This is a genomic window from Tenacibaculum litopenaei (genome assembly GCF_964514025.1).
Classification (GTDB): Bacteria; Bacteroidota; Bacteroidia; order Flavobacteriales; family Flavobacteriaceae; genus Polaribacter; species Polaribacter litopenaei.
This window is the reverse complement of sequence record NZ_CAZEQT010000006.1, coordinates 1-57,671: the sequence shown is the minus strand read 5'-3', so window position 1 is coordinate 57,671 and position 57,671 is coordinate 1. Positions and strand designations below refer to the sequence as shown.

45 protein-coding genes and 1 pseudogene (1 of these 46 running past the window's edge) are annotated in these 57,671 nt (G+C 37.7%); 27 read left to right on the top strand and 19 right to left on the bottom strand.

Translation table 11 applies throughout. The features are described from left to right. On the bottom strand, nucleotides 1–532 hold the 5' portion of the coding sequence (locus ACKTS5_RS08850; RefSeq protein WP_408043507.1) for a DUF4856 domain-containing protein. 662 nt of this gene lie to the left of the window's left edge; the window shows 532 of its 1,194 coding nt (coding positions 1–532); its start codon is at nucleotides 530–532; its stop codon lies beyond the left edge, outside the window. A gap of 248 nt (nucleotides 533–780) precedes the next feature. On the opposite strand from ACKTS5_RS08850, the gene ACKTS5_RS08845 reads away from it, so the two are divergent. The 4 genes from ACKTS5_RS08845 (at nucleotide 781) to ACKTS5_RS08830 (ending at nucleotide 3,077) form a co-directional block, all read left to right on the top strand. Next, nucleotides 781–1,215: a DUF1842 domain-containing protein gene (locus tag ACKTS5_RS08845; RefSeq protein ID WP_408043506.1), complete on the top strand. Its 435-nt coding sequence runs from the start codon at nucleotides 781–783 to the stop codon at nucleotides 1,213–1,215. 119 nt (nucleotides 1,216–1,334) lie between these two features. After that, entirely contained in the window at nucleotides 1,335–2,105 is a 771-nt protein-coding gene (locus ACKTS5_RS08840; protein WP_408043505.1) for a hypothetical protein, read from the top strand. Nucleotides 2,106–2,208: 103 nt separating this feature from the next. After that, on the top strand, nucleotides 2,209–2,802 hold the full coding sequence (locus tag ACKTS5_RS08835) for a hypothetical protein (protein WP_408043504.1): 594 nt from the start codon (nucleotides 2,209–2,211) through the stop codon (nucleotides 2,800–2,802). Between the two features lie 2 nt (nucleotides 2,803–2,804). Further along, entirely contained in the window at nucleotides 2,805–3,077 is a 273-nt protein-coding gene (locus ACKTS5_RS08830; RefSeq protein WP_408043503.1) for a hypothetical protein, read from the top strand. A 47-nt stretch (nucleotides 3,078–3,124) separates the two neighbouring features. On the opposite strand, the gene ACKTS5_RS08825 is transcribed toward ACKTS5_RS08830, so the two are convergent. Together ACKTS5_RS08825 and ACKTS5_RS08820 are read right to left on the bottom strand one after the other, a co-directional pair. Next, nucleotides 3,125–4,912: a DEAD/DEAH box helicase gene (locus ACKTS5_RS08825; protein ID WP_408043502.1), complete on the bottom strand. Its 1,788-nt coding sequence runs from the start codon at nucleotides 4,910–4,912 to the stop codon at nucleotides 3,125–3,127. 128 nt (nucleotides 4,913–5,040) lie between these two features. Continuing rightward, nucleotides 5,041–6,396 (bottom strand): hypothetical protein, encoded by a 1,356-nt coding sequence (locus ACKTS5_RS08820; protein ID WP_408043501.1) that lies wholly within the window; start codon nucleotides 6,394–6,396, stop codon nucleotides 5,041–5,043. Nucleotides 6,397–6,578: 182 nt separating this feature from the next. Here ACKTS5_RS08820 and ACKTS5_RS08815 point away from each other — a divergent pair, with 182 nt between their 5' ends. After that, on the top strand, nucleotides 6,579–8,201 hold the full coding sequence (locus ACKTS5_RS08815; protein ID WP_408043500.1) for an ABC-F family ATP-binding cassette domain-containing protein: 1,623 nt from the start codon (nucleotides 6,579–6,581) through the stop codon (nucleotides 8,199–8,201). Nucleotides 8,202–9,726: 1,525 nt separating this feature from the next. Here ACKTS5_RS08815 and ACKTS5_RS08810 read toward each other — a convergent pair. The 5 genes from ACKTS5_RS08810 to ACKTS5_RS08790 form a co-directional block, all read right to left on the bottom strand. Next, nucleotides 9,727–12,135: a hypothetical protein gene (locus ACKTS5_RS08810; protein ID WP_408043499.1), complete on the bottom strand. Its 2,409-nt coding sequence runs from the start codon at nucleotides 12,133–12,135 to the stop codon at nucleotides 9,727–9,729. Nucleotides 12,136–12,138: 3 nt separating this feature from the next. Next, on the bottom strand, nucleotides 12,139–13,572 hold the full coding sequence (locus ACKTS5_RS08805; RefSeq protein ID WP_408043498.1) for a T9SS type A sorting domain-containing protein: 1,434 nt from the start codon (nucleotides 13,570–13,572) through the stop codon (nucleotides 12,139–12,141). Between the two features lie 475 nt (nucleotides 13,573–14,047). After that, the gene (locus tag ACKTS5_RS08800; RefSeq protein ID WP_408043497.1) at nucleotides 14,048–14,491 is read right to left on the bottom strand and encodes an SEL1-like repeat protein; all 444 of its coding nucleotides are present in this window, start codon (nucleotides 14,489–14,491) and stop codon (nucleotides 14,048–14,050) included. A 141-nt stretch (nucleotides 14,492–14,632) separates the two neighbouring features. Beyond that, nucleotides 14,633–15,208, bottom strand: coding sequence for a hypothetical protein (locus tag ACKTS5_RS08795; RefSeq protein WP_408043496.1), 576 nt, complete (start codon nucleotides 15,206–15,208; stop codon nucleotides 14,633–14,635). A gap of 25 nt (nucleotides 15,209–15,233) precedes the next feature. Beyond that, complete coding sequence (locus ACKTS5_RS08790; protein ID WP_408043495.1) at nucleotides 15,234–16,046, bottom strand: hypothetical protein; 813 nt, start codon at nucleotides 16,044–16,046, stop codon at nucleotides 15,234–15,236. A gap of 288 nt (nucleotides 16,047–16,334) precedes the next feature. Between ACKTS5_RS08790 and ACKTS5_RS08785 the strand changes: the two genes are divergently transcribed. Further along, the gene (locus tag ACKTS5_RS08785; protein WP_408043494.1) at nucleotides 16,335–16,499 is read left to right on the top strand and encodes a hypothetical protein; all 165 of its coding nucleotides are present in this window, start codon (nucleotides 16,335–16,337) and stop codon (nucleotides 16,497–16,499) included. 103 nt (nucleotides 16,500–16,602) lie between these two features. Here the strand turns inward: ACKTS5_RS08785 and lon are convergent, their stop codons facing one another. Next, on the bottom strand, nucleotides 16,603–19,071 hold the full coding sequence (gene lon / locus ACKTS5_RS08780; protein ID WP_408043493.1) for an endopeptidase La: 2,469 nt from the start codon (nucleotides 19,069–19,071) through the stop codon (nucleotides 16,603–16,605). A gap of 225 nt (nucleotides 19,072–19,296) precedes the next feature. Here lon and ACKTS5_RS08775 point away from each other — a divergent pair, with 225 nt between their 5' ends. Next, on the top strand, nucleotides 19,297–19,974 hold the full coding sequence (locus ACKTS5_RS08775) for a tetratricopeptide repeat protein (protein WP_408043492.1): 678 nt from the start codon (nucleotides 19,297–19,299) through the stop codon (nucleotides 19,972–19,974). Nucleotides 19,975–20,000: 26 nt separating this feature from the next. Here ACKTS5_RS08775 and ACKTS5_RS08770 read toward each other — a convergent pair whose 3' ends face one another. From ACKTS5_RS08770 to pheT, 3 genes are all read right to left on the bottom strand, one after another. Continuing rightward, on the bottom strand, nucleotides 20,001–20,615 hold the full coding sequence (locus tag ACKTS5_RS08770) for a LysE family translocator (protein WP_408043491.1): 615 nt from the start codon (nucleotides 20,613–20,615) through the stop codon (nucleotides 20,001–20,003). 11 nt (nucleotides 20,616–20,626) lie between these two features. Continuing rightward, complete coding sequence (locus ACKTS5_RS08765; RefSeq protein WP_408043490.1) at nucleotides 20,627–21,661, bottom strand: quinone-dependent dihydroorotate dehydrogenase; 1,035 nt, start codon at nucleotides 21,659–21,661, stop codon at nucleotides 20,627–20,629. Between the two features lie 69 nt (nucleotides 21,662–21,730). Then, nucleotides 21,731–24,157, bottom strand: coding sequence for a phenylalanine--tRNA ligase subunit beta (gene pheT / locus ACKTS5_RS08760; protein WP_408043489.1), 2,427 nt, complete (start codon nucleotides 24,155–24,157; stop codon nucleotides 21,731–21,733). A 162-nt stretch (nucleotides 24,158–24,319) separates the two neighbouring features. On the opposite strand from pheT, the gene ACKTS5_RS08755 reads away from it, so the two are divergent. The 5 genes from ACKTS5_RS08755 (at nucleotide 24,320) to ACKTS5_RS08735 (ending at nucleotide 33,767) form a co-directional block, all read left to right on the top strand. Further along, entirely contained in the window at nucleotides 24,320–26,866 is a 2,547-nt protein-coding gene (locus tag ACKTS5_RS08755; RefSeq protein WP_408043488.1) for an endonuclease, read from the top strand. Between the two features lie 121 nt (nucleotides 26,867–26,987). After that, on the top strand, nucleotides 26,988–29,555 hold the full coding sequence (locus ACKTS5_RS08750) for an endonuclease (protein WP_408043487.1): 2,568 nt from the start codon (nucleotides 26,988–26,990) through the stop codon (nucleotides 29,553–29,555). A gap of 161 nt (nucleotides 29,556–29,716) precedes the next feature. Further along, nucleotides 29,717–31,936, top strand: coding sequence for a RelA/SpoT family protein (locus tag ACKTS5_RS08745; RefSeq protein WP_408043486.1), 2,220 nt, complete (start codon nucleotides 29,717–29,719; stop codon nucleotides 31,934–31,936). A 73-nt stretch (nucleotides 31,937–32,009) separates the two neighbouring features. Next, entirely contained in the window at nucleotides 32,010–32,459 is a 450-nt protein-coding gene (locus tag ACKTS5_RS08740; RefSeq protein WP_408043485.1) for a Fur family transcriptional regulator, read from the top strand. Between the two features lie 33 nt (nucleotides 32,460–32,492). Beyond that, on the top strand, nucleotides 32,493–33,767 hold the full coding sequence (locus ACKTS5_RS08735; RefSeq protein ID WP_408043484.1) for an adenylosuccinate synthase: 1,275 nt from the start codon (nucleotides 32,493–32,495) through the stop codon (nucleotides 33,765–33,767). Between the two features lie 38 nt (nucleotides 33,768–33,805). On the opposite strand, the pseudogene ACKTS5_RS08730 reads toward ACKTS5_RS08735, so the two are convergent. Beyond that, a pseudogene (locus ACKTS5_RS08730) lies at nucleotides 33,806–34,501 on the bottom strand (PepSY domain-containing protein). A 377-nt stretch (nucleotides 34,502–34,878) separates the two neighbouring features. On the opposite strand from ACKTS5_RS08730, the gene ACKTS5_RS08725 reads away from it, so the two are divergent. From ACKTS5_RS08725 to ACKTS5_RS08710, 4 genes are all read left to right on the top strand, one after another. Then, entirely contained in the window at nucleotides 34,879–35,352 is a 474-nt protein-coding gene (locus tag ACKTS5_RS08725) for a hypothetical protein (protein WP_408043483.1), read from the top strand. A gap of 273 nt (nucleotides 35,353–35,625) precedes the next feature. After that, a complete protein-coding gene (locus ACKTS5_RS08720) occupies nucleotides 35,626–36,240 on the top strand; it encodes a TetR/AcrR family transcriptional regulator (protein WP_408043482.1) in 615 nt (204 codons plus the stop codon). 71 nt (nucleotides 36,241–36,311) lie between these two features. Continuing rightward, nucleotides 36,312–36,719: an OsmC family protein gene (locus tag ACKTS5_RS08715; RefSeq protein WP_408043481.1), complete on the top strand. Its 408-nt coding sequence runs from the start codon at nucleotides 36,312–36,314 to the stop codon at nucleotides 36,717–36,719. Continuing rightward, nucleotides 36,709–37,068, top strand: a complete 360-nt coding sequence (locus ACKTS5_RS08710) for a cupin domain-containing protein (RefSeq protein ID WP_408043480.1) — start codon at nucleotides 36,709–36,711, stop codon at nucleotides 37,066–37,068. Before ACKTS5_RS08715 ends, ACKTS5_RS08710 begins: the two co-directional genes overlap by 11 nt. A 46-nt stretch (nucleotides 37,069–37,114) precedes the next feature. On the opposite strand, the gene ACKTS5_RS08705 is transcribed toward ACKTS5_RS08710, so the two are convergent. Beyond that, nucleotides 37,115–38,395, bottom strand: coding sequence for an acetyl-CoA hydrolase/transferase family protein (locus ACKTS5_RS08705; protein ID WP_408043479.1), 1,281 nt, complete (start codon nucleotides 38,393–38,395; stop codon nucleotides 37,115–37,117). A gap of 50 nt (nucleotides 38,396–38,445) precedes the next feature. On the opposite strand from ACKTS5_RS08705, the gene ACKTS5_RS08700 reads away from it, so the two are divergent. The 6 genes from ACKTS5_RS08700 (at nucleotide 38,446) to ACKTS5_RS08675 (ending at nucleotide 44,530) form a co-directional block, all read left to right on the top strand. Then, complete coding sequence (locus tag ACKTS5_RS08700; protein ID WP_408043478.1) at nucleotides 38,446–38,568, top strand: hypothetical protein; 123 nt, start codon at nucleotides 38,446–38,448, stop codon at nucleotides 38,566–38,568. A 120-nt stretch (nucleotides 38,569–38,688) separates the two neighbouring features. Then, nucleotides 38,689–41,295, top strand: a complete 2,607-nt coding sequence (locus ACKTS5_RS08695) for a DUF6923 family protein (RefSeq protein WP_408043477.1) — start codon at nucleotides 38,689–38,691, stop codon at nucleotides 41,293–41,295. A gap of 203 nt (nucleotides 41,296–41,498) precedes the next feature. Beyond that, nucleotides 41,499–41,651 (top strand): hypothetical protein, encoded by a 153-nt coding sequence (locus tag ACKTS5_RS08690; RefSeq protein ID WP_408043476.1) that lies wholly within the window; start codon nucleotides 41,499–41,501, stop codon nucleotides 41,649–41,651. Nucleotides 41,652–41,778: 127 nt separating this feature from the next. Next, complete coding sequence (locus ACKTS5_RS08685; protein ID WP_408043475.1) at nucleotides 41,779–42,180, top strand: response regulator; 402 nt, start codon at nucleotides 41,779–41,781, stop codon at nucleotides 42,178–42,180. A gap of 54 nt (nucleotides 42,181–42,234) precedes the next feature. Then, nucleotides 42,235–42,777: a heme NO-binding domain-containing protein gene (locus ACKTS5_RS08680; protein ID WP_408043474.1), complete on the top strand. Its 543-nt coding sequence runs from the start codon at nucleotides 42,235–42,237 to the stop codon at nucleotides 42,775–42,777. Further along, a complete protein-coding gene (locus ACKTS5_RS08675; protein WP_408043473.1) occupies nucleotides 42,770–44,530 on the top strand; it encodes an ATP-binding protein in 1,761 nt (586 codons plus the stop codon). The genes ACKTS5_RS08680 and ACKTS5_RS08675 overlap by 8 nt, the downstream gene beginning before the upstream one ends. A 596-nt stretch (nucleotides 44,531–45,126) precedes the next feature. Here the strand turns inward: ACKTS5_RS08675 and ACKTS5_RS08670 are convergent. Further along, nucleotides 45,127–45,627 (bottom strand): glycosyltransferase, encoded by a 501-nt coding sequence (locus ACKTS5_RS08670; RefSeq protein ID WP_408043472.1) that lies wholly within the window; start codon nucleotides 45,625–45,627, stop codon nucleotides 45,127–45,129. Nucleotides 45,628–45,779: 152 nt separating this feature from the next. Between ACKTS5_RS08670 and ACKTS5_RS08665 the strand changes: the two genes are divergently transcribed. The 4 genes from ACKTS5_RS08665 (at nucleotide 45,780) to ACKTS5_RS08650 (ending at nucleotide 52,780) form a co-directional block, all read left to right on the top strand. Beyond that, nucleotides 45,780–48,821, top strand: a complete 3,042-nt coding sequence (locus ACKTS5_RS08665) for a hypothetical protein (protein WP_408043471.1) — start codon at nucleotides 45,780–45,782, stop codon at nucleotides 48,819–48,821. 8 nt (nucleotides 48,822–48,829) lie between these two features. Next, nucleotides 48,830–49,819: a hypothetical protein gene (locus ACKTS5_RS08660; RefSeq protein WP_408043470.1), complete on the top strand. Its 990-nt coding sequence runs from the start codon at nucleotides 48,830–48,832 to the stop codon at nucleotides 49,817–49,819. Then, nucleotides 49,783–51,318, top strand: a complete 1,536-nt coding sequence (locus tag ACKTS5_RS08655; protein ID WP_408043469.1) for a glycosyl hydrolase — start codon at nucleotides 49,783–49,785, stop codon at nucleotides 51,316–51,318. The genes ACKTS5_RS08660 and ACKTS5_RS08655 overlap by 37 nt, the downstream gene beginning before the upstream one ends. 265 nt (nucleotides 51,319–51,583) lie before the next feature. Next, a complete protein-coding gene (locus ACKTS5_RS08650; RefSeq protein WP_408043468.1) occupies nucleotides 51,584–52,780 on the top strand; it encodes a glycosyltransferase in 1,197 nt (398 codons plus the stop codon). A gap of 92 nt (nucleotides 52,781–52,872) precedes the next feature. Here the strand turns inward: ACKTS5_RS08650 and ACKTS5_RS08645 are convergent, their stop codons facing one another. Both ACKTS5_RS08645 and ACKTS5_RS08640 read right to left on the bottom strand, forming a co-directional pair. Then, entirely contained in the window at nucleotides 52,873–54,117 is a 1,245-nt protein-coding gene (locus ACKTS5_RS08645; RefSeq protein ID WP_408043467.1) for an MATE family efflux transporter, read from the bottom strand. A gap of 34 nt (nucleotides 54,118–54,151) precedes the next feature. Beyond that, nucleotides 54,152–54,439 (bottom strand): STAS domain-containing protein, encoded by a 288-nt coding sequence (locus ACKTS5_RS08640; RefSeq protein ID WP_408043466.1) that lies wholly within the window; start codon nucleotides 54,437–54,439, stop codon nucleotides 54,152–54,154. A 217-nt stretch (nucleotides 54,440–54,656) separates the two neighbouring features. Between ACKTS5_RS08640 and ACKTS5_RS08635 the strand changes: the two genes are divergently transcribed. After that, nucleotides 54,657–56,063: a tetratricopeptide repeat protein gene (locus ACKTS5_RS08635; protein WP_408043465.1), complete on the top strand. Its 1,407-nt coding sequence runs from the start codon at nucleotides 54,657–54,659 to the stop codon at nucleotides 56,061–56,063. Nucleotides 56,064–56,182: 119 nt separating this feature from the next. Here the strand turns inward: ACKTS5_RS08635 and ACKTS5_RS08630 are convergent, their stop codons facing one another. Continuing rightward, nucleotides 56,183–56,896, bottom strand: a complete 714-nt coding sequence (locus tag ACKTS5_RS08630) for a LytR/AlgR family response regulator transcription factor (RefSeq protein ID WP_408044628.1) — start codon at nucleotides 56,894–56,896, stop codon at nucleotides 56,183–56,185. A gap of 3 nt (nucleotides 56,897–56,899) precedes the next feature. Next, entirely contained in the window at nucleotides 56,900–57,223 is a 324-nt protein-coding gene (locus ACKTS5_RS08625) for an Hpt domain-containing protein (protein WP_408043464.1), read from the bottom strand. Between the last annotated feature and the right edge of the window lie 448 nt (nucleotides 57,224–57,671).

The window sequence follows — 57,671 nt, the reverse complement described above, 5'->3', positions numbered from 1 at the left end:
ACGACTTTGCGAATGCTTGGTTGTACTCCAATCCTTTTGCATTTACGTAACGCGTAGATCCACCTCCATTTTCTTGGATTTTTCCAGCTTTTCCTTTCTCAGCATTAACTGCCCAGTTAGGATATACTTCTGATACTTGTTTTGCAATCCATCCGTCGAAATCTGCTTTGATTTTATTTGCCTCTGTAGTATTTGACGCAAAGTAATCTGCAGATGCTGCTGTTTTACTGCGAACATTTTTAGAAGATGCATTTAATTCTGTAGTAGAAAAATCATTTGCTCCTGCTGCATGAGCAAACATTTTATCCATTTTATCTTCCGTATTGGTAGATACTTTTAAGGCAGCTACTAATTCTTCTGCCATTTTAATACGAGTAGTTTGACCTGAAAAACTTACTGTAGTTTTCCCATTTCTCTCAAACTTGTAGGTTTTTGGAGCGACAACTCCTGGTGTTGGTTCTTCATTGTCATCTGAACATGACGCAAAAACTAAGGCAGATACTGCCAACATAGAAACAATTACCCTTTTCATTCTATTTAGATTTAGTTTTGATAAATATGACGCAAATGTAGTTAAGAATTGACTATTTGCAAATTTTATTTGGATTTATTTTAAACAACAACAACCCGCCAACATTCATACCTAATTATCAAACACTTATAACTAAAATCTTGCAATATTTATTTTTTTTGATATATCTTTAATAGTGAGTAACATATGAATGACTCTTCCCCCCATTCCAAAAATTGTGCTCATAATACGTCATCTAAAACACTATTATGAAAATGAGTAAAATCAACACCAATCCTAAAACTAACCAAGTTCTAAGCGATTCGTACATCGCAAAAGGTACTATCGGAAACACCAACCTACCCGGAGCAGCTATTGCCTATTTTTCGTTGGATATTTCGCAGCAAACAAAATCCGTATCTGGCGTTATTGAGGTATCACAACCCATTACCCAAAGCGTTATTAAAATCAACGTCGTTGGCGCTGTAAAACCCTCGATAACTAAACACGGTAATTCGCGTATAGAACTGATTGGCGAATTTGTCGTTTCTATCAATCCTCCGGCTTCAGGAACCTATTTAGAATACTTTACCGCCTATTTAGACATCGATGCAAACTGGCAAGGACTCGGGGGCTTTTCCTACGGAAAATACGAAGTCAACGATGTGCCTATTTCCCTACAACGCAAACTAAACACCGCCTAAACCACTACATATCAATCAACTCGATATAACAAACACTCATCTGTAAATTTTAGACACTCATGCCAATTTTTACAGATGAGTTTGGTTTAACAACTACCTTTAACCTAAACTAACTGAACATGACAAGCGCTACTACCCTAACGCCACCTGAAGCGGAAACTTCAAAGAGCACAAAGACGCAATACGGCATTTCGAAAAAAGTAATTACAGAATTACATCTCGAAATCAACAACATGCTGTCGTATGCCATATACAACGGAATTATCATCAACCCACAGGTAAATGCACTCATTCAAAACAGCAGTATTGACGACCTGTTAACCGCTCATAATTTGCTGGTTAAAAACGTGGCTCCTGCAACACCTAAATCTATTGAATTTACCAAAGCCTTGCGCAGTCAAGAAAAGGGTAAGTCCATTTTCAACAGGCTGCCGTTAGTTCGAAATTTGATACTTTTATCTTTAGGATTTTTAGCTGTTTTTATTGCCACAGGACTTTCCCCCTTGGTAAATGCCAAATCATTAAGCGAAGGTATCATGAATAATGACGGAATTCCTTTATTACTTAATGTAACTTTTTTGGCTTCTATTTCTGGACTTGGAGTATTGTTTTACTTATTAAAAAAAGTAAGTGATTCTATAAAAAACAGCACCTTGGTGGCCGAAGAATTTATTGCCTATGTCGCACAAATCATCCTCGGAATTATGGCGGGATTGATCATGTCAGAAATCATCTCTTTTTACAGCAGTGAAACCAAGGCGATCAGCCTGTTCAGCAAAAGCGTTTTGGCACTCATCGGAGGTTTTTCTTCCGATGCCATTTTCACCGTATTGCAAGGAATTATCGATCGCATCAAGTCATTTTTTACAACACCGATAATCGACAACTAACATATTTTAGGGGATGGGTAGGTACTTACAAACTAACACTTCTATTTAACGACAAAAAGATTTTAGTAACGTATCTACCCTAATTCCTAAAAAAAAGAACCTTATGAACAGACTACGACCATTCGTCGCCATGAGCATCCTATTAATCCTTGTAAGCTGTGCTAGTATACCGAAAGCGACCAGTACGCTATCTCGCGCAGTACTGGATCAATCCGCTGCCATGCATCAGCTAAACATCCAATTGGTGGAGCAATTGTTCACCGAAAAGAAAACGAGGTTACAACACTATATCAATACGGTATACACGCCTACGGCAGTTAAGAACTACATCGCATTGATTCCGGATGGTACCGATTATAAAACAGCACTACCTAACATCGTATCTAGTATTATACCTGTAATTGAACGTAAAAAAGATTCCTTAACGGCCTTATTAACACAGCGTGAAAACAATATCATTCGCAAACTGAATGCCAATTATGCCAAGTTCGTTCAAGCTGGAAACAGCCTACAAAATGTACTAGACACAGCAAACGAACTGAACCGTTCAGAGCAGTATCTACTGACATCCGTTGACAGCCTAACTGGAGTGCGTATAAACACAGAGGCTATTCGAAAGGACCTGGATCAGGTATTGACGAAAACAAGTGGCCTTTTTGGAAAACTGACTCCCTATGAAAACCTACTAAAAAAATAAGTATGAGTACTATTAATTGGCAAGCATTAGCAACACAAGCAGTAAACAACACGGATCAGAGTTTACACAAAGAATTGGCATCACTGACCACCGTAAACACCGATGCCATTACAGCGTTTATCCAAACCAGTAACATCGACACTACCGATGCCATCAAAGTCTTAAAGATCGTGGATGACGCCGCCTTGAGCAATGAAGAAAAAGCCACAGAAATCGGCACTATCAGCCATGGGATTAATTTTTTAACCGCATTGGCATCAAAAATACTCCATTAAAAACACGGCATAAAAAAAGGGCTACCGTTAAGTAGCCCTCTATAAGTTTATCTATTGCGTCGTTTTCTTCCGAATCCCGACGACTTATTTCCTCCTTTAAAATCGTCTCCACGCTTTCTACCAAATCCTTTCGATCCGCTAAATCCATCGCGTTTTGGTTTGCGTTTCCCGTCAAATCCGCCTGGTTTACCACCGCGACGTCTACGACGTGAACCTCCGCCACCTCTGTCGGTTTTGGTCACCTCTACATTTACATTTCTACCGTTAAACTCAGGTGTATTTGCTTCAAAACAATTCAAAGTTTCCGCTTCAAAATTCTTGTCTATTTCAAAGAATGAGAAGGTATCTAAAATATCAATCGCTCCGATTTCCACTTTTTCTCCTATCCCCTGCTCATTGATTAAGCCTATTAACTTCGCCGGGTTTAAACGATCTTTACGTCCTAAGTTAATAAAGAAACGTGTCATGTTTTCATCTGACGATCTTCCTCTAGAATTATCTCTTGACGATAAGTTATTTAAATCAGCTGCATTTTCGTAATACGATAAGAAGCTGTTAAACTCAACAGATACGAATTTTTTAATCAATTCCTCTCTACTAAGCTGCTCTAATTTTTCATAGATGCTTGGCAAGTACCCTTCAATTTCCGACTCATTTACCGTGGTGTTTTCCACTTTATCAATAAGGTGGAATAATTGACGCTCACAAATTTCCTTTCCACTTGGTACTTGGGTATGAATGAACTTCTTTTTTAAGATACGCTCTATTGGGTTTAGCCTACCGCGTTCCTTTTTAGTTACCAAGGCAATTGAAACCCCTTTGTTCCCAGCACGTCCAGTACGACCACTACGGTGGTTGTAATTTTCGATCTGATCTGGTAATTTGTGGTTAATTACGTGGGTTAAGCTATCCACATCTAAACCTCTTGCTGCTACATCCGTAGCAACGAGCATTTGTATGTTCTTTTTGCGGAATTTTTCCATTACACTATCACGCTGTGCCTGCGAAAGGTCACCGTGTAGTGCATCTGCATTGTATCCGTCTTTAATTAAATTGTCTGCAATTTGTTGCGTTTCTCTTCGCGTTCTACAGAAAACTATCGCGTAAATTTCTGGATTTACATCGGCAACGCGCTTTAATGCCGGGTAACGAGTTTTTTCTGTTACTAAATAGTACTCGTGACTTACATTGTCAGAACCTTGATTTTTTTGCCCCGAGGTAATTTCCGTAGGGTTGTTCATATAATTTTTAGCAATAGCTTCTACTTCACGTGGGAAGGTTGCTGAGAACAATAAGGTTTGTTTATCTGCAGGAGTAGCTTCAAGCACTTTGTCTAATTCGTCCTTGAACCCCATGTTGAGCATTTCATCAGCTTCATCGAGTACCAACCATTTTACGGTTCCTAATTTCAAAGCTCTTCTACGAATAAGATCAACGGTTCTACCTGGTGTTCCTACTACGATTTGTGCTCCTCTCTTCAACTGTTTAATTTGCTGCTCAATATTAGCACCACCGTAAACGGTTACCGTTTTTAGTCCTGGAATATACTTCGAAAAATCATCGATATTCTTTCCAATTTGTACGGCTAACTCTCTAGTTGGTGATAAAATAATTGCTTGTGTATCGTCGCTATTTTCATCGATTAGCTCGATGATCGGCAAACTAAAGGCTGCAGTTTTACCCGTTCCTGTTTGGGCAAATGCCTTAAGATCCTGATCAGAATCAATAATTTGCGGGATAGCTTTTTCTTGGATAACTGTAGGGTTTTCGTACCCTAAATCCATCAAGGCCTTGTTAATAGACTCTTTTAAGCCTAATTCTAAGAATGTTGACATGTTGTGAATTTAAACGAATTCACAGACGCCCCCCCATGAATCCTTATTATTAATACTTTTACCATCTCCGAAGAGATTTTTGGACCGCGCAAAAGTACGTTAAATAAAGGAACTGTAAAGCTTTATTGCTATTTTTTTTGCAATTTATCTAATTGAAGCTCTATATCACTGGCAGACATCGTACTAAATCCGTTTTCTATCGCTCCCTCTTCGTCTACCAATATCAAACGCGGGAAATTACTACTCAAAAATTCATGAGCACCACTCTCTTTTGGCAGTTTATACTGGTGTTTAATAGGGATACTTTTAAAGTATTTAGCTTTGTTATCTTGATGAACAATCACAAAATTTAGTTCTGGGAACTTTTTTACAAGGTAATTGAAACGTGCAGAAACGCTCTCTGTTGAAGAATAGTAGCGGTTATTGAAGTAAACTACCGATTTTTTCCCTCCGATTAGCTTGTGAATATCTTCCCAATCTCCCGTAGGTTTTTCAATCTTAAAACTCGATAATTTAGTTTTATTCTTCGCCAATTTCATATCGTTTACTAAGCGCTGGATTTTTTTCTTATCTTCTATACTCGAATTTAACTTAAAAAACGTGAAAAAAGCCTTCGTAAAATCTTCTCCTTGGCGTCGTTTGGTAAAGTTATAGGCCATCGTTCTATACAGCACCGTATTTTTTACCACTTCATCTTGTATACTTTCATCGATATTGTGCAGCAAATCGATCACAAATCCTTCCGTACCACTTTCCAAGCCTTTTAAATAGGCCTCGTTGTAGAGTTTCCCTATCACGTAGCGGTAATACGGTCCGTAAAACACGAGTGAATCTCTTTTTATATTGATATCATCGCGAAAGTCATAGTATTCATTGCCAAAATAATCTCCTGGCTTTTTATGGCAATTGTTGGTAGCATAAGACTCCATATTGGAATACAGCGGATAATTCAAGGCGATATTTAACACATCGAGGAATCCTTTAGAAGTATCCTTGAACTCCTTTACATACGTAGCTACAATCGTTTCTTTGACAGCGAGCATGGAGTCCATTCGGCGTTCGTACGCATCGTATTCTAATCCATGGCTCTGCATTAAAAACTTCTCGTCCTCTTCGTGTTTGAGAAATGCTTCTATCAACAAATTATTTCGCTGTGCATTCTTCCCGCTAAACACTAATGATTCGTCAAAATCCCAAGTATTTAATCGAAACATCAAGCTATCATTGGGCTCGAGATACACGTATTGGTGCTCTGGTCCATGTTCAAATACATACAATCCTTCTCGCAAATTATCGTATTTCCCCAAAAAGCGATTCTCTTTGGTCAGTGTTAAGGTATCTCTAAACCCTTTGTTATCTGATAGAATAACATGGCACCCTTTAGGATGAATAATTTTACCTCCAAAATACGTAAAGTCGTCTTTTTTAGTTGAATTACATCCAATTAAGCTACATAAAAATAAGGGTACTAAATATTTTGTCATACAGTTTGTTTTCCGCACAAAAGCACAAATCAAAAATATAAATCACTTCACAACTAAGCTGTTAATTCGTTGTTAAAAAGGATTTAAAAATCTGCCAAATTTATAACCTTAAATATTTCTATCCAAATTCTTTTAACCGTCATATATTTTTTACTTTTGCAGCGAATTTAAAAATTGTATACATGTTATCAGTTTCTAACTTATCGGTTCAATTTGGAAAACGCATATTGTTCGATGAAGTAAATACAAAATTTACCCAAGGTAATTGTTACGGTATTATTGGTGCCAACGGAGCGGGTAAATCTACCTTCTTAAAGATTTTATCAGGAAAAATAGACCCTACCTCTGGACAAGTACACCTCGAACCGGGGAAACGTATGTCTGTATTATCACAGGATCACTACGCTTTTGATGAGTTTCCAGTATTGGAATCAGTAATCATGGGAAATAAAGATTTGTATAAAATCAAGAAAGAGATTGATGCACTGTACGCTGATTACACGGATGAAAACGCTGAGAAAATTGGTGAATTACAAGTACAATTTGAAGAAATGAACGGTTGGAATGCGGATTCTGACGCTGCTGCCATGTTGTCTAACCTAGGTATTAAAGAGGATTTGCATTACTCTTTAATGAAAGACTTAGACGGTAAGCAAAAAGTACGTGTATTACTAGCACAGGCTTTATTCGGAAATCCTGACGTTTTGATTATGGATGAGCCTACCAACGACTTGGACTTTGAAACCATCGCTTGGTTGGAAAACTTTTTAGCCAACTACGACAATACTGTAATCGTAGTATCGCACGACCGTCACTTCTTAGACGCCGTATGTACGCATATTTCAGATATTGATTTTGGAAAAATCAACCATTTTTCTGGTAACTATACCTTTTGGTACGAGTCGAGTCAGTTAGCGGCAAAACAGCGCGCTCAACAAAATAAGAAAGCGGAAGACAAGAAAAAAGAATTGGAAGAGTTTATCAGACGATTCTCTGCCAACGTAGCAAAATCTAAACAAGCTACTTCTCGTAAAAAGATGATCGAGAAGTTAAATGTAGAGGACATCAAGCCTTCTAGCCGTAGATATCCTGCCATTATCTTCGATCGCGATCGCGAAGCTGGAGACCAAATTTTAAATGTTGAAGGATTGTCAAAAACGGATGCTGAAGGAGTATTGTTATTTGATAATATCGATATCAACCTCAATAAAGGAGATAAGGTTGCCGTGATTTCTAAGAACTCAAAGGCAACTACTGCCTTTTACCAAATAATTGCGGGTAATGAAACCGCCGACAAGGGAACATACAATTGGGGAGTTACCACTACTCAGTCGTACTTACCTGCCGACAACTCGGAATTTTTCCAAAATGGAGAGTTAAACTTAGTTGATTGGTTACGCCAATACGCGACTACTGAAGAGGAGCGTGAAGAAGTATTTTTGAGAGGATTCTTAGGAAAAATGATTTTCTCTGGTGAAGAAGCATTAAAAAAGAGTAATGTTTTATCAGGAGGAGAAAAAGTGCGTTGTATGTTGTCGAGAATGATGATGACCCGTGCAAACATTTTGAAGCTTGACGAGCCTACGAACCACTTGGACTTAGAATCTATTCAGGCATTGAACAACTCATTGATCAACTTTAAAGGAACCGTTTTGTTTACTACCCATGATCACGAGTTCGCTCAAACAGTAGCCAACAGAATTATTGAAATTACACCTAAGGGAGTGATCGATAAATACGCAACTTTTGACGAGTATTTAGACGACCCTAAAATCAAAGAACTACGCGAAAAAATGTACGCGTAATACTACTAAAAAAAGGAGCCTTTCTAGGCTCCTTTTTGTTTTTAGCTATACCCAGTAATTTATAATTGTGCCTGCGTGATTTAGTTACTAATTAGCTTATACCATAATGGCTTTTACGTAAACCTGCCTTGAGTTACCGTTTTTACATTTAGTCGTCTTTCCTGCCTATATTGGTGATATGAACATCGTCCTTGCTCATCGTTTTACACTTTCCGAGCTGTATTTTTTGTGCGTCTTGCTTAACTAGGTTCTAAAGCTCGTGTTTCTGTCCATAAATCCATTTCTGCATGATAGCTTAAGCCTTTTTTAACCTCATAAACGCTCTCATTTTTGGTTAAATATTTATGTTAATTCAATGACGAAACTTATATTCGTGTACCTGAAAAATTGTTTTACTAGAAATAATACTCAATATGAAAATATCAAGACTATCAATATGGGATTTTTATCTGTAAAGGGTACTAGCTTTCATGTATCTCATTTTTATCTACCCAATCTTTTCATCCTTTTCTTAGCCGCTGTTTGGGGATTTTATCTTCTAATTAAACGCTTGAATATAAAAATCTCTAAAGGGACTTTTTACACCTATGTTACGTTAACACTTCTCGGATTAGTTCTAGTTTTTTTCCCTACTATTTTTGTTATCGAAGTTGAACACCTATTTGAAGTAAATTCGATTATGGAAATTGGGATATTCATCATCGCTTTCTCTCAACTTTTTCTTCTTATTAGTCTGTTTAAAGGGTATTCAAAACTGGTTAAATAAATCGAAGAACCTCATTTCAAATTAAGCGTTCTATACAACAAACATCACAAAAAGGCACATAATTTTCATTAAACATCACTTCAGTGTAACCTCTTTCGCACCTCATTGATAATCTAATAGTATATTTTTCTCTAATCCATACGAGGTATATGGGTTGGTCATTTATGGCACACTCTTCCGTCTCTAATTCATATTGCTTAAGTGTTCTTCATAAACCTAATCATTCATAGCCTTAAATAAAATATAAACTACTCTAATATAAATAGCAATTAATTACAATCAGTTACTATTTCAAAGATAAATCTACTTTTCGGTGCAAGACTGATCATTCTCCTACAAATGGGACAGTTATTTAAGTTAAAAAAGGACCTAATGGTATAACAATTAATTTAATGAATATTCCCACCAAAACAACCGTAGCTTACTACCTTATTATCAAGAATTTAGATTACCCGATTTAATTGCTTTATAACACCAATAGAAGGTGCATGCAACTAAAAAGAGTATCAAAATTAAACTACGTTTTAAAAGTTCTTTTCTTTTATTTTTTTCTTTTAAATCTAAAAACAATAAAACTATATATAAAAGAATTGCTAAAAAAAAAGTTACTACCAAAGACCATCCTAATAAATTAGGGGTATATAGCCCCATAGTCATATTATGAGGTAATAAATATATTACGAAAGAATATATCAAAAGAATATAAAATGATAGGTTTAATTTTTTTATTAAAAGTTTCATGTTTATTTTTGATTTTTATTAATTGCATCCCAAATCACTTATAGGTTTTTCTCCCTTTAAAACAGATTTTACTTTATTCCAATCTGGTCTATTTCTTATTGGAGATGTTCCCACTGCTCTACCACTGTTATTATCAACAAACCTTTGTAATTTATCTTGAAAGCTTCTCCATAAATTATCAGCTCCAATGAGAGGGTTTCCTCCCGTAAAAAAATAAGCAATATTCTCTATTATATTAGAATCAATTCGATCAACACCTCTTACAAAAAAATTATACGTCCCATTAGCCAATCTTTCATAACCAAATTGTCTAGTACCACTAACAGGATGATTTCCCGCATATGGCGCATTCATCGTTTGAAAGTACCAATAATCATTTTGATATTCAGTACAAATTACAACCCCATCATCACCTGGTATATCAATATAAATCATGGCTCCTAATGGATTATTAGAATTCCAAAGGTTTGTCTCTTGTGCACATATACTCTGAATTTGGCAATAAGGAGCAAAGGTAGACCCTGAGACAAAATTGTTGAAATCTCTCCTCATATAATCTAAAAGCTCATCAGGAGTAAATCTTTGCCCTGTACTTAGATTAATAGGCAACGTAACTATATTCACTCCAAAATAATCCATATTAACCATGGTTCCATTAGCATTTTCCAACTCTTGAATATAAAAATCATTAAAAGTTCCACTTGGAAGACTTTTAATTTTTTCAACCACACTTTGAGGTGCTTGGTGCTGCGCCAAATTTTGCCAATGTACTATTTGATCACAATCAATATCCACTAAAGCAGAGCAATCATTAGCTATTAATTCTTTAAATTCTATAAACCGATCCAATCTTACACTTGAAATATGATTTCTTATTGTTATAAATTCATCTCTAAGCACTAAATCTTCAAAATCAATTCTTAAAAAACTTCCGTCATTACTTACAAACTTAAAAGTATTTCCTAGATATGCATTCGTAACGCTTGCATTTATATTGAATTCATTCGCCTCAAAAAAGGCTCTAATTACACTTCCTTCAAATGCAACATTAACATTATCTTTCAATAATTCTGCCAACACATTACCGAAGTTGGTAATTCCCTCTGTTATAGCCTGTTGATTAAAACTAAATTGTAGCGCTCTATCAGGGTTAGTAGCATCTTGAAAAAGTGGCGTAGTTGCTGATTTAAGTAAATTTGCATCTAAGGGAAGGGTATTAGTATCCTGAAATCTATTTAGTAACCAATTGATTCCGTTATGGGAGAACCTAGAAAAGTTATTAGCTTTAAAATAATCAATTACTTGTTGTTTTAAATCAGGTCTGGCATTTAAAAAATTAACGTTTCTAGTACCGAGTCCTTGAATTGCTTTTTCTGCTAGCGCATCTAGTGAATTTGTAGAATTTAACAGTTTATCTATATAATTTCTTTGAGCTTCTAAACACGTAGGAATATCCATATAAGTAGGCTGTGGACCTGGAACATAAATACGGCATTTGTTTGCCAATAAATGTTGACCTCCTCCTCTATTTCGCCTGGCATAATCTTCTATATTAGTGGGCGTTGCTTTATCAATACCATAAAAACTTGCAAATTGCGTTGGAAGAATATAAGGAGGTGATAAATATTTTTTTATATGCTCGTAATTCAAGAAAAACTGCATTAAATTTAAACGATCCCAATCATTAAATCCGTTGTAATAATCGTTTTTAAGATTTAATACATAAGTTTCAAAATTAACATCCCCAGGTAAAGCTTCAATTTTTCTAACAATAGTAGTATTTACGTGTTTTTCGGAGATGAGAAATTTAAGATAATCAGTATGTGTCGCTGTATAATTGTTTAGTACACTCACGCTAGTAATATCCGCTAAAGATGTTCCATTGATATACATAAACGGAATTCCTGAATTATGAATATTTCCTGATTGTATTTCTGCTCTTCGAATTTCAAATGCTTTTAAATTCCCAATATTATAAGTAACTTTTTTCTCACCATCATTGATTAAACGATAGTATTTACTTCTTGGAGCCCTAGAATTTCGATAAATATGATCTCTTTCTGTTCTTAAAAACACATCGTTTTTAGCCTCATCATAACTTGTATAGGATCTGTTATATTTTTTCTCCAAATGTTTCTTTATAAGGTCTAACTGTCTTCTGTACCATCTATCTCTCTGTGCGTTTATTTGAGCTTCATGTAAAACAGCTCTGTTGTGTATAGCTACTGTAAAACTATTATTCCCCCAAGTAAAAGAAAAATCTTCTAATTCACCATTTCTTCCTAACGGAGCTTTTAAATCTTGAATCCTGTCAAAATACTGAAACTCATCACCTCTAAAATACTCAAGCTCTTCTGTTTGCCCGAAAGTCAAAAACGAAAAGAGCACAAAGAAAATCCATGTAATTGTGTTTATGTTATTTTTCATAGATTATTTTTTTACAATAATTCTCGTTTTTCTTTCATTATTGATGGTTACTGATACCACATAGGTCCCTTTTTTTAGATGACTCCCTTCAAAAAAGTAGCTATGCTTGCCCGTTAACTGATCTTCTCTTTGACATACTACAGAACTTTTTGCTCCATAAATATCAGTTACTCTAACCTCTACTGTACTTGGGTTTTCAAGGGTGTATGAAATAATTAAATCGTTTACAAATGGATTAGGATATAATTTAATACAGTTTTCTTCTTGAGTTGCCAGTGCTTCTAAAATATCATCAGAAATTTCATCATCAGTATTGGTAAACTGTTGCTTCTTTTCTATTACAAATTTCATTGGTGCTCCAACCTCATTAAATTCTTTAATAAAACTATCTAAGTTTCCAATTAAAACAGCGGTATTCCCTACTGTCTTCTTTGTTAAATTTCCTGAAATAATTTCATAAGAAAGTTTATTGGGAATTGTTTCTAAAAAAGAAGTATGGGGCATATTAAAACTTAAATCATCAAAATCAATAGCGTTTTCAATAATATTAAAATATCCTTCCACTTTTTGTTCTCCTATTGTTAACATATATGTTGCAAAAGCTTCATCAGTTTCGCCTTTGAAATTAATAGCAATAGGAACTTTTTGCTCAATGTGCTTTCCGGACCAATCGTATTTTAAGAGAACTCCTGACCATTTACCAATAACATCGCCCTCTGTAATATTCTCGGTTGGTTGATTTGAATCCTCATTATTTTCAATTTCTTGGTATTTACTCTCTGAGTCATTGATTGTATTCTCCGTACTTCTCGTGTTACTTGGTTGATTCTCAAAATTTGCTCCTAGGTACTGATTCGCTTTTGGTATATTTTTTTCAACACCATACCCATGATAATAACAAATCCCTAACCAATATTTTGCCATAGGGTAGTTACTTTTTTCAAACCAATGTATTGCTTGCTGATAGTCTTGCTGGATATTTCCTAATCCTTTGAGTGATAAATATCCTAAACTATAAATAGCCTTTTGATTTCCTGCCTCTGCAGCTTTTTTAAACCACTTCTTAGCCTTTGTAAGATTTAAATCACATCCTTTGCCATATTTATACATAGCTCCTAGATCTCCAGCGGCTATCATATTTCCTTGCTCTGCCGACTTCTCAAGTAATTTATATGCTTTTTCATCGTCCCTTTCACTCCCACTTCGCAAATAAAATCTTGCCATTAGCAGTTGGGCTTTATCATCTCCTTTCTCAACACAAGGAGTTAAATACTCTGTAATTTTAAGAGTGTTTTCTTCACTATTGTCGTTTAGCTTCAAGTAATACAAAGCTTCCCTAAAATTGAATTCACAGTCCAACTGTTCTTGCGCTTCTAACTCTAGCATCGGTATTAATAGACCTACGAAAAAAGGGATAAAAGTATTCGTTTTTTTCATTTTTATTTCAATTTATCTTTTGTCTTCTAGCTTAAAGAAAATAATAATTCACCAAAATTAGTAGTAGCATGATATAACTGGTAAATCATTGGCCTCCTGCCAATAAGCCCATGTTTTACTTTATTCAAGATATTCGTTAGATTTTACCCTTTTGTAAGCCTTCTTTATCTAATGTCACAATTCGAAATACCGTAACACAATGTGATTTTAATTTAAAATTAGCCGTAGTCTTGCGAGTCTGAAATTGGAGCGCCCATAATTACATTGTGAAACTCTAATTTTTCTTATTTGTTTTAAAATTTATCGCCAGGAAATATATAAAGTAAGTCAAAGGATTTAATAGAGTTCTCTGATGAATTGTAGTAATTGGAACATTTAAACATTTAGTTCAAGGCTGCTATAATGTTAACTTCATTACAATAAAATGTTCTCATTTTTCATCAATAATAGTCACTCCTAGTTACTAGCGATTTTTTTATTTTCTTTTAAGTTTGTCCTTGCTTTTGGCAATAGCCTCATCGACAAGTTCAATTCCTGTAACTTCTATCCGTGTTTGTTTTTCTAATACGATGGATCGGACGGTTTTTAATTCTTCCAAAGTGGCGAAGTCTGGTGCTAGTAATTGTTCCGCTAAGCCTTTTAAAATTGGATCATGTGCAGCTGCCAACACTCCCCAAACCATAGCTTTTATTTTGTACGAATCGTCTTCTCGAAACTTTTCAGCATAGTAAATTCCCAATACCCTAATAGCGTCTGAGTGGGCTTGATGTGCCGCCTTGAGCAAATACTTTTCTGCCAAAGCATCTCTGTTTACGGTTACCCTATGACTAAAATAACAATATCCCAATATGTACTGGGCTTCAGCCTCTCCATCATCGGCAAAGGACTTTAACAGGTAAACGGCTTTTTCGCAATCCATGTTTTTAAATGCTTTTATCCCTTTTCGATACTTCGATTACTGCGAAAAAACGGCTGATGCCCCCGTGAACATCAACCAAACAAACCAAATAATTTTTTTACCCATAAGTAGGTTAGCTATATAGTATACATTTCTTTCACCTTAGTTCTTTTGAGAATTCCCCCTCTCCTTTTCATCAGCAGTCGACACGATCCTAAAGGCCTCTCTGGACCAACTTACGGGTACCAGGCTATCCTTAGTGACGACGTATAAGGAATCGATAGAACTACTCTTTTCTAGGATAGAATTACCGAACAGATGCAGTGTATCGGCCTCTAAGCGATACGAACCTTTCCAATGATACGTTTCGTAGGCCGGACTTTTCTGTAAGTGAAATTTGTTATTCACCTTTAACTCCAATTTGTAATTGTATTTAGCGGTAGCCATGAGTCGCGTTGAGGCCTCAAAGTATTCACTATTCTTAAATACGAGCAATACTACAATAAATAACAGTGTCAACCACTGTGAAGATCTATCGAATTTCTTTTGCTCATATCGGACGGCTTCTTTATTCAAGAAATTTTCATACAGAAACAAGCCTAGATAGACAACTGCTAAACTCACAAAATAAAGCGTATGAATTAATCCAATCGTGTAATTTTGACCAAATGGAAAAAACTGATATACCGCCAAACTTCCAACCAGAACTTGGCCTAATAAAATATTAAATCGTTTCATAAATTCGAATTGATGAAGTGCGTTATTACCATTCCTTAACAGTTATTTTATCGGTCTTTATATGATACGTAAACACGCAATCCAATGCCGTTGAATACACTTGTAATTCCTGGATATCGTATAGAGCACCGTACAGTTTCATCGTACATATATCGGTTGCAGAAATTAACGGAGTTGCGCTTAGATGTGAATGCGTCACAGCGATAATTTTATCATTTTTCTCGGTCCTCGTTTTAACTGCTAGCATAGTTTTATGAAATTTCTTCCAAGCTGTTATCTGTCCTTCCTCAGATACCCAAAACAAGTAATCGTTTCCCAACGGAATAATATCATGCTCAGTAGTACCCATTATAAGATACATACGATAACCTCTTTTAGCAGGGAGCAGTACTAAATTGGCACTAAACCCCTCAACCATGCCAATGTTGTATTTAGGGTTGTTAAGCTGTTTCACTACCTCCATTTTTACAGCTAGCAAGTGCTTTTCTTTTGCATTCAAATCTTTCTGTTTGTGTTCTATGACAACAGGAGTATTTACATCCTCTTTTAGACAACTATACCTAGCAATACGCTGCTTTTGATTTTTATGCAAAAAAGTAATGTGAATGGAATCTTTGGAATCAAAGCGCACGTAACCGCCATAATCTTTGCGCAGTAATGGCTTACTCATCAAGACATCGGTGCCATTCCATGCGATTTTTTCATAGGCGTACAACAGCTTGGCTTCCTGCCTAACCGAATCTAATTTACGCATCAGAAGTGGACGATTTTCTATCTTTTGAGCATAACTACTCAATACACTTAATAATATAGCAATTCCTAGTACGAAGGTTTTCATAGCTTTTCGTTTTCTGTAAAGTTACTAAATTATCTCATAAAAAAGGATGTAGCCTTGATACTTGTTTACCCATTACAGCAGGGAAACCACAATAATCATACAACGACCAAAATTCAACGGAGCTTTGAGCTAGACTCCTACAATTCACAAATAGGCCGCATTCGTAACTGCAGTTACCATGACCTTGTTAAAATGTGTTAAGTAGTAAAACTCCTTACTTTCAGTAAGGATTATAATTTACTATTTCAGAATAGTAAGCATACATTTGAAAAACTTAAATTTCAAATTATGATGAAGAACATTTCAAACTTAGGAAAAACATTAGAAAAAACTGCTCAAAAAAAGATTCACGGAGGATTTGACCCAACAAAAGAATTATGCGTTCCCAACCCAACACCGAGTTCAGTGTGCAATGCATACATCATGCCGAACTGTTGTATTCAATGGGACTAATACAAAAAGAGATCGGTTATTAAAAACAAATGAATCTCATTCGTTTTCAATGATCATTTTTTAACGAAAAAAAAGGGAGCTTTTATCAAAGCTCCCTTTTTTTTTATTTTTTGTCTATTTGAAGTTTTTTGGCATTTTTAACCTTCTGTTTCGTCAACGCTAGGTCAATAACCTCGTGCATTTCGGTAACAAAATGGAACTTCAGTCCTTTTAAATAGCTCTCTTTAATTTCACTGATATCCTTTCTGTTTTCCTCACAGAGAATGATTTCCTTAATGTTAGCACGCTTTGCGGCTAAAATTTTCTCCTTTATTCCGCCTACTGGCAACACTTTACCTCTCAAGGTAATTTCACCAGTCATAGCGATCTTACTTTTTACTTTTCTCTGTGTATACAACGATACCAAAGAGGTAAGCATCGTAATCCCTGCACTCGGACCATCTTTGGGGGTCGCTCCTTCCGGAACGTGGATATGTACGTCGTACTGATTGATAATCGCCGGATCAATACCAAAGTTATCGGCATTTGCCTTGATGTATTTCATGGCGATTGTTGCCGATTCTTTCATTACATTCCCGAGATTACCGGTAATTGACAGCATCCCCTTTCCTTTTGATAAGATAGATTCGATAAACAATATATCACCACCTACACTCGTCCAAGCCAATCCTGTTACAACACCAGCAGTATCATTGTTCTCATATTTATCGCGTTCCATACGAGCTGGCCCCAAAATACGCTCAATATCTTCGTTGGTCAAAGCAATGTTGTACGTCTCTTCTAAAGCGACAGATTTGGCTGCAAAACGAACTACTTTCGCCACTTGCTTTTCCAATCCTCTCACCCCAGATTCACGGGTGTATCCTTCGACTACCTTTTCAATTTGTGCCTTTCCTAATTTGAGGTGTTCCTCGCTCAATCCGTGCTCCTTTAACTGTTTTGGCAACAAGTATTTCTTTGCAATTTCCACCTTCTCTTCAATCGTATATCCCGTTACGTTGATAATCTCCATACGATCTCTTAAGGCCCAAGGAATTTGTTGTAAATTATTCGCTGTAGCTATGAATAAGACCTTTGATAAGTCATATCCCACTTCCAAATAATTATCGTAAAATTCTGTGTTCTGTTCCGGATCTAATACTTCTAGCATGGCTGAAGATGGATCTCCTTGGTGACTCTGCCCTAATTTATCTATCTCATCTAAAACAAATACTGGATTTGAGGTCCCTGACTTTTTAAGATTTTGAATCAATCGACCTGGCATCGCTCCAATATAGGTTTTTCTATGCCCTCTAATTTCAGCTTCGTCACGCAGTCCTCCTAAAGACATACGCACGTACTTTCTTCCGAGTGCTTCTGCCACAGATTTCCCTAAAGAGGTTTTCCCTACTCCTGGAGGTCCGTATAAACAAATGATTGGAGACTTCATATCTCCACGCAATTTCAACACAGCCAAGTGCTCAATAATACGCTCTTTTACCTTCTCTAGTCCGAAGTGATCGCGATCTAAAATTTTCTGTGCCTTCTTTAAGTCAAACTTATCTTCTGAATACACTCCCCAAGGCAATTCCAACATCAGCTCAAGGTAATTGCGTTGAACACCGTACTCTGCCATTTGCGGATTCATACGCTTTAGCCTTCCCAGCTCTTTTTCAAAAACCTCGGCAACTTCCTTGTTCCACTTTTTCTCCTTAGATTTCTTTCTCATATCATCTAACTCCTGATCATGAGAAACACCACCCAATTCATCTTGGATCGTTTTCAATTGTTGGTGTAAGTAGTACTCTCGTTGTTGCTTGTCTAAATCTGAGCGCGTCTTTGATTGGATATCATTGCGCAATTGCAACTTCTGCAACTCCTTATTCAAATTCTTCAAGGTGAGCAGTGCGCGCTCTTTCAGGTTATCCTTTTCTAAAAGCACCTGCTTTTGCGCTACGCTCAATTCCATATTCGATGAAATGAAATTCACCAAAAATGAACTGGAATGTATATTTTTAATTGCAAATGACGCTTCAGAAGGGAGCATTGGATTTTCCTTGATTACCTCTAAGGCCAACTCTTTTATCGACTCAATAATAGCGTCAAACTCCTTTTGATCATCAATTTCACGTTCCTCTCTAGCTTCTGAAACTCTCGCTTTCAAATACGGTTCTTCTTGCAGCATCTCATCAATTTCAAAACGCTTCTTACCTTGAATAATTACGGTCGTATTACCATCAGGCATTTTTAAAACGCGTAAAATCTGAGCCACTACCCCTGTGGTATGGATATCCTCAATACTCGGATCCTCCACCTCTGGGTTCTTTTGAGCTACAACCCCTACTACTTTTGATCCTTCATTGGCATCCTTTATTAACTGAATAGACTTATCTCTACCAGCGGTAATAGGAATTACAACCCCCGGAAACAACACAGTGTTTCTCAATGGTAAAATTGCCAATTCTTCTGGCACTTCCTCTTTATTCATATTTTCTTCATCCTCAGGGGTCAATAAAGGAATCAGTTCGGAATTTTCATTAAACACGTCTTGTAACGACAAATTGTCTAAATGTAATATCTTTGTTTTACTCATAACCATAATATCTGTCAACTTGGCACTTCTGTAAATCGTTAGTAGCACCAATACATTTTGCTAATATCTTTAAAATACTTAGTAATCAGCCAAGTACTCTATTAAAATCGGCGAATTACGTCTTTAATAGGTCAATTGTTATGCCATACTCACACATCATAATTAATAAACCTTGTAACTTTTGTCATTCCCAGTCGTCATATAGACATCAACAATCATCATACTATGAAAAAACTTTTGGTAGCAATCGGCTGTTTAGGAATGTTAACAGCATGTACAGATAGTAAAAACAGTGAGGCATTTATAAGTGCGACTCAAGGACGATATCTCTTTAATGCTGATGAAGTAATGGAAGTCTCTTTTGAGGACTCAGAATTAAAAGTCCAATGGAGAAACCAAAAACTGACACCGCTCAAAGTAAACGACAGTACTTTTTATTTGCAGGCCATGAATGAAAAGTTAATATTCCAACCAAAGCTGGCGCAAATTAAACTCGCTACTAAAAAGGAACACCACGGAAAAAATTACACATTTACAAAACTCGGTGAAGGACAACGCACCCCCAGTGAATACCTAAATGCAGGACAGTTCACAGAGGCACTACAAGGCTTTTTAGCCATTCAGCAACAAGACAGTCTTAGCCCTCTTATTAGAGAACGCACGCTCAACAAATTAGGCTATCGCCATTTACGAAATAACAATATTGAAACTGCGATACACGTATTTACCATCAATACTAAATTACATCCGAAAAGCTCAAATACCTATGACAGTTTAGCCGATGCCTATTTGGAGCAAAAAGACACGATAAAAGCAATCGAAAACTACCAATTAGCGTTAAATATAAACCCTGAACGCAGAAGCTCGAAGCGCCAATTAGAGAAGTTGCTAAAAAAGGAATAAACACACACCGTAAAAAGGAGCTATTGCTATACGAGTATGGCAATAGCGATTCCTGTAAAAACGACTATCTGAACCCATTTCAAATAGACGCCAACCACCTGATGACGGCGTATGTAGTTAGCGATACTTCCCGCCAACAGGGCGATACTCGAAAATATGGTAAAAGAGGTTACTATAAACAGTCCTCCGAGCACATAAAATTGCCAAACCACAGCTAGCTCCTCCGAAAAGAGAAACTTCGGAAAGAAGGCTAAAAAAAATACGGTCACTTTTGGGTTCAGTACATTCATCCAAAATCCTCTTTTGAATAATTTCCACAGGGACTGCTTCTTTACACCCTCTGTTGAAAAAGCGATGGTCGGGTCGCTTTTATACACCAAAAAGGCTAGGTACAACAAATATCCTGCTCCAAACAATTTAATTCCAAAAAATACGTATTCGTTATGCTTAAGTGCTTCTGAAACACCAAAGGCCACCAACGACGTGTGTATAATACAACCTGTCATCAAACCGGCTACTGTAGCCAAACCGTACTTACTACCGTTCACAATACCTTGTGTCAACACAAAAATATTGTCAGGTCCTGGAGCTACAGCCAAGGTTGCTGTAGCCAACACAAAAGAAATTAAGGTCTCTAGCATGATGACGGGGCTTATTTTTGCGCCAAAATTGCCTTGTTAATTCTCTTTATCAAGCGCGGACCTTCGTAAATAAATCCAGTATATACTTGTACCAGATCGGCGCCTGCTTCTAATTTTTCTAAAGCATCTTTCTCAGAGTGAATCCCCCCTACCCCAATAATAGGAAATGCTTTGTTCGACTTAGACGCTAAATATTGAATCACCGCAGTACTGCGATCTTTAATCGGCTGTCCACTAAGCCCTCCATTTCCAATGGCCTCCAACATTTCGGCACTTGCTTTTAACCCTGTTCTATCGACCGAAGTATTTGAAGCAATGACCCCATCAATTCCAGTATCTGCTACCAATGTGATTATTTCATCGAGCTGCGTATGATTCAAATCGGGAGCAATTTTTAATAAGATAGGCTTTTTAGAAGCTTTGGTATTATTTATTTCTTGTACAGCTACAATGAGTTCTTTAAGGTAATCTGCATCCTCTAACTTAGCATGACTACTCACATTCGGACAGCTGACATTTAACACAAAATAATCGACATAAGGATGTAAGCCTTCAAAACAGGTCAAATAATCTTCAGTATAATTTTCAGGTGCAGTAGCGGTATTCTTTCCAATATTACCACCTATCAATACCTTTCCTTTGTTCTTCTTTAACTGAGTGATTGCCGCTTCGAGTCCTTCGTTATTAAACCCCATGCGGTTAATAATTCCCTGATCATCTTTCAATCGAAACAAGCGTTTTTTCGGGTTTCCAACTTGTCCTTTAGGAGTCACGGTTCCGATTTCTACAAAACCGAAGCCCAAATCTGCCAATTCATTATACAACACCGCATTTTTATCGAATCCGGCGGCTAATCCAACAGGGTTTTTAAAGGTAAGACCAAACAACTTGCGTTCTAACCGTTGATCATTCACCTGATACATACTTCTAAACAGCGGTGATACCAAAGGTATTTTGGACAAGAACTTTAGTAATGAAAACGTAAAATGGTGAATCTTTTCTGGGTCAAACAAGAAAAATACAGGTCTAATAAATACTTTATACATGGGTTAATTTTTGCTAATGGATACTTTTTGGATTAAAAAAAAACTCCATAAAAATGGAGTTCTTTTCTGTTATCTTAATACAGCGCCTAAATTCTTTTCGAATGTCTGCTGCAATTTCGTCATAATTTTATCAATCTGCTTATCGGCAAGCGTCTTCTTCTCGTCTTGCAACACAAAGCTCACTGCGTATGATTTTTTACCTTCAGGAAGCTTATCACCTTGATACACATCAAACAAATCTACTTCTTTTAAAAGGTTGCGCTCCGATTGAAAAGCGAGCGTATACAACTCTTTAAAGGCTACTTGCTCATCTAACAACAAAGCCAAATCACGTTTCACTGCTGGGAACTTCGCCAATTCAGCTACTTTAATGTTGGACTTTTTTATAAACTTCAATACGTTGTCCCAATTGATATCGGCATACAACACCTCTTGTTTAATAGCAAAATTCTTAAGAATTGAACGTTTTACCACTCCTAACTCAACAAGTGTTGCTTTTCCTAAACTCAAAGCAATTCCTTCTGAGAAAACGTCGTTTTTACATGGAGTCGTTTTCAAACCTTTGATACCTAAACGCGTTAACAAAGCAGTGACTACTCCTTTCAAGTAAAAGAAATCAGAAGTTTGCGTCGACACTTTCCAACTATCAGCAACGCGATTTCCGGTAACGAACATACTAATGCGTTTTGCTTCTTGATATCCGCTATCAAATTTGTGATAGGTTTTACCCACTTCGTAAAACTTCAATGATGTTTGCTGTCTGTTTAAATTGTAAGCGATGCTTTCAAGACCACTAAACAACAATGACTGACGCAGTACTTTTAAATCATTACTCAACGGATTCAACATCTCAACATTATAATCCGCATTTAAATTATCTGACAACTCTACGTAATCCGCTTTGGTCAGTGAGTTTGCCATCGTTTCATTAAAACCTAAAGCCATTAACTGATCACTGATGATGTTTTGTACTTTGGTTTCCATATTCGAGTCAAAAGAAATAGAAGTATTGAGCTTATGTGAAAACTCAATATTATTATATCCGTAAACACGTAAAATTTCTTCTATAATATCAGCCTCGCGTTGTACGTCTACGCGGTATGAAGGAATTGTCAACCCTAAACCAGCTTCTGTAGCACTGTTGATTTTGATGTCCAAAGAAGCCAAAATATTCTTTATTGTTTCCTTCGGAATTTCTTGTCCGATAATGCGGTATGCATTTTCAAACGATAAAAACACTTGGAAGTCTTCCATCTTCTCAGGATAAAAATCCAAAACATCTGAAGATAATTTCCCTCCTGCGTACTCTTCTATTAACAACGCGGCACGTTTCAATGCATATTTCGTCATATTAATATCGATACCTCTTTCAAAACGGAAAGATGCATCGGTATTTAACGCGTGTCGTTTAGCCGTTTTTCTAACCGAAACAGGATTAAAGTAAGCACTTTCTAAAAATACGGTAGTCGTATGTTCAGTTACTCCTGATTTCAAACCACCAAACACTCCTGCAATACACAACGGATTGTCATCTTGGTCACAAATCATTATATCATCGGCACCTAAACTGCGTTCCACCTCGTCTAAGGTAGTAAACTTCGTTCCTTCGGCTAAGGTTTTCACAACAACCTTATTCCCTTTAATCTTTGCAGCGTCAAAAGCGTGTAACGGCTGTCCTAATTCGTGTAATACATAGTTGGTGATGTCTACCACATTATTTTTAGGAGCAATTCCGATGGCCTTCAACCTATTTTGGATCCATTCTGGAGCATCTTTAATCTCCACATCCGTAATAGTGATTCCGCAATAACGCGGTACCAATTCTTTATTTTCTACTTCGATATCTACTTTGAAAGTGCGCTCGTCAACGTGAAAATCAGAAACTGAAGGAGAAATCAATTCTAAATTTACTCCTTGTTGAATTAATCCTGCTCTCAAATCTCTTGCAACACCAAAATGGCTCATCGCATCGGCACGGTTCGGTGTTAATCCGATTTCAAATACGTAATCTGTTTCTATGTTAAACACTTCCGAGCAAGGTGTTCCTGGAGTTAAGTCAGCGTCCAACACCATAATACCATCATGTCCTGAACCCAAACCTAATTCATCTTCAGCACAAATCATACCGTGGCTTTCTTCTCCGCGAATTTTTCCTTTTTTGATTTTGAACTCTTTCCCTTCCTCATCGTATAATTTAGTACCTACAGTTGCTACCGGCACTTTTTGACCTGCAGCTACATTTGGAGCACCACATACAATTTGTACAGGACTCTCTCCTCCTAAATCTACTGTAGTCACTTTCAACTTATCTGCATTTCCATGTTGTACACAGGTTAACACCTCTCCTACAACTACACCGGCCAAGCTACCTTTAATGCTTTCTACTTTTTCGATACCTTCTACTTCAAGACCAAGATCTGTCAATAACTCTCCTGTCTTTTCCGCTTCAAGCTCTACTTGTAAAAACTGTCGTAACCAATTATATGAAATCTTCATTTTTTTAATATCTGATTTAGCCCGCAAATTTACAATAATTAATACGAATTAGTCAAGCCTTAATGCGATGTTTGTAAGTCCCCGATAGTTAACGTTTTGATAACATACGGGAATTTTTATTTGATTTTCTTTGTGCGCATTTTAGAAATTTAACATATTTTTATGAGAAAACTTATACCCTTCTTACTAGTGCTAGCCAGTTTAGCAGGCTTTTCTCAAATTCCATCCTACTACAACGATGTTAATTTGAACCAATCAGGGGCTTCTTTGAAAAACGCCCTCGCAACCAAAATCATTGCAACCCACACGACCAATTTATCCTATACTCCTGGAGTATGGAATGCTTTAAAACAAGCCGACTTAGCTATTGGAAGTACCAGCAAGGTTACCTTAATTTACGGTTATAGCGATACTGACGGTAATTACGTTACCGATCGCACACGAAGTAAAGACGCTAATGGGGGAAGCGCCGGAACACAGTGGAACCGCGAGCACGTATATCCAAAATCATTAGGTACTCCTAATTTAGGAACTAGTGGTGCCGGTGCAGATGCTCACCACCTTAGAGCTGCGGACATTTCTTTTAATTCACAACGCAGTAGCAAGAAATTTGCCGCTGGAAACGGAAACGCAGGTGATGTTACTGGAGGTTGGTACCCTGGTGACGAATGGAAAGGTGATGTAGCCAGAATGATGCTTTATATGTACGTTCGTTACGGAAATCAATGTCTCCCTAAAAACGTCGCTGTAGGTGCCACTGCAAGTAGTGACAGCAATATGGTTACCTTATTACTACAATGGAATGCGGAAGATCCTGTTTCTGCTTTCGAAAAGCAACGCAATACCGTAATTTTCGGAATCCAAGGAAACAGAAACCCTTTTATTGACAACCCGGCATTAGCCACAAAAATATGGGGAGGCCCTCAGGCACAAGACTTGTTTGGCGGATCATCATCTGACACTCAAGCCCCTACAGCACCTACCAATCTGAGTGCAAAAACTATCACTTCAACGAGCATTACCTTACAATGGACAGCTGCTACCGATAATGTGGGAGTTACTGCATATGATATTTTTAACGGTGGTAGTAAATTGGCAACAGCGACAACTACGAGCTACGAGCTTACAGGCTTAACTGCCAATACCAATTACGCATTCCAAATTAAAGCGAGAGATGCAGCCAATAACAGCTCGGTAGCAAGTGCTTTATTGAATGTAAAAACAAAAACTTCGACGACTACAGGTGGAGGCTCTTCTGCCTTATTTATCTCCGAATACGTAGAAGGATCGTCGAACAATAAGGCGATAGAAATTGCAAACTTCACTGGTTCAACTGTAAACTTAAGCGACTACAGTTTGAAAAAAGCAACCAACGGTGCTGGTTGGGGAAGTACTCTTTCATTAAGTGGAAACCTGAGCACAGGAAAGACCTATGTTATTGCTCATAGCAGCGCAACGAGTACACTTAGGACGAAAGCACAGCGAACTGATGCGAGTGTTCTATCGTTTAACGGTAATGATGCTGTCGGTTTGTTTAAAAACAACGTACTGATAGACCTTATTGGAAACCCTACAAGTAGTGCTGTTTTTGCTAAAGACAAAACGTTGAGAAGAAAAAGTTCGGTAAGCAAACCGAATTCAACTTACGATAGTTCAGAGTGGACAAGCTTTGGTAAGGATGATTTTTCTGGTTTAGGAACTCACAGTACCACAGGAACCACTCCTACCGACAACCAAGCTCCAACTGCCCCGAGTAACCTCGTAGCAAGCGCGGTAACCAGCAATAGTTTTACTGTTAACTGGACGGCAGCTACTGACAATGTAAACGTAACTTCTTATGACGTATACGCTAACAATACCAAATTAGGAAGTACAACTGCTACTAGCTATAACTTTACGAGTTTGACAGCTGTTACTCGTTATTTAGTGCACGTCATCGCAAAAGACGCCGCTGCAAATAACTCACCGGCAAGTGCAACCATTTCAATCACTACCAAATCGGTATCCCTAAGCTACTGTGCTGCCAAAGGCAATAATTCTAGCTACGAATACATCGATAAGGTAGTATTTGGAGGAATGACGAATACCTCGACTTCTAATAGTGGATATGGTGACTTCACCAATCGCGTAGCAAATATTACTAAAGGAAGCAACCCTATCACCATCAGTGCAGGATTTGCAGGTTCGGCCTATAGCGAAAACTGGAAAATTTGGATTGATTTCAACCAAAATGGAACCTTTGAAAGTTCAGAAGAAGTATTGAGTAAAACATCGTCAAGTGCCAGCGATTTAAACTACCATATTCAAGTTCCGACGACTGCCAAAACTGGTAAAACTCGCATGAGAATTGTCATGAAATGGAACGGTACAGCTGCTGCCTGTGGATCTTTCTCTTATGGAGAGGTTGAAGATTACAGTGTAACTATAGCCGCTAGTAGATCAGCGCACGGCGATCAGGTTAAAAACACCACGGAGAGCGTAATTGCCAGCACGGTATACGTCTACCCTACTCGTGTAAACCACACACTTCAATTTAACTTCGATACTGCTTCAGAAGTAGCCTTTGAAATCATTAACTCGCAAGGGCAACGCGTTCAAAAAGGAACGGCAGCAAAGCGTATTGATGTCAGTACAATTTCGAACGGAATTTACCTAGTACGCTTGTACGATGGTCAAAAATCTGTAACCAAAAAATTCATAAAACAGTAACATTAAAATAAACAAAACAGCCTAACTTACCTGAAAGTCGGGCTGTTTTGCTATATTCATATCTGAAAACTAATTTACTAATAATCAATATTTTACATTAACGCAAATTAAACCATTCACAATGAAAAACCTTCTTACACTATTTTTCTGGATGTGGACCTTGGCGATTATCGCTCAAATTCCATCCTATTACAACGATGTTAACATCAACCAAACTGGAACGGCATTAAAAGACGCCTTGGCCGTAAAAATCATCAACTCACACCACACCAACTTATCGTATACACCAGGTGTTTGGAACGCACTCAAGCAAACAGACTTAGACCCTACTGACAATACCAAAGTATTGTTAATTTACGGATTTAATGACAGTGACTCTGACATAACGAACGACAGAACTCGTGGAAAAGACGAGAACGGTGGAGGTTCAGGAGTTTGGAATCGCGAGCACGTATATTCGAAATCTCTTGCTAGCCCAAATCTAGGAACCACTGGTGCTGGTGCTGATGCACACAACTTGCGCCCTGCTGATGCACAACGCAATTCATCGAGAAGTAACAGAAAGTTTGCCGCCGGAAGCGGTACTGCATCGTATATTACCTCTCAAGGATACTGGTATCCTGGTGATGAGTGGAAAGGTGATGTAGCTCGTATGATGATGTACATGTACCTACGTTACGGGAATCAATGTTTACCTACAGGTGTTGGAGTTGGAAACACAGTTGCCAGCGACAATAACATGATTGACCTTTTTTTACAATGGAATGCAGAAGACCCTGTTTCTGATTTAGAGAAGCAACGCAATCCTGTACTACAAAATTTACAAGGAAACAGAAATCCATTTATTGACAATCCTGCCTTTGCAACTAAAATTTGGGGAGGACCACAAGCTCAAGATTTATTTGGTAATGGTGGTAACAACGATACTCAAGCACCGACGACTCCAGGTAGTTTAGTAGCATCAAATATCACAAGTACTACTGTAAATTTAGCTTGGACAGCAAGTTCTGACAATGTTGGAGTAAGCGGATACCGCGTGTATAACGGTGCTTCTCAAGTAGCCACTGCAACGGGGACTTCTGTTACAGTAAACGGGTTGAGTGCTGCCACCAATTACAACTTCACAGTGAAAGCTTATGACGCGGCTGGAAATCTTTCTGCTGCTAGTAACGCAGTAGCTGTTACCACTACTTCAGGAGGTTCTGGAGGAGGAAGCGGTGCTACAGACTTATTCATCTCTGAATATGTTGAAGGATCATCGTATAACAAAGCGATCGAAATTGCCAACTTTACAGGAAGTGCTGTAAACCTCAGCAACTACAGTCTTAAAAAAGTAACCAACGGAAGTGGTTCATGGAGCAGTACCCTAACACTTAGCGGTACCTTAGCAAACGGAGAAGTGTACGTAGTTGCACACGGAAGTGCGAGTACAGCCATTAAAAACGAAGCCGATATCACCAATAATAGCGTTGCTAACTTTAACGGAAATGACGCTGTAGCCTTGTTTAAAGGAAGCTCGATTATTGATTTAATCGGAAACCCAAATAGCAGCGCTAACTTCGGAAAAGACGTGACGTTACAACGTAAGCCTGAGGTTAAGAGCCCAAGTACTTCTTACGTTACTTCGCAATGGAACAGTTTAGCTAGCAATACCGTTTCAGGATTGGGAAGTCATGCAGTTCAAGGAGGTGGAGGTGCTACTGATACCACTGCTCCATCTGCACCAAGTGGTTTAACAGCCTCTGGAATTACACAAACTTCAGTAAACTTAGCATGGACAGCTGCTACGGATAATGTTGGAGTTACTGCCTATGAAGTATTTAGGGGAAGTACCAAAATTGCGACAGTAAGCAGCACATCGTATACTGCTGGTTCTTTAACCGCTGGTACCAATTACGCATTTAGCGTAAAAGCAAAAGACGCCGCTGGGAACAATTCTACAGCGAGTAATACCGTAAACGCAACGACGTTGAGCAATACAGTTACGTACTGTAACTCGAAAGGAAACAACGCTAGTTACGAATATATCGATTACGTAGGTATAGGAGGAATTAGCAATAGTACCGCTTCTAACAACGGTTATGGAAACTTTACCGCTCAGAATGGAAATATCGGATACGGAAGCAATACTGTTATTGTAAGTGCTGGATTTAGTAGCTCAGCCTATACTGAATTCTGGAAAGTTTGGATAGACTACAACCAAAACGGAACTTTTGAATCATCAGAAATGGTAGCTAGCGGATCATCGTCAAGCGCTGCGAACCTTTCGTATAACTTTACGGTACCTACTTCGGCAAAAGCTGGTAAGACAAGAATGCGTGTTTCTATGAAATGGAAAGCTGCACAAACAGCCTGTGAAAGCTTCTCTTATGGTGAAGTTGAAGACTACTCAATTACTATCGGAACGAGCAGTGCTAGCCGAGCTACTGTAGTGGCAGATGAAGAATTAGGAAATGAAGAAGCTATTTTCAACGCTTCAGTATACCCAAATCCTGCTGCCAATAACGTAACGATTGGAATCAAAGACTTTAGAACAGCGAATTTCGCAATTGCCAATATGCTTGGACAAACAGTGCGTCAAGGTACAGCGAATCGCGCTATTGATATTGCTGACTTACCTACCGGTACGTATATCGTAACGATCACGGACGGACAGAAATCACTAACAGAACGTTTGATAAAAAAATAACACCTAACTTATTTTAAGTCAACTCAAAGGGCAGCAATTTTCATTGCTGCCCTTTCTTTTAACCCTTCTAAATACCTAAGAATTCATCGATTTCTTTGGTCAGTATAATTCTTTGTACTATTTTTCATTTTGAAACCCTTAACGTAAAAAAGAGTAAGCGTATGAGTAGTTATAATGCAACGATAGAAGAGGAAAACAAAGAAATAGCCAACAGATACAAGGATTTACTTAAAGGAACGTACCAAACATTATCTGAAGAAGATAAAAAGTTAATTCGCAAGGCGTTTGAAGTTGCCGTTGAAGCACATTCTGAACAACGAAGAAAAACCGGAGAACCTTATATATTTCACCCGATAGCCGTTGCTAAAATAGTGGCTTATGAAATTGGTTTAGGAGCGACTTCCATCGCTGCTGCCCTACTCCACGATGTCGTTGAGGACACCCACTACACCGTAGAAGACATGGAGCGCTTGTTTGGTGAAAACATAGCGCGTATCGTTAGCGGACTCACCAAAATTTCAAACCTCAGAAAAGAACAAGATTATTCTATACAAGCGGAAAACTTCCGTAAGATGCTCTTGACCTTGCACGACGACGTTCGGGTAATTTTAATCAAGATTGCCGATCGCTTACACAACATGCAAACGATGGATGCGATGCCTCCTCATAAGCAGGTGAAAATTGCTTCGGAAACCTTGTATATTTATGCACCCTTGGCGCATCGTTTAGGGCTTTACAACATAAAAACAGAACTCGAAGACCTCGGACTAAAATACACAGAACCCGATGTCTACAACGATATTTTAAGTAAAATTGAAGGTAGCAAAGAAGAACAACAACGCTATATTGATAGTTTTACTTCCATTTTAAAGACAGCGCTTGACAAGGAGCAATTTAGTTATGAGATTAAAGGGCGCTTTAAATCTATATTTTCTATCCGTCGTAAAATGCGCAAGCAGAATGTGACTTTTGATGAAGTCTACGACAAGTTTGCCATCCGTATTATATACAATCCACAATCGGAAGATGAAAAATTTGATGCTTGGAAAATTTATTCCATCGTAACGGATTTTTTCAAACCCAACCCTGCGCGTTTACGCGATTGGATTTCTCAACCAAAATCGACGGGCTACGAAGCGTTACACATAACAGTTATTGGTCCGCAATCAAAATGGGTAGAAGTTCAAGTTCGTTCGGAAAGAATGGATGAAATTGCCGAAAAAGGTTATGCGGCTCACTTCAAATACAAACAAGGAGCCATTAATGAAAACGGCTTAGAAGGTTGGTTGAATAAGTTAAAAGAGACCTTAGAAAACCAAAGTTTAAATGCTGTAGATTTCGTAGAAGATTTTAAACTTAATTTATACGCAAAAGAAATCTACGTCTTTACCCCAAAAGGCGATCTAAAATCACTTCCCAAAGGAGCGTCGGCACTTGATTTTGCATTTTCCGTACATACGGATGTCGGATTAAAATGTCGCGGGGCCAAAGTCAATGGTAAATTGGTACCACTGAGCCACGAACTGAAAAGTGGTGACCAGGTAGAGGTGCTAACAGCTGCGAACAACAAGCCCAATGTACGCTGGCTCGATTTTGTGTTAACCGCTCGAGCTCGTACAAAAATCAAATCGGCTTTAAAGGCAGAAGAAAAACGCATTGCCGAAGAAGGAAAGGCTATTTTAATGCGAAAATTACGCCACCTCAAATTGGGTACCAGCGAAAAAACCATTCATGAAATAGCGAGTTACTTTGGCTTTAAAACCAGTTTTGACCTCTTTTATCGCGTGGGTAATGGTGCCATTGACAATACCAAATTGAAAGAATTTATGGCGCAGCGCAGCGGGGCCTTAATGAACTTTATCAAAAGTACCTTTAAGCGAACGCCATCAAAGAACGTTACCGACAAGGAAGAAATTACTAGTAAATACGATTCTCTAGTGTTCGGTAAAGACGAGCAAGTACTCGACTATACATTATCGAAGTGCTGTACTCCCATTCCCGGTGATAAAGTATTTGGTTTTGTAACGATCAACGAAGGGATAAAAGTTCATAAAAACGATTGTCCTAACGCCATATCCCTACAATCGAATTACGCTTACCGCATTATGCCTGCAAAGTGGATCGACTCTACTCAGCAAGAATTTAAAGCGAACTTACAGCTCTCAGGTATCGACAAAAAAGGTATTGCCAACCATATCACGCGAATCATCTCAAATAATATGGATGTCTATATTTACGGTATCAACATCGCAGGTGATGATGGCGTATTTGAAGGAAGTATTACCCTGGGAGTCAAAAACAAATCACAACTCAACAAACTGATTGACAATATTAAAAAAGTTGATGGAGTCCAAAAAGTTGAGCGTGTTAATACTTTGTAAATATCATTTTACTTAGTTGTTAGTTTTATCAATAATTAAACGTAAATTTGTCATTTAGTAAAATTCAATAAGAATGAGTAACTCTGCAGACAATCAAGAAATAGTAAAAAAGGTTTTTACGTCGTATTTAGAAGAGAAAAAGCACCGTAAAACACCTGAGCGTTACGCTATACTACAAGAAATTTATGATGCTGATGAGCATTTTGATATTGAGTCTTTGTATATCAAAATGAAAAACAAGAACTACCGCGTGAGTAGAGCTACCCTGTACAATACCATAGACTTACTTTTAGACTGTGGCTTGGTGAGAAAACACCAATTTGAAGGGCAATCTATGGCGCGCTATGAAAAAAGTTATTTTGACAAAAACCACGACCACGTAATTTTAACGGATACTGGAGAGGTAAAAGAGTTTTGTGACCCTCGTATTCAAATTATTAAAAAGACTATTGAAGAGGTTTTTGACATTGACATTCACAACCACTCACTGTATTTCTACGGAACCAAAAAGAAACAAGATTAACAACAACATAAACATTTAACAATTCACAACTAAATGGCAGTAGATTTATTACTCGGACTCCAATGGGGGGACGAGGGAAAAGGTAAAATCGTAGACGTTTTAACTACCGACTACGATATCATTGCTCGTTTTCAAGGAGGACCAAACGCCGGTCATACTTTAATTTTTGACGGTAACAAACACGTATTACACACCATCCCTTCGGGAATTTTTCACAAAACGGCGTTGAATGTCGTGGGTAACGGTGTCGTAATTGACCCTGTTATCTTTAAAAAAGAGCTTGAAAATCTTGATCAACACCATATTGATTATACCGCTAAGCTTTTTATTTCGAGAAAAGCACATTTAATTTTACCAACGCACCGCTTGTTAGACGCGGCTTCTGAAACTTCTAAAGGAAAGGCCAAAATTGGTTCTACTTTAAAAGGAATCGGTCCTACATATATGGACAAAACGGGTAGAAATGGAATGCGCGTTGGAGATTTAGAACTCGACAATTGGAAGGAGAAATACGATCAACTTACAGAGAAGCACCTAAAAATGCTAGACTTCTTTGACGTAGATATTCAATTCGATTTAAAAGAATTAGAAGCGGAATTCGTAGCGGGTATTGAGAAACTAAAGACCCTTACTTTTATCGATTCTGAAGCCTACTTGAATCAAGCCATCAAAGATGGAAAGAAAATTTTAGCCGAAGGAGCACAAGGTTCTTTATTGGATATTGATTTCGGAACCTATCCGTTTGTAACGTCTTCGAACACAACTGCAGCAGGTGCCTGTACAGGTTTGGGGATTGCTCCAAACAAAATCGGTGATGTTTACGGAATTTTTAAAGCTTATACCACTCGTGTTGGTTCAGGACCTTTCCCTACGGAACTCTTTGATGAAGACGGTGCAACCATGGCACGTGTTGGACACGAATTCGGAGCGACTACAGGACGCCCAAGACGCTGTGGATGGCTCGATCTAGTAGCTTTAAAATACGCCGTACAAGTAAATGGAGTTACACAACTTATGATGATGAAAGGAGATGTCCTTTCAGGATTCGACACTTTAAAAGTGTGTACCTCGTATACCTATAAAGGAAAAGATGTTACGCATTTACCGTATAATATAGAACCAGAAAACGTAACACCAGTATATACAGAGTTCAAAGGATGGGCTGATGATTTAACCAAAATGACGGATAAAGATCAGCTTCCGAAAAACTTAATGGATTATATTGCGTTTATCGAGAAAGAAACAGAGGTTCCCGTAACCATCGTTTCTGTTGGTCCCGATAGAAAACAAACGATTACAAGATCGTAAAAACTATAAAAAAGGAACTCTTTGTAGGAGTTCCTTTTTTATTTTCTCAAGAGTTTTCTCCAAGTTGGCGAGGATACAAACCACAATAGAAAACCGCTTAACACCGTGATCAATCCTAACAGAGAAAATACGCGTAATACCACTGTATTAAAATCATCTCTTCCTTCATAATCCATAGTATGCGTCATCCATAGAAAATCAAACCAGCGCCATTGTCTATGCCGCACTGTCTGAAATTTTCCATCAATTACAGAAACATAAGCTTTTAAGGCATCTTCTTCATAAGAAATCACATACGCAGGTAAAAGACGCCCTCGATACTCATGATGCCCATCGACCTTTGTTACTTTATCTATCGAAACAATTTTCAAACCTGCTTTCAATTATTTTTTTGCTATCGCCAAAGCCTCTACCCTACTAATACTGTCCTTGGACTTTCCAGTTCGAGCATTAAACAACTGCTTTTTATTAATCCAATAATAAGGTTGGTTTCCTATGTCTCGCAGTGCTATAGAATGAATCTCATCATCCATTTCCAGTAAACTGGGACTCATCAAACTATCAAAGGCCACCGGTTTGTAAGACAAATTTTTATATTGATCTCCGTGTATTTCATCTAAATCAGTCCAACTGAAATACAAACCACTGAGGGTCCAAAACAAAAATTGAACTCCTAAAAAAAGCCCTAGATATCGATGTGTTTTTCTAATTTTAAGTTTCGTTTGTACCTTCATCCTAGTCTGTTAAAGTTATTACTTAGTGATTACCAGCATTTCAATTAGCCGGTAAGATATACGACACTTTGAAACACATTCACAAATATATCAATCCCCTCCCGCTTACTCAAATGAAGGCATGAATCTCACAGCTTCGTGCTGATCACAATGCCCCCATCGGGTTTAAACTCGTATGGACAGCTACAAACACCTTCATTCCTTCTAAGATTCACCTGCGCATCGGACTAAAGCGCTGCGTTGCTTAAAGTATGTAAATCCCGATAGTTTCAAAACATACGATATACGTTCCTTTAAAACTCCCTACTATTTAAAACCATTAAGAACAAGCTGGCTAATCCCTTAATTTTACCAAAAGATTTTAAACCTATTGATTTATGAAAGCACTGTCTTTAATTCTGAGTATGATTTACTTGAGTTTGTGCGTAGTTTCTTGCAATTCAAAAGAACGTTTCAATGAACTTAAAAATCGACAGTTCAGCATCGATGATTTTTTTCAAAAAGTAGCTTCAGTGGAATTAATAACTTCAGATGAAGATATAATATACATTGACTACGAATTCGATAGCGACAATAAAACCATAAATTTGCTATCTTCTCGAGAGAAAGAGCCTGACTTCTTTATGCTACATAGTGAAGAGGAAATTAATAAACGTGTGTTTGATAATAGCTACGAGGTTTTTTGTAATAGCGAAGGAGATAGTACTGATAATTGGGTAAAAACGTGCGATGGTAAATCTTCTTGTAGTGATGTAATTTATAACTGTCTCAAGCAAATAGGATGTGCGAAGATATGTAGGTTAAAAATGGCCTATGCCCCCCAAAGCAGAAGCTTCTACTTGTTAAACTAAAAAATTTTATCAATCCACGTAAAAAGAAGGGTAACTCCTCTTTTCTACGAAACTACCTATCCTTGAAAGCCGTAGAAGAATTCCTGAATCTCCTCGTGTCCTTACGCTGCGCCTCCGCAGCTACCTCAACACTTATGATAGATTAGATGGAAATTACCCTATGCTTCAACAAGGCCTTATAGCCCACCAATTGCTCAATCTCTACAAAAACAGCACACTAACTTTAACACAAAACATTCCTACTAGAATGTTTTATTGATTTACTTTCGATGTATGAAACAGCAACAAAAGTCAGATCATACACGTCGCATTATCATACATACTGCATTTGAATTGTTTTTCAAACAAGGATATCGGGCCACAACTATCAACGAGATTATGAACGCCACATCGCTATCCAAAGGAGCTTTTTACCATCATTTCTCAAATAAAAAAGACTTGGGCAATCAAGTAATTTCCACCATACTCAAAAATCGAATCTACGAGGGTTTGATTGACCCGCTGCAGAAATACAAGGAACAGCACACGGGGATTTTATTATCCGAAGTTTTTATCAATCGGCTAAATTCTTTTACGCGACGTGAATTGCTACAGGGCTGCCCAATCAATAATTTAATCAACGAAATAGGCCATGTAGAACTAGAACAACGATTGCTGCTGCGCGCCTTATTGGAAGATTGGAAACTCCAGCTGACGAAGGTCATCACCTACGGTCAAGCACAGGGCCAGCTCAAAAAAGATATCGACCCTAAAGCCTGTGCCACTTTTTTGATTGCCGCCTTTGAAGGAATCCGAGGTATACGAAAAGTTTATGACGACAATGATCTGATCGAACATTACAAAACAGCCTTGCAAGCTTATGTAATCAATTTAAAGCACACTTCATAGAAGGCTAATAAAAGTAACTACGCCCGTAATAGTCTGCTCTCATACACTGAATAAGCAAAATAACAATACTCATGGAAATTACATTACAACAACATTCACCAACGGCGGTTAAACTGAACCACCCCAATTTCAATATCATAGTAGACCGTCCTATCGAGAAAGGCGGTAATGCTGAAGGCCTGATGGGAGGCCAGTATTTACTGGTAGGAATTGGCGGTTGTTTTGCGAGTAACTTGCTAGCTGCGCTCGCGGCCCGTAACATCATCGTACATGGATTGACGATCACCGTAAACGCCAGCATAACAAACCAAGCTCCTGCCCGCTTTAACCCCATCGCTATACAGGTGAGCTATGCTTCTATTAGTGATGAGCAAAGCCTGCCCAAACTCATTAAAATCGCAGAAAAGGCTTGTATAGCCATTAACACGATCAAACTAACGACAACACTCACTGTAAAACCTAAGGAAAATGAATATTAATACTAAGCTCGCAACTATTCAAGAATACTTCTCTCCTAAAGTTATTGGAGACGTTAATGACACTTTTGTAAAAGTTGCAAAAATTAAAGGAAATGATCTGCCCTGGCATAGTCATGAACAGGAAGATGAGTTTTTCTACATCATAAAGGGGGCTCTGCTATTTGAGATTGAAAATGCTCCGAGTTTCGAAATGCAAGCAGGTGATTATTTTAAGGTACCTAAAGGTGTCCTGCACCGCGTTTCAAGCAAAGAAGAATGCCATATCCTTTTGGTTGAGAAAAACACTACACAACATACAGGAAGCGTTGAATCTCCACTCACCAAATCGATAACTTCGCAACTTCAATAATAATTAAAGCAAAAAAATAGTCCTCACTAGTGAGGACTATACTGTTTTACATATTTTTAAAACGTTCAAAGGCTTCTCGTTCCAATGTTTCTCTAAAATTTGGATGCGCTATAGATATTAAAGCTTTTGCTCGCTGTTTCAAACTTTTACCAAACAAATTCACCACACCGTATTCCGTTGCAACATAGTGTACATGTGCACGGGTAGTAGTCACGCCTGCTCCTTCTTTTAGCACAGCACTAATTTTTGACAATCCTTTATTAGTAATCGAAGGCATTGCGATAATGGCTTTTCCTCCCTCCGACAAAGCAGCTCCGCGAATAAAATCCATTTGACCACCAACTCCGGAATACTGATACTTTCCTATGGTATCCGCGCATACTTGCCCGGTTAAATCAATTTCTATTGCGCTGTTGATGGCAGTAACCTTAGGGTTTAGTTTTATCAAACTCGTATCATTGGTATAGGCGGCTTCTTTAAAGTGTACCGAGGGGTTGTCATCGATGAAATCGTATAACTTTTGGGAACCTACGGCAAAACAGGTAACAATTTTCCCCGTCTTAATTTCTTTATCCTCCCCGGTAATGATCCCCTTTTCAACGAGTGGTAAAATTCCATCTGAAAACATTTCCGTATGAATCCCCAATCGACGGTGGTTGCCTAAATTGTGTAAAACGGCATTCGGAATAGCACCAATTCCCATTTGCAAGGTAGCACCGTCATCAATAAGTTCAGCCACGTGAGCTCCGATCTTTTGTTCAATCTCAGAAGGAGCACCTGTTAACGACGGGTGTATAGGCTCATCGCAGGTAACGGCAAAATCAATCTGATCACTATGGATAATTCCATCACCGTGAGAACGAGGTACTTTTGGATTTACCTGAGCGATCACCATTTTCGCATTTTGTATTGCCGGCAAGGTAATATCAACCGAAGTCCCCAACGAACAGTACCCGTGTTTATCAGGTGGCGAAACTTGGATAAAAGCCACATCCAACGGATAAATTCCCCTTCTAAATAACCAATGAATTTCACTCAAAAAAATAGGAATATAATCTCCGTTATTCGTATTCACTCCCTCTCGAACATTAGCTCCTACAAAACAACTCCTCAATTTAAAAGCCTCTGAATACGGCTGCTGTAAATATTTCGCCTCTCCATGGGTGTGAATTTGAATTATTTCGACCTTTGATAACTCGCGGTAGCGCTCACAAAGTGCGTCGATTAATAAATTAGGAGTCATTGCGGCTCCTTGAAAAAATACTTTATTACCAGATTGTACATGGTTTACTGCCTCTGTGGCGCTCACCATTTTAAGTCCTTTCATGTTTCTATGATTTACGCAAACAAAGATATTAATTAAGAATCATTCTAAATATGATATTAATCATTGTTTTCTTCACCATTGAACGACGAAAACTGCCATTCATCGAAATCAGCATTGTAATACAAGAAGTTACGGCCTATTACGCGGTTAAAAAGCTACCATTCATCGATTAAAACTTCAATTCAACGATTAAATTATACCTCTCACCCGACAAAAACAACCACTCACCTATAAACCAGTTAGTTACCAACTAATTGTCGTAACTTCTAATTCTAATCAAAAAACGCACTTTTATGAATAGAATGAGCCCCCACATCATTAAAAAACTATGCCTATTGACGGCCTTCTTTGCCTGGGCAAACTTCCAGGCTCAAAACGAACCTTTTAACTGCGATTACAACGCCTACTTGTTTCAGTACAACGACGTATATGCCATTGATTTAGCCTCTGGATCCTCGTATGCGGTTGCTATGGACATTACTCCTGGCAATATCAATGCCGCAGGGTACAACCCGAAAGATGGATATATTTGGGGATCCTTGAGTTCTCCTGCACGTTCTATCGTTCGTATCGGAAAAGATTTTACTACCACCACCTATACTTTTAGTGAGCTTCCTACGAGTAACCGATATATTGGTGATATTAGTCACGATGGGAAGTATTACCTCAAACCGGGAGGTGACACCTATTATATTTTAGATTTAAATCCGGAGTCAGCCACTCATATGACCTCGTTGGGTACAGGAACGCTTTCCAAGAGTTTAAGCATTCACGACTGGGCCTTTAATGCCTTGGATAATAAACTATATACAGTAGAGAAAAAAACCAATATACTGTACAGAATTGATGTCGCCACTGGAAATGTGGAGACCATAGGAGAAGTTCCCATCTTATCCGGTTTAAATTACACTTTTGGAGCGGTATACTTTGACAATATGGGTAACTTTTATGTATCGGCCAATCAAACGGGAACGATTTACATAGTAAATACAGTGACAGATTTAACTGCTGGTGACAGTATTTCATCAAATATATTTGCCTTTGGCCCTTCGAGTTCTTTAAACGATGGCGCCCGTTGTCCTACGGCACCAGTGCCAATGGAAGATTGTATTAACGGCCAAGATGATGATGGTGATGGTTTGGTTGACTGTGAGGACCCTTCGTGTTCTGGTGTTGCCAGCTGTCCAGTTATTGAACCTCCAACATCAAGTGCTAACAATGGAGGGTTAGAGAGTAATAATAGACTTTCGCAACAAATTAGCAAGCGTAATTTTATGCGTTTGAAAAACAATTACAAGTTTGATAAAACCAAAGCGAAAAAGTTTACCAAACCCAAAGATTACGGAAAAAAAAAGAGCAGTAGTTCGTTAAAACTTTCGGATTTTATCCCGGTAAAAACCATACAAGAAGACAACACGATTGAATCAACCCCGACAGAGCTGGTCAATATTACAAATGCTTCGGAAATACTTTCTGTAGACTATCAGAAAAACAGTAAAACAATTGCCTCGATCTTGGCTATCAAAACGGATACAGAAGTATACGAACACACCAAATACATCTGTGATCGTTTGTTGGGTGCCGAACTCCTATCCGTATCCACTATTGACATCGGTGGGCATAATTTTATCAAATCGATCGTTCGAAATGTGGATGGTGGTGTAGAATTTGTATTGAGTTTATCTGCACGTCCTACTGCTGACAATGCTAATTTCGACATTGAAAGTCATTGGAATTTGGACAAATATCAAAAGAACAGTGCGTATTACAATTTTCAAATTTGGACCAACTCTATTGACAATCTACTACTCCTGGGTCAGGAAGTTGTCAACTTACTAAACACCCAAAAGGAAATCAAGAATTATCTATTAAGCCCTCCACCATTGGTATTCGTTAAAAAGGGAACCTATAAAAATGGGAAACTAGAGCTTGAGATTATCAATGTCAACCGAAGTCAATCAGTAACCCTTACTGGAGGATATAGAACCACAGAGACTACGGCAAATCAAACGATTGCGGCTACGCCAATTACGCTCGACAAAACCTACATCAAGCCCGTGACCATAGATACAGGAAGATTGTTTGACATAGGATTCCGAATTGGAGATGGTGTCAATACGCCTGATGACCTATTTATGTCAGATGGATCGTGGGGGTATGACGATGCTGCAGCCAGTACTACAGTCAATGCTTACACTATTAGTCCGAATACAGAAACCGCCAAAAATACCGAGCTTCTCGTAGAGCGAAATCTTTATTTAAAAGCCACCACCAAGGAATACATTTCCGGTTATAAGGCTTTTACAGCTCGTTTCTCACCTATCGACGTTACTTCGTATGATGCACTTGTCTTTGAAGGTTCAGGGACCGGAGAAATGGAAGTACGCCTAAATAAAAAGAGTATTTCACAATGGGAAGACCAATTTTATAGTACGGTGACCTTAACCAATGAAAAGAAGAAGTACACCTTGTGGTTAAAAGACTTTAGCAGAGCTTCGAACGGAACTCCAGATTTCAATGATATCACCACCATCACCTTTACTATGAAATCGGCTGATGGAACTGAGGTTACCAAAGAAATGAACATCAAAGAAATTAAGTTTGTTCCTAAAAGTTCATTATCAACAGATGAAATCAGCAATTCAGGGCACGGCATGAGTATCATTCCAAATCCGATGCACAACGATGCTGTACTGGAGTTATACAGCAACACGGCTGATTCAGCTTCCTTAAAAATCTTTAATCAGTTAGGACAGGAAGTATTCCAGAAGGATATTCAAATTACGCCAGGTAAAAATGCCATTCCTATTAACCGTAAGCAATTAGCAACGGGCTTATACATCGTTAAAATTGAGAATGCGCGCATTGAATACAGCTCCCAAAAGCTATTGATACATTAGAACAGAGATACCTAACAAACATAACCTTCACCTAAACGGTGAAGGTTTTTTTATGCCCTAAAGTACTGTAGACTAACGAAAATAGACCTTCGCCGAATGGCTGCTAAGTTCGACGAAAGCCATTCGTCGACAGTTAAGCACCACCCACCTACAAACTCATCGAAAGATATTGTAATTTTAACTTGAGCAAAAACAACATCCCCATGAAAACGCAAGTATTTTTATTTAAACTCTTGAATCAAGTGACCCCAAAACGAAGTTTAACCTCGTATATCAGCATTCCTATCAAAACTGGGAGTTATACCTGTCGTACAGGAATCGACACCTTGCAATTTGACAGTATTATATTTAACTAAAAGTTCATTCACCGACAGTATTTAACCACTCGTCGATAGATAATTTGCATTTACCTTAGAAAAGATCTATAAAACTAGAATTAAAATATATTTGTTATTAACAGAAACCTACTAAAAACTTAGAGTCATGAATTTAAAAATCTTATTAGTCGAAGACGACGAAATCGAAAAAATGAAATTTGAAAGAGCTTTGAGAAAATTGGGAGCTACCCATACCATATTCAAAGCGAGTAACGGTGAAGAAGCTTTGGAGCGCTGCCGAGAAGAACTCCCTAATTTAATTCTTTTGGATTTAAATATGCCAAAAATGAATGGATTGGAATTTTTAGAAATTCTGAGGGCGGATGAAAATTTAAAATTTGTTCCTACCGTAGTCTTTTCAACGTCCAACAACCATCAAGATATGATTAGCGCCTACAAAATTGGGGTCGCTGGTTATGTGGTGAAACCGTTGCACTATACGGATTACGTATCACAAATCAACAATATTATCACGTATTGGTCTACAAATGAGTTGGTAACCTTATAAATTTTTAGTATATTCATCTAGCAAATAGTTCAATAACCCCCAATCACTAACTAGATGAAAGGAATAGTATTTACCGAATTCTTAGAAATGGTTGAAGAAAAGTTCGGAATTGAAACCGCCGACTCAATCATTACCAACTCAAATCTTAAATCTGAAGGAATTTACACCGCAGTGGGCACGTATGATTTTAAAGAAATGCTCAGTTTGGTCACCAACCTTCACAAAGAAACAAACATAGATGTCGATACCCTAGTCCATGCCTACGGTGTGTATTTTTTTAACACGGTTAAAAAGGGGTATCACGACATTCTAGATTATTACAAAGGCGCGTTCGACATGATTGCTGGTATCGAAAAACACATCCACGTTCATGTACGAAAAATCTACCCTGACGCCGAACTTCCTTATTTTATCACACACGAAGAATCAGATGATAAACTGGTTTTAGAATATCACTCAGAACGAGCGATGTCGTCCTTCGCTCTTGGCCTTATGGAAAGTACTTTAGATCATTACAAAGAAAAGGCTACCATAAAAAGAGAATTCCTTGAAGAAGACGGAACCAAAGTTTTATTTACACTGACAAGAGATGCCTAATGATAAAATTGCCATATTAGAAAGAGCACTGCAAAGAGAACGCAGAGCTCGTAAGAATGCTGAGGAAATTTTAGAAGCAAAATCACTAGAGCTCTACGAAACCAACCAGCAGATCGAAGCACTCCTCGATGACCAAAGCGCCCAAATGACGCTGATCATCGACAACTCTTCATTGGGTATTGTTTTAATGCAAGACAGAAAAATTATCAAAACCAATAAAGCGCTTATTGACCTTTTAGGATACACCCATGAGGAATTGTCCGTTTTGGATATCAATAAAGATTTGACCCATCCGAACGATATCGAAAAATCGGACCGACAAATGGCCCTATTAGCGAGTAATGATCTGGATCGATTTTCTTTAAAAAAGCGTTACCAGTGTAAAGATGGCTCTTTTATTATATGTAATACCAATGTCAGTGCTGTGCGCGATACCAAAGGAAATGTCAAGTATTTCGTAGCTCTTATCGAAAACATTACCGAAATTGAGAAGAAAACCAAAATGCTCAATGCGCTCAACAAACTATCTGTTTCTATTTTAGGAAAAAGAGACTTACATGAGATAGCTTGGGAAATTGCCAAAAGTACTGCGAATCACTTGAATTTGGAAGACTGTGTAGTCTACGCATTAAATTACGAGACCAATATACTCACACAAATTGCGGCCTATAACAACAAATCGAATAACGGTTTTACGATTAACAACCCGCACAGTGTTGCCCTAGGGAAGAGTATTGTCGGAATTGCAGCACAAACAGGTACCTACCAACTGATTAAAGATACCACCACGTGCGCGCATTACGAAGTGGACGATTGTAGGCGTTTGTCAGAACTCGCCGTGCCGATTATTGCCAATGGAAAAGTAATCGGGGTTATCGATTCTGAAAACAGTAAAAAGAACTACTTTAACCAAGAACACATTGAGGTATTTAGAAATATCGCCAATTTAGCGTCTGCACAATTTAACAGTGCGATCAGTTTAAACAAAGAGAAAAAAGCGCAAAAAGAAAAAGATCGCCTGCTAGATAAATTGGAGAAAAACAACGAGGAACTCAAAAACTTTGCCCATGTAGTTTCACACGATTTAAAATCTCCGCTACGAAGTATCTCAGCACTGATGTCGTGGATCATGGAAGACAACGATGGCGAATTCGATGAGGACACCACCAATAACTGTAATTTGATTTTAGGTAAAATTGATAAAATGGATTCGCTAATTAGTGGAATTCTACAGTATTCTAGTATCGATAAGTTCGAAAAAACAGATTATAAAGTACCCCTAGAAGATCTGGTCAATGAAATATTGGATACGGTTTTTATACCCAAAAACATCAATATTTCTCGCCCTAACAAACTCCCTGTCGTTTATGGCGACAAGTTTAGATACCAACAGCTGTTCCAGAACCTCATTTCCAACGCTGTTAAGTACAACGACAAGGAAGATGGTCTTATTGAAATAAACGTGGAGGAAATTGATCAAAAATATCTTTTTTCAATAAAAGACAACGGTGTAGGTATCGATAAAAAATACTACTCCAAAATTTTTGAAGTATTTGAGACACTCGGTTCTCAAAACAAACACTCTACAGGAGTGGGACTCTCTATTGTTAAAAAAATTGTGGATCTATACCAAGGTAAAATATGGATAGAAAGTGAACTGGGCTTAGGTACCACCTTTTTTATAGAACTCGACAAGAACCCTCCTAAAAATTTTGAAAAACTCACAGAAAAAGCAAATTCTGTGGCTGGATAAACCCTTCTTACACTCCAGATAGGAACCAAATGTAAGCGCCACTCCTGTGCAAATACATTTTTCCCCTGTTCCCTATCTATTCTCTTAGCTCCCCATAAAAACAAAAACCTCATTACTTAGCGAACTAAGAATGAGGATTCCTGGAAGGATTTTTTGCGGGGGGGAATACAAACAAACTACTAAATAGATTTCAATAAGTATTTCATCTTACTTAAATTTAGTTAAAATACTACAAATCAACACCATAAACACGATAAACGAAAGGGGAAGTATCGATTAACGACAATACTACATCGATGAATGGTACTATTTTATCGATTAATGGAAATAGAATTTCAAATAACTTCTTATGTACGCAGTCTATTACGCTAGTTAATTTGGAATCTCCTTGTGATGCCGTTTTACACTTTGTCAATACTCAAAAGTCAAGTAGGTATTTTTTTAGCTTCTGAACTACTTTCTCATGACCAACCGCTATTTCGATACCAGCAAAATCCAAACAAAAAAACCAGGAAAACTGAAGTAAATCTTCTGTTTCCTGGAATATTTTCTATAGCACTTTCTAATAAAGGTGTAGTAGCTTTATTAACATTGATTTATTTTCTCGTTACCCGAATAGGTATAGGCTGTAATTCTCCTTCAAACACGAAGAGATACTCGTACAATTGTTTACCTGCACTCAACAACCATTGGGCCATTCGTCGCAGGGGTTTTATGTCGTTTATATCGGTACCGAAGACCATTTTTAATTTCTTATTCGCTTTTGTACCGTGCAACAGTTCGTTGAAATCATAAAAATTATCTGCATCATCCAAATCAAAGAACCCCACGTATTCTACCATCGCTAAACTGTAGAAAAAACGAGCTCCAGCTCTAATGGCCAACGAGGCACTTTGTTTTTTTCTCATATTAATAACAGATACTCTATCATCAAACTCATCTTTTAATTTCGTCAATACCTCCATAGTATTGTCTCTACTCCCATTGTTGACAAAACACAAATGAAAATCCTCAGAATCTCTTAGGCAGTTTCTGAACGCTGCGATGTTTAGCTTGGACTCTTGGTTGTAACAGGGAATGATAATACCGATCTTCATACGCTTCAAATTTTAGATACTCAAATCTACCCCAGATCTGCCTAAATCAGCAAAAAACTCGATTATTTGAAATTTAATTGCGTTGAATTGTAATTTCCTATAGTTAAAGTAAATAAAAGTTGTTAAATTAGGGCAAGTAAGCAAAGATTCCTATGAAATCATCCGTTAATAGATATTTACTTCTGGCTCTCGGTTTGGCTGTATTGTTTCACGGTACGGCTGTTTTCTATACGATTGAAAAAACCTATGACGCCTTGATCCATTTGTTCTTTGCTGAGCACTATGCAAGTAATTGGCAAGAACCTTGGTCATTTAAATGGTATACGGGCTTTAGTGTAATGGGCTACCCACCACTAGTACATCAATCGTTGGCCATACTGTCGTTCATAGGAGGCTTTAAATTTGCGCTCTTTTCCTATTCTTTTATCGTCATTATCATTTTTATTACGGGCGTATATCGCTTTAGTGTATTGATTACTCAGAATGAAGATTACGCAGGATTCGCAGCTGTATTCTCCGTCTTCTCCTCCGTCTTTGTGGAAACCCTTCATTTATTTGGTCAGCTACCCACATTGACAGGGATATCCTTGCTTATGCACTCCTTTCCTGAGATCTACAAATGGATTCGCACTCGGGAGTGGCGCTACTTAGTTTCTTCGATACTGTTGATGAGTTTGATGATCTGTTCGCATCACGTAACCCCTATTTTTGGAATGGTTTTCTTTATCTTTCCTTTGATTGGGTTGGCAGTCATGGACAATGCCTACGACGCCAAGGGGAACTACAAAGAAATTCGATTGATCTTTTTTGTCAAACAACTCATCGCTTCTTTGAGACCGATACTGGCCTTTGGTATTGGCTCTCTGTTTACCATGATATTCTGTATCCTCCCATACTGGATCAACACCAAGAACAATCCGATTACCCAAGTGCCCATACCTCATGGTTCACGCGATAATTTTTTGGAAGTACTCTCGTCCGGCCTGGTTTTCTTTGTCATTCCGTACGGAGTAGTCATGGCCCTGTTTCCGTATTTATTTTATCGTTTTTTTAGCAAACGTCTCATGTTTTTCGGCTTGTCATTTGCCATGCTGTTTTTATTGGGTACTGGAGGTACGACGCCCCTCCCGAAAATGATATTAGGAGACAATGCTTTTAATATATTGACCTTAGACCGCTTTACCTTTTGGGCTTCTATCATGAGCTACCCCATTTTAGGGGAGTTCTTCTATCGCTTTTCAAAATCGGATTTTAAGGACTATTTAATGACGAAATTTAACAAGGTATACTACGTAGTCATGTTTATACTTACGGGTGGTGTAATGACCTATTTTGCCATTTTTACAACAAATTTGGGTAAGTTTAGACCCTCACAGCCCGATACTATTAACATACTTCCTATCGTCAATTTCTTAAATGCTGATATGCATTATAAATGGCGGTATTTAACCCTTGGTTTTGGCGATCAGATGGCTTGGTTATCGTCCATGACCCCCGCCCTTTCAGTTGATGGAAATTACCACTCCGCACGGAGGCTACCCGAACTGACAACCAAAGCAGTAGAACGATTGGAAAACTGCAAATATCGGGGTATTGAAGGTATCGGATCTTTACAGCAATTTTTAGCAAACTCTGAACGGTTTAACCTAAAGTACATTTTTTCCAATGACAAGTTTTACGACCCTATCCTCTTCTTTACCGGATGGGAGAAACTGTCCTATTTGGAAAATGGAATCATGGTCTGGGAAAAGAAAAACGTTAAACCCTTGGCCAATATACTCCCCAAAATTGACGTACCGCTCTATCAAAAATTAATATGGTCTTTTGTCCCAGTTACAGTGCTGAGCCTAAATATTTTTTGGTTTATACTCGTCTCCCTATTTTTTAGGAAAAAGAAACCTAAAGATATCGGCTTCGAACCTACCTCACTCGGCTTTTCAAAAGCTCTGTTCGTCTGGAATATCATCGTTTCTGGTTGTGTTGTTTATGGTTTCTATTTGTTCTATATAGAAAACTCAACCCAATTATCTGCTATCAACGTAGTGAGGGCCTATTACGATGCACTCGATTTTAAAGAATTTACCCGAGCACATTCCTATTTGGATAAAAATGGAGGAAAAGACTTGGATCAGTTTATGCTTGAAATTTCTGTTACGGATGGCTTGTTGAGTTCCTATGCAAAACTGGAAACTCTTGACACCAAAATCATCAAAGAGGAAAATGATACGGTAACCATTTTGGCCAAAACCAAATGGATTACCCCGCTAGAATCTATTTATAAACAGCGTGTGCTCAAAACCATAGAAAAGAATAATAAATGGTACGTGGTTCCCGAGCCACCGAGCCCTTACAAACCTGCAAATCAATTTTTTAATACGGTAGAAACAAAGTTCTACAATCAAGGACGCCGAAAGATTACGACACAGCAAACCCACCACGAAGATATTTTGCCACAACCTGTGGCTTATGTACTGGAGGCCAAACTCATTGAAAATGGCGACCAATACCATGTTATAGGTGAGCTGCAGAACATCGATTACTTTCCTTCTGGGATCAGTTTAACCGCTATATTGTACGATGAAAACGATGTAGAAATGGCCTCGTATAGCTCTAAGTTTGAAAGTAAACACTACCTAAACCCCTTTGAAAGATCTATTTTTAAAATTGATTTTGAGGAAGTGGCTTGGATTAATTCGGATAAAAAGAATAAAAGTTTTGATCCCGATGAATTCCACGCGAAAAAGTTTGACCGAAAACCTGTAAAATTTGTTATCCATGTAAGTACTACAGTGGTTATTAAAAACTTGTATCAAGCTATCGATATCAATGATATCAAAACTGAGGGGCAACAAATAAAAGGAGTGTTATTTAACGGTGAGAATCGAGAGGTCACCATTCCTGAACTTCTGGTAGGCTATTACAACGAGGCTGGTTTAACCTGGGTTGATCACATGTTTTTAAAAGAAAGTGTTCGCCCCCACCGCAGGGGAACGTTTACCTATCCTATACAACAGATAGACAGCATGAAAGTTATTAACGATAGTACGGAGTTTTGTTTTGTGAATGGAGTTCAAAATGATCAAGGGGTCTTTGATAGAATGAATGGCTTTGGAAAACAAAAGAACCAAACGATAATGATACAAAAAGACAGCACCCAACTTAAGTTCCAATTGGTTAACTTTATTGGGAATTAAAAAATTATATGAGGATACTGCTACTACTACTTACGGTTGTATTACTGAGCTGCTCTGATAAAAAAGAAGCAGCTAAGACTGCTTGGAAACAACCTCAAATAACGTGGAAAAAGCGCCCAACAACACACATGGCAGGCCTGCCTTTAACCTATACTCTAGAAAGTAACTCGACTACAGGAGGAATGGCTTTGGCGATTTCTAATGACTACGGTAATGCATTGGTAATTGCCAAAAAACAAGGAAAGAACTACCGTTTCGAAGTCCCAGCTATATTTGCTAACAATTGCGGTTTTCTAAATTATGCGCTCATCCAAGATGGTCATACCCTCCACCAAGGAAAAACCAACATAGCTGCTAATTCCACAACCCACTTACTCGAAACTTACTGTGGTCCTCCTTATCTCGTAGCCTCTCGCGATGACTTTTCAATGCTCGTAGTAATTCCTCAAGATTTTTACGACAATCCGAACAAAGCGCCCTATATGAGTGCCGAACTCTATCAAAACAGACCGAGAGAACGACTCATTACCCATGAGGAGCTCTTGGGGCATAATAATATTTACAGTAGAACCATAAAAGGAAAAGTATTTGTACGTGCATACATCGACACACTTCAATCAAAACTTCTAGAACTGTCAATACTGTCAAACAACCCGACGAACTTTACAATTTCGTACACAAGACAATCTGTGTTCTCCGATGCTAAAGAATTGACCACGTATACGACCTCCGTGATTCGTGATCAGTTTGGCAATATCGTCGAAAATGGCACACTAGTAAGCTTTTACCTAAGCAGCTCTGATGGTACACATCGCAAAGCCTTTGCGAAAACCAGTAATGGGGTTGCCTACACTCATGTAATTCATCCGAGTGAGCCTGTCACCTATAGTGTTAAGGCCTACGTAGAAAACTTTGCTGAGAGCAATACCGTTAAACTAAGTTATAAACAAGCAGAAGACAAATGGAAAAAAAGCGAGGACGAAAGAGAAGAGCCCTAAAACAAATTGGAGTAGTCCTATTGTTTTTAGTGATTAATTTGGCGCTAGTAAGTTTACTCTCTAAAATTTATTACGAGTTTAACTCTGGTGCTGACCGTAGTAAACTACTACATATTAACTTGGAATACAACAGTTATTACAAACCTAAAATAAAGGTTACTGCTGATAATGTTGAAGGGAGACAACCCAACCTTCAAAACGTCAATACCATTAAACAGGATTATTTAAAATCGTGGTACGTTCGCAAGTACGCATTGCTCAACAACGATCCCAAGGCTATAGAAGATTTTTATACCGATTCAGCACAGGTGAAAATTCAGCGCATCATCGCTCAAAACAGTCTGGATACGGTAAGTGTAGGGTCTACCTCTTCAGAACACGACTTGACCATTAAATTTTTCTCGGAAGATGGGCAGGTAGTTTATGTCGATGACAAAAATGTGAAAGAACACCATTACTTTTTCAAAAAAGGGAAATTTTTGCACAAGAATCAAACCTTAAAAGATTACAGTGCCATCCTCCTTCTAGAAGACGGCTTTTGGAGAATTCGTCATTTGGTTAGCGAGCAAAGTAAACACAGAATGACTACCAAATCAAAAGCTCTCGTAACGAAAACACCAATTAAAGGGATTAATTACTATCCTCAAAAAACTCCGTGGTTTGAATTTTGGAAACAGTACGACAGTACAGTCGTAAAAAAAGACTTTGAAATCATCAAGAATTTAAAACTAAATACCGTTCGCATTTTTATTCCCTATGAACTTTTTGGCAAGGAATACGTGTATGATTCTAAATTGAAATTGCTGCAAAAAACCTTGGATATCGCACAAGAAACTGGATTAAAAGTAATTGTCACTTTTTTCGACTTTTACAGTAATTATCAAATACTCGATTATACTATCTGCGATAGACATCTAGAGAACATTGTTAACGGAATTAAATCGCATCCAGCGCTATTGCAGTACGATATTAAAAACGAACCCGATTTAGACATACTGTTGTACGGAGAAGCCAAAGTGACCAACTGGCTCTCCTTTATGATACAACGACTTCGCAGTTACGACCCCGATACACCAATAACCATTGGTTGGGCAACTCCTGAAAAGGCGCATTTACTAGCAGATGAAGTAGATGTAGTTTCGTTTCACTTTTATAAAAAAATCAAAAAATTTAACGAGGTTATAAAAAAACTAAGAACACAAACTGACAAACCACTTGTTGTTCAGGAGTTCGGTAGACACTCAAAAAGCAGTATCTGGAATTTGTGGAGTCACAATAAAAATAAACAGGCCAAGTATCACAAAAAAATGCAGACGCTTTTTAAAGAAAACAATATTCAGAATTTTGTGAGCTGGACCTTGTATGATTTTCCTGAAATTGATCCGGCCATTTTTGGTAGAATGCCTCATAAAATTGGACCACAAAAAAACTTTGGATTTATTGATATAGAAGGAAATCTCAAACCTGCAGCAAAGTATATCGCATCAGACAAAGACTAGGAATCAGGGGTTTTAGGTATTCATACTCAGGGAAAACCCTTAGTTAACTATAGGACAACTATCTATGGTTTATTTACTTAAAATTACTGATTTTTGCCTTGTTTAAAGCCGGGGGGGCTTTAAATAATACGTTTTTCTAGTAGCCCATTTTTAGGAATGGGCTATTTTTTTACCATTCATCGACAGAACTCGCTCATTAGTCGAAATATACTAGCTCTTTTTACCTAGTATTTTTAACTTAAAGAGAACTAAAAATCAACACCTTATGAAATTAGGAATAGTAAGTGCTTTCCCCCCTAGTAAAATTACCCTCACAGAATACGGATATCACTTGGTAAAGAATTTTGCTAGTTTGGAGTCTGTAGACGAAATATTACTTTTTTGTGATGAAACAAGCGAAGCAAAAGTTTTAGACTTTCCACACTCCGATAAAGTAACCGTTGTTGAATGCTGGCAATTTAATAGCTATTACAATCTCAATAAAGTAACCAAAGCGGTAAAGAAACACCAACCAGATAAAGTTCTCTTCAATTTACAGTTCATGAAATTTGGAGATAAAAAGGTAGCTGCAGCACTAGGGCTCATGCTTCCGAAGGCTCTTAAAGCCAGAGGTTTCGAATCGACTGTGCTCATTCATAACATTTTGGAACGCGTCGATTTAGAAAAAGCAGGGTTCACTAAAAACCCCCTACTAAAATGGATTTATAACAGCATTGGAAATACGCTCACCAAATTCATTTTAAGCGCGCAAACCGTGGCAGTTACCATTCCAAAATACAAGACTATACTAGAGAACAAGTATAAAAAAGACAATGTGGTTGTCATCCCACACGGAACCTTTGAAATCCCCAAAGTTCCGGATTACCCGGCCACTTTGGGTGCTACCAAAAAAGTAATGACCTTCGGAAAATTTGGAACGTATAAAAAAATAGAAATACTCATCGAGGCTGTAGAACTCATTCGCAACCGAACCGACGAAAATATAGAAATTGTCATTGCCGGAACTGACAATCCGAATACTTTGGGCTACTTAGACGCTGTAAAAAGTAAGTACCGTGAGGTATCACAGCTAACATTTACAGGTTATGTACCGGAAGAAGATGTAGAACGTATTTTTACGGAAAGTGCTGTGGTCGTTTTTCCATACACCTCCACTACCGGAAGTTCAGGTGTATTGCACCAAGCGGGAAGTTATGGTAAGTCTGTCGTGATCCCCAACATACAAGACTTAAAAGAAGTTATCCATGATGAAGGCTATCGCGGAGAATACTTTGACCCGCACAGTGCCGAGAGTTTAGCAGATGCTATTCAGGCAATTTTAACCAATGATGCTTATCGCTTAGAACTTGAGAAAGCCAATTATCAAGCTGCTACGGCCTATCCGATGACCCGAGTATGCCAGATGTATTTAGCCACCTTTGGTTATGTAACAGAGACAAAAATAAATAAAGTACTTGCCTAGTTAAATTAACTACGGTACCAACAGTAAAAAGCCACTAGAAAAATTCTAGTGGCTTTTGTGTATAGTAAAATATAAGTGTGTGAACTATTGTACTATGCTAATTTTTGTTTTGACTGTTTCCAATTTTGATAAAAATAGTAGCTCAAGGTAACCGTCAGTAATCCAGCCATGAGCGCTATCTGAATCTGAACAACCTGCTCCAAGGTTTTGTGGAAGAGAATCAAAAAAACCACCTGTGACAAGCCAAAAAACATTGCCATGATTACTGGTTTGTAAGACGACAGTGATAAAAAATAATACACAAATAAATTTGCCAGTGCAAAAAGAGAGGTCGCTAAAGCGTATTGGTATAATAAATATCCCAGACTAATATAAGCGTCGCCAAATAAAAGCGTGATTATAGTTTCAGGAAATAAATAACACAAACTAATTAATGAGGTTGTCAATATGATAATGAACTTAATATAGGATTTCAAAATCTTCTGCGGATTACCACCATCTTTCTTCGCCTGGATAACTTTGGGTAATAAAATCATAATAAGCATCCAAATAACAAAGTACACTACTCTACCAATCAGGGCCAACGAAGCGTATAAGCCAGCTTCTAAGTGATCAAAATAGTGTTTGACTATAAGGATGTCCGAATTATTAATAACGATCTGTGTACCCTCGTAAAACGCTGTAATCAGCAAAAAGTGAACAATCGCCTTTGATTCGGATTTATTGAGCGTTGAACGACTCCAAACACTGTTCCTTGTAAACTGGTTCGGATACAAGCCAAAAACAAAAGAAATCAAAATTCCGAGCGCTACCGCTAAGGTAGGTTCAACCAGCTGAAAACCGATTAACACAAAGGTCACACTGAGCCGACCTAACATTTCAAATAAATACGACCGCGATAATTCGATAAACTGCTGTTTGCCTTGATGTAATCCTCGAGAAACACTCATAATAAAGTAGATGGGAATTCCTGCAGCAAACAGGTAAAACACATAATCGTGTTTTAGCTGAAACATACTTGCCAACGATTGGGCATTTAGCATACAGACAATCCCGACGAGACTGCCGGAAATCAAGGCGTATTTATAAACGACTTTTTTAAAATTATCAATTTTGTCGTCTGGCAATTCAATGACAAACTTGGCCGCCAGCAACTGAATGGTCATTGCCACAAAAGACAATACCAATAAAAGGGTTATGAGCAATGCGACATCGGCAAAAATTGTAGGCCCTAGCCACCGCCCTAATAATAGGTTATAAGCATAATTCCCTGCATTTACAAGCATTACGGTAACCATAAACCACTGAGCAGGACTCAATTTACTAGGTAATGGCATAGAAAAGGCTTTCCTCATTATATACGTTCACAATTTATTTCAACAATTCTCTAAACTTACTGTCTGTTAAAATCCAAGCAATTTTTGAATTGACTTTTCCAAAAACCTTAAACACCTTTCGGCGCTGACTGGCCTTATTGTATAGCTTGACCAAGGCGTCAACCCCTGACCTGTCGATACTCGCCAACTTTTTAAGGCTTAAAACAATTTTGGAATCGTATTGAAGTAGCGTTTCAAAATACGACATAAAACTTTGTGTGTTCTCCAGAGCTAAATTCCCTTCTAGCTCGTACTTCCCTTCAAGATAATTTATTTGTAGCATAATATTGGGGGCTTTAAAATTTATATATATAATTTACAACAATTTACCCTTAACTTAAACTAAGTTTCGACGAAATGCAGGTTACTGTAGATTAATGAAATTATATTATTATTAACTTGGTATTACACTAAAGTTAAAAATTATGATAAAAGTCCCTAGAATCTTCATCTACCTAATAATCATCTGTTTCACAACACCTTGTCTCTCACAATCACCTATGCAAGAAGGATTTGGTTATCTGGAAAAAGGAGATTTTGAAAAAGGGAAACAATTTTTTGAAAATTTTTTAAAGTCAAATCCAAAAAACACTACGGCCAAACTCTGTTACGGACGTGCTGTTGGACTGAGCGGTGATCCACAGCGTGCCAAAGTAATTTTTCAAGAGCTATTGGATTTGGATCCTGATAATATAGAATTCAATATCAACGGTGCTGAATGCCTGTTGTGGAATAAAGAATTTGAGGTTGCCCTCAAACGTTACTTGAGCTTGAGAAAAAAATTCAAACCCAATCCAATTATCGAACTCGGACTTGCCAATACTTACAGTAATCTCAAACAATATAAAAAAGCCATACACCACTACCACCAAGGACTGGCTTTAAACGATAAAGTAGTTGGAATTTACATAGGCCTCGCCTATACCCATGTGGCTAACAACCAAAATAAAGAAGCACTGGAAACCATAGACAAAGCTTTGACGGTAGATCCGAATCAAGCACAATTAAAGGGGCTTCAAAAAGATATTCTGAATAAATTACGTCCACTGCTAAAGCAACGCAACAGTATTACTTCTGACAGTGGTGATAATCAATCCATTATTTCAAATACAGAATTGATCTATCCGTTATCTACCACCTTGACCTTGGGAGCCTTTTACAAATACAGAGAGTCCTCTAATCTAATCAATAAGGAAAAGTCTAAACAATACGAACTCGGGGTAACGGCTTCGTATAACCTTACGAATAAGATTACCCTGGAAGCGATACTAGCACAGTTAGATATTAAAGGAGGGAATTCATATCAAGACATCACCTACCGTTTTGGTGCTAAGTTTAAGCTAGCTTACAATCAAGATCTAAATATTTACTATCACAAAGAATATCACAATTTTAATGTAGCGCTGATAAACAATAAGATTAGTCAAGAGCATTTATTCGGAAATTACCATATTCTTACCAGCTGGGATATCGGACTCTTCACTCAGTTTTATCATACGAGACAATCGGACGGCAATTCACGAAACTTATTATTTACCTCTTTGTATTATTTACTTAAAAAGAGCCCTCCTATTAAGGTTGGGCTTAACTCGGTAATCATGGGCTTCGAAAAGGAGCGTTCTGCGGTTTACTTTAGTCCAGAAGAATACTATGTTTTTGAAGCGTTCTTAGATCTCAGCCTTTTTAAACACACGGACAAATGGATTGCTAAGGCCAATGCTGCTTATGGTTATCAGATCATTAATACGGCGAGTCAACAGAGTTTTAGAGCAGAGGCTACTGTCGGTTATAAACCTTCAGCGCAGCTAAAAGCGGAACTTTTTGGTCAGTACAGTAACCAGGCTGTGGGAAATGCTTCAGGATTTGAATTTAATGAATTTGGGATCCGTGTAAACTATCGCTTTTAACAAGAAACGCATTATTTCATTTATCTTATTACACGTACCATTTATGGAAAAAAAAAGAATCTCAATTTTATATATTTGAGATTCTTTTCATTATTATTTTAGGTCAGTTGTATTCTCTACTAATTCAATAAATTGAGTCGTTTCATTAATTCGGGTCTATTAGATCTACTTACCGGAATTACTTCCTTTTTGATCAAAACACTATTGTCTTCAATATCGATAATTTGTTTTAAATTGATGATATAAGATCTATGAATTTTCAGGAACAAGTCATTTGGAAGTTTTTCCTCTATCTTTTTCATTGTAGTATGTACAATGTGATTTTTAGATTCCGTTTTTATATTGATATAATCACCTTTTGCCTCGATGAGATAAATGTCTGAGATTAGAATTTTCACCAAACGACGATCGATATTTACATACAACTCATTATTTTCTTCTTCCTGTTTGGTCAAATCGGCACTTTGTGTTCCGTTTACCTCTTTTTTATAGTCTAATTTTGTAACGGCTTTTATAAATCTTGGCAGTTTAATAGGCTTTACCAAATAATCGATAATACACTTATACTCGAAGGCATTAAGTGCAAAATTCTCATCCGAAGTCGTCAGTACAATTTTGGGAGGTCTGTTTAAACTATCGATAAAATCGAAACCACTGAGTTCAGGCATATGTATGTCTAAAAACACCAAGTCAACTTCATTTTTATTTATAAAGTCAATAGCGTCTAAGGCATTGTCAAATACCTGCATTAGCGAAACGTAGTCTAGCTTGGAACAGTAATTTTCTATCACTACTCTCGCAAGAGCATCATCATCAATTATAATGGATCTAATCATCTATATTTTTTTAAGGTATTGCTCAATAACATCTAGAATGACAATAAACTCTGCTGCTGCCTCATCCGTACCATTAAATAACTGACCCTCAAATTCTCTGGACAATAGATAACCATCCTCAAGATTTAATAGATTTATCTTATGCTTAAGTTTGTGGACTACTTCTGCACTTTCTTTAAACTTTTTTTGCTCATACGAATCTAAAAATGCTTGTTTTTCAATTGGAAATTCTTTTTTTAAGATTTCAACCATCTGCATTTTAAATTCTTCATCATTATCACATATCTCATCAAACTTTGATAAATCGGGCAATTTTTTCATCATTATCATGTATTATGTTTATAAATATAATTCAAAAAAAATAATATTCCTAGTAGAATAAAGTCAAATAGATAGCTAAAGTGGAAAATTTCGTCAATTATGAATACATTCATCAGCACTTTTTAGTAGTGTGAGAACTCTGTTAACTTAGGTATATCGCCATTTTTTAAGCTTTAAGGGCATTTTTATGAATCAATCCTAACCTTGTATTAAAAAATCTAAAAACGGACGTAAATCAGCTTTTAAATGATTTCAATTAATAATATGGTTTACGATAACTATAAATTCGACGAGGTGAATGCCGTTGTGACGAGTTAAATAAAAAAGTAATATTGGAATAGGTGAAATAAAAGAGCATAAAAAAACCTCACTACGAATGTAATGAGGTTTTAAAAGAAAGGCGACGACCTACTCTCCCACCAGTGGCAGTACCATCGGCGCTAATGGGCTT

Excerpts from the sequence above, each read along its gene's own strand:
- ACKTS5_RS08820 (WP_408043501.1), bottom strand. The coding sequence starts at position 6,396 with ATGACAAAATATTTAGTACCCTTATTTTTATGTAGCTTAATTGGATGT.
- ACKTS5_RS08810 (WP_408043499.1), bottom strand. The coding sequence starts at position 12,135 with ATGAAAAATAACATAAACACAATTACATGGATTTTCTTTGTGCTCTTT.
- ACKTS5_RS08695 (WP_408043477.1), top strand. The coding sequence starts at position 38,689 with ATGAATAGAATGAGCCCCCACATCATTAAAAAACTATGCCTATTGACG.
- ACKTS5_RS08845 (WP_408043506.1), top strand. The coding sequence starts at position 781 with ATGAAAATGAGTAAAATCAACACCAATCCTAAAACTAACCAAGTTCTA.
- ACKTS5_RS08670 (WP_408043472.1), bottom strand. The coding sequence starts at position 45,627 with ATGAAGATCGGTATTATCATTCCCTGTTACAACCAAGAGTCCAAGCTA.
- ACKTS5_RS08835 (WP_408043504.1), top strand. The coding sequence starts at position 2,209 with ATGAACAGACTACGACCATTCGTCGCCATGAGCATCCTATTAATCCTT.
- lon (WP_408043493.1), bottom strand. The coding sequence starts at position 19,071 with ATGAGTAAAACAAAGATATTACATTTAGACAATTTGTCGTTACAAGAC.
- ACKTS5_RS08650 (WP_408043468.1), top strand. The coding sequence starts at position 51,584 with ATGAAATTAGGAATAGTAAGTGCTTTCCCCCCTAGTAAAATTACCCTC.
- pheT (WP_408043489.1), bottom strand. The coding sequence starts at position 24,157 with ATGAAGATTTCATATAATTGGTTACGACAGTTTTTACAAGTAGAGCTT.
- ACKTS5_RS08745 (WP_408043486.1), top strand. The coding sequence starts at position 29,717 with ATGAGTAGTTATAATGCAACGATAGAAGAGGAAAACAAAGAAATAGCC.
- ACKTS5_RS08790 (WP_408043495.1), bottom strand. The coding sequence starts at position 16,046 with ATGAAAACCTTCGTACTAGGAATTGCTATATTATTAAGTGTATTGAGT.
- ACKTS5_RS08680 (WP_408043474.1), top strand. The coding sequence starts at position 42,235 with ATGAAAGGAATAGTATTTACCGAATTCTTAGAAATGGTTGAAGAAAAG.
- ACKTS5_RS08645 (WP_408043467.1), bottom strand. The coding sequence starts at position 54,117 with ATGCCATTACCTAGTAAATTGAGTCCTGCTCAGTGGTTTATGGTTACC.
- ACKTS5_RS08635 (WP_408043465.1), top strand. The coding sequence starts at position 54,657 with ATGCAAGAAGGATTTGGTTATCTGGAAAAAGGAGATTTTGAAAAAGGG.
- ACKTS5_RS08720 (WP_408043482.1), top strand. The coding sequence starts at position 35,626 with ATGAAACAGCAACAAAAGTCAGATCATACACGTCGCATTATCATACAT.
- ACKTS5_RS08705 (WP_408043479.1), bottom strand. The coding sequence starts at position 38,395 with ATGAAAGGACTTAAAATGGTGAGCGCCACAGAGGCAGTAAACCATGTA.
- ACKTS5_RS08735 (WP_408043484.1), top strand. The coding sequence starts at position 32,493 with ATGGCAGTAGATTTATTACTCGGACTCCAATGGGGGGACGAGGGAAAA.
- ACKTS5_RS08660 (WP_408043470.1), top strand. The coding sequence starts at position 48,830 with ATGAGGATACTGCTACTACTACTTACGGTTGTATTACTGAGCTGCTCT.
- ACKTS5_RS08655 (WP_408043469.1), top strand. The coding sequence starts at position 49,783 with ATGGAAAAAAAGCGAGGACGAAAGAGAAGAGCCCTAAAACAAATTGGA.
- ACKTS5_RS08775 (WP_408043492.1), top strand. The coding sequence starts at position 19,297 with ATGAAAAAACTTTTGGTAGCAATCGGCTGTTTAGGAATGTTAACAGCA.
- ACKTS5_RS08715 (WP_408043481.1), top strand. The coding sequence starts at position 36,312 with ATGGAAATTACATTACAACAACATTCACCAACGGCGGTTAAACTGAAC.
- ACKTS5_RS08830 (WP_408043503.1), top strand. The coding sequence starts at position 2,805 with ATGAGTACTATTAATTGGCAAGCATTAGCAACACAAGCAGTAAACAAC.
- ACKTS5_RS08740 (WP_408043485.1), top strand. The coding sequence starts at position 32,010 with ATGAGTAACTCTGCAGACAATCAAGAAATAGTAAAAAAGGTTTTTACG.
- ACKTS5_RS08755 (WP_408043488.1), top strand. The coding sequence starts at position 24,320 with ATGAGAAAACTTATACCCTTCTTACTAGTGCTAGCCAGTTTAGCAGGC.
- ACKTS5_RS08640 (WP_408043466.1), bottom strand. The coding sequence starts at position 54,439 with ATGCTACAAATAAATTATCTTGAAGGGAAGTACGAGCTAGAAGGGAAT.
- ACKTS5_RS08700 (WP_408043478.1), top strand. The coding sequence starts at position 38,446 with ATGATATTAATCATTGTTTTCTTCACCATTGAACGACGAAAACTGCCA.
- ACKTS5_RS08825 (WP_408043502.1), bottom strand. The coding sequence starts at position 4,912 with ATGTCAACATTCTTAGAATTAGGCTTAAAAGAGTCTATTAACAAGGCC.
- ACKTS5_RS08765 (WP_408043490.1), bottom strand. The coding sequence starts at position 21,661 with ATGTATAAAGTATTTATTAGACCTGTATTTTTCTTGTTTGACCCAGAA.
- ACKTS5_RS08625 (WP_408043464.1), bottom strand. The coding sequence starts at position 57,223 with ATGATGAAAAAATTGCCCGATTTATCAAAGTTTGATGAGATATGTGAT.
- ACKTS5_RS08815 (WP_408043500.1), top strand. The coding sequence starts at position 6,579 with ATGTTATCAGTTTCTAACTTATCGGTTCAATTTGGAAAACGCATATTG.
- ACKTS5_RS08795 (WP_408043496.1), bottom strand. The coding sequence starts at position 15,208 with ATGAAACGATTTAATATTTTATTAGGCCAAGTTCTGGTTGGAAGTTTG.
- ACKTS5_RS08750 (WP_408043487.1), top strand. The coding sequence starts at position 26,988 with ATGAAAAACCTTCTTACACTATTTTTCTGGATGTGGACCTTGGCGATT.
- ACKTS5_RS08800 (WP_408043497.1), bottom strand. The coding sequence starts at position 14,491 with ATGGATTGCGAAAAAGCCGTTTACCTGTTAAAGTCCTTTGCCGATGAT.
- ACKTS5_RS08770 (WP_408043491.1), bottom strand. The coding sequence starts at position 20,615 with ATGCTAGAGACCTTAATTTCTTTTGTGTTGGCTACAGCAACCTTGGCT.
- ACKTS5_RS08710 (WP_408043480.1), top strand. The coding sequence starts at position 36,709 with ATGAATATTAATACTAAGCTCGCAACTATTCAAGAATACTTCTCTCCT.
- ACKTS5_RS08805 (WP_408043498.1), bottom strand. The coding sequence starts at position 13,572 with ATGAAAAAAACGAATACTTTTATCCCTTTTTTCGTAGGTCTATTAATA.
- ACKTS5_RS08665 (WP_408043471.1), top strand. The coding sequence starts at position 45,780 with ATGAAATCATCCGTTAATAGATATTTACTTCTGGCTCTCGGTTTGGCT.
- ACKTS5_RS08675 (WP_408043473.1), top strand. The coding sequence starts at position 42,770 with ATGCCTAATGATAAAATTGCCATATTAGAAAGAGCACTGCAAAGAGAA.
- ACKTS5_RS08840 (WP_408043505.1), top strand. The coding sequence starts at position 1,335 with ATGACAAGCGCTACTACCCTAACGCCACCTGAAGCGGAAACTTCAAAG.
- ACKTS5_RS08725 (WP_408043483.1), top strand. The coding sequence starts at position 34,879 with ATGAAAGCACTGTCTTTAATTCTGAGTATGATTTACTTGAGTTTGTGC.
- ACKTS5_RS08685 (WP_408043475.1), top strand. The coding sequence starts at position 41,779 with ATGAATTTAAAAATCTTATTAGTCGAAGACGACGAAATCGAAAAAATG.
- ACKTS5_RS08785 (WP_408043494.1), top strand. The coding sequence starts at position 16,335 with ATGATGAAGAACATTTCAAACTTAGGAAAAACATTAGAAAAAACTGCT.
- ACKTS5_RS08690 (WP_408043476.1), top strand. The coding sequence starts at position 41,499 with ATGAAAACGCAAGTATTTTTATTTAAACTCTTGAATCAAGTGACCCCA.